Below are 45,353 nucleotides of genomic sequence, written 5' to 3' on the forward strand. Positions count from 1 at the left end.
TCTGGGCTCCCAGTCCGCGGTGGGCGGCGGCGGCCGCTACGACGGCCTCTCCGAGATGATCGGCGGCCCCGCGCTGCCCTCCGTGGGCTGGGCGCTGGGCGTGGACCGTACGGTGCTGGCGCTCGAAGCGGAGGGCGTCGAACTGGACATCCCCTCCGCGACCTCCGTCTTCGCGGTGGCGCTCGGCGCGGCCAAGCCGGTGCTGTTCGGTCTGGTGACCGAGCTGCGGCGGGCCGGGGTCGCGGCCGACATCTCCTACGGGGGCAAGGGCCTCAAGGGTGCGATGAAGGACGCGAACCGCTCGGGGGCGCGGTTCGCGGTGGTCGCGGGGGACCGTGACCTCGAAGAGGGCGTCGTCCAGCTGAAGGACATGGAGTCCGGCGAGCAGACCCCGGTGGCCGTCGCCGACGTGGTCGCGACGGTCCGGGCCCGCCTGGCCTGACGCTTGCGCCGCGGGGCGGGGTGGGGGTCTTCTCCCCACCCCGCCCCTTCGCGGTTTCCCGGGGCGGAACAGTCCGGCCGGGTACGGCACAATGGCCGGTGCTTGTTGACCTTGCGGATGTGGAGCGGGCGGGATGACGACACGAGGGACCGATACGGATACCGCCGAGCCGCGGACGGCCGTCGGCGGCAGCCGGGCGCTCGCCCTGCTGCTGGTGATCACGGGAGCCGCGGGACTGCTCGCGGCCTGGGTCATCACGATCGACAAGTTCAAGCTGCTGGAGGACCCGGACTTCGTCCCGGGCTGCAGCCTGAACCCGATCGTCTCCTGCGGCAACATCATGAAGAGCGACCAGGCGTCCGTCTTCGGCTTCCCGAACCCGATGCTGGGCCTGGTCACCTACGGCATGGTCGTCTGCGTCGGCATGAGCCTGCTCGCCCGGGCGCGCTTCCCGCGCTGGTACTGGCTCACCCTGAACGCCGGGATGCTCTTCGGCGTCGGCTTCTGCACCTGGCTGATGTACCAGTCGCTCTACGTGATCAGCTCCCTGTGCCTGTGGTGCTGCCTGGCCTGGGTCGCCACGATCATCATGTTCTGGTACGTGACCTCGCACAACGTCCGCAACCAGCTGCTGCCGGCCCCCGGCTGGCTGCGCGGCTTCTTCGACGAGTTCACCTGGGTGCTGCCCGTCCTGCACATCGGGATCATCGGCATGCTGATCCTGACCCGCTGGTGGGACTTCTGGACCTCCTGATACGTCAGGGCGGGAGTGTCGGTGGCCTCGCATAGGCTTCCGGGGTGGAACCAGACCTCTTCACCGCCGCCGCCGAAGACCGCCAGGCGAAGGACCCCTCCAGTTCTCCGCTCGCCGTCCGGATGCGCCCGCGCACCCTGGACGAGGTCGTCGGCCAGCAGCACCTGCTGAAGCCCGGCTCTCCGCTGCGGCGGCTCGTCGGGGACGGGGCGGGCGGTCCCGCCGGGGCCTCCTCGGTGATCCTCTGGGGCCCGCCGGGCATCGGCAAGACCACCCTCGCGTACGTGGTGAGCCAGGCCACGAAGAAGCGGTTCGTCGAGCTGTCCGCGATCACCGCCGGAGTGAAGGAAGTACGGGCCGTCATCGAGGGCGCCAAGCGGGCGGCCGGCGGATACGGCAAGGACACCGTCCTCTTCCTCGACGAGATCCACCGCTTCAGCAAGGCGCAGCAGGACTCGCTGCTGCCGGCCGTGGAGAACCGCTGGGTCACGCTGATCGCCGCCACCACGGAGAACCCGTACTTCTCGATCATCTCCCCGCTGCTGTCGCGCTCCCTGCTGCTGACGCTGGAACCGCTGACCGACGAGGACCTCAGCGCCCTGATGCACCGGGCGCTGACCGAGGAGCGGGGTCTCGGAGGCGCGGTCACCCTGCCGCCGGACGCGGAGGCGCACCTGCTGCGGATCGCCGGCGGGGACGCGCGGCGCGCGCTGACGGCCCTGGAGGCGGGAGCGGGCTCGGCGATCGCCAAGGGGGAGCCGGAGATCAGCCTCCAGACGGTGGAGGAGGCCGTCGACCGGGCCGCGGTGAAGTACGACCGGGACGGCGACCAGCACTACGACGTGGCGAGCGCGCTGATCAAGTCGATCCGGGGCTCGGACGTGGACGCGGCGCTGCACTATCTGGCGCGCATGATCGAAGCGGGGGAGGACCCCCGGTTCATCGCGCGCCGGCTGATGATCTCGGCGAGCGAGGACATCGGGCTGGCGGATCCGACGGCCCTGCCGCTCGCGGTGGCCGCCGCCCAGGCGGTGGCGATGATCGGCTTCCCGGAAGCCTCGCTCACGCTGTCGCACGTGACGATCGCGCTGGCGCTGGCCCCGAAGTCGAACACCGCGACGACGGCGATCGGCGCGGCGCTGGCGGATGTCCGGGCCGGGCTGGCGGGGTCCGTGCCGGCGCACTTGCGTGACGGGCACTACAAGGGGGCGGCGAAGCTGGGGCACGCGGTGGGGTACGTGTACCCGCACGACGTGCCCGGAGCGATTGCTGCGCAGCAGTACGCGCCGGATGCGGTGCACGGCAAGCGCTACTACGAGCCGACCCGGTACGGAGCCGAAGCCCGCTACGCGGACGTGGTGGAAAAGGTCCGCGAGCGGCTCCGAGGCGCGGGCTCGTAACCTGCGGCGCCGTTCCCGGGGGCCAGCCCCCGGACCCCCGCTCCTCAAACGCCGGAGGGGCTGGATTCGGCTGAGGCCGGGGAAATCCAGCCCCTCCGGCGTTTGAGGAGCGGGGTCTGGGGCGGAGCCCCAGGGAACGGTGGAAGGGCGGGTAGGGGATCTCGCCCCGCGCAGCGGCGTCGTGTCGCGGGTTCCTGGCAAGGGGGGCGGGCCTAGGCTCCGGCCATGGGACGCCGGGCTTTGCTCATCGCCGTGACGGCAGTACTGCTGCTCAGTGGGTGTCACCACGGAGACGGCGACAGGGCGCAGGCCAGCGCCGCCGCCCTCGTTGCGCAGGTCCCCCTCGCGAGTGCCGGGTTCCCGCCCTCCGCGGCGGCCGCCAGGAGTCAGCTGGGCGGGCTCAAGGTCGAGTGGGGCAAGAACTGGGAGACGTACAAGCGCGAGAACTTCGGCAAGTACTGGTCGGACGAGACCGACGCCGTCGGTGGGCGCAACGGGTGCGATACACGGGACGACGTCCTGCGCCGCGACCTGAGGGAGCTGCGCGAGGGCGACAGGAACCCCTGCGTCGTGCTGTCCGGGGTGCTCAAGGACCCGTACACGGGGAAGGAGCTCCCTTACACCTACCGCCGCGCCTCGCAGATCCAGACCGACCACGTCGTCGCCCTCGGCGCCGCCTGGCGCGGGGGCGCCTACGCCTGGACCCCGCAGCGGCGCCTGGAGTACGCCAACGACCTGGACGTGCTGCTCGCCGTGGACAAGCAGACGAACTACGAGAAGAGCAGCAAGACCGCCGACAAGTGGAAGCCGCCCCAGAAGGGCTACTGGTGCGAGTACGCGCGGCGGTACACCGGCATCAAGGCGAAGTACGGGCTCTCGGTGACCCCGCCGGAGAAGCAGGCGCTGCAGGAGATGCTCGGCACCTGCCCTAGCTGAACAGCGTGCTCATCGCCCGGCGCAGGCCGCAGACGTCGGTCACCGGCTCCGGGAAGTCGAAGCGGGCGTCGAAGGCGGTGGCGCCGCGGAGGAAGCGCACCCGCAGGCCCAGCCGGTCCAGCGCGAGCGGGACCGCCTTCAGGTCCGCCGCCTCCCGGGGACCGAGCAGGCCGCACAGGTCACCCATCCGGTCGCCGTGCGCGGAGGCCAGGTGCTGGAGGAGCTCCGTCTCGTGGGCCACCATCGGGTCGGGCTCGGCCGCGGCCAGCAGCTCCGGGTCCACGTGCTCGGCGCCCCACAGGTCGTCCACCGAGATCTCGCCGACCTCCAGGCGCAGCAGCATCCACGCGGGCCGGCCGGTGGGCGAGGCGTCGAGGGACTCGGAGAGGCCGAGGAGCTCGCCGACCGGGTGCCGCTCCGCCAGCAGCGCCGCGCACGCCGCCCGCTCGTCGGCCCCGCGCACGGGCGTCAGCCACCCGGCGAGCCAGGCGCGGCCTCGGATACGATGGGGCACGGACACCGGCGCCACGTCCGTGATCTCGATCACGGCGGTGAGGTCGTCGTCCTGGGCGTGAGCGGCTGCCCTGGCAGCCGCGGATTCCCCTGATACAAGGAGAATCACGTCCCCGTCCGGGGTGACGGTCCGTGCGGCCGGCATCCCTGTCCCGAACTCCCCCTGGTCACGAGACCCCTTCTGGTCGAAACCACCTGGGAGCGTGAGGGATACTGAGGCGTTGGACTCTACGAGGGTTCGTACGCGTTCGGCTCCGGTGAGCTGCCGAACGCCTTCCCTGGGACGCGGCTGACCTTGCCTATCGTCGCCGAAAGCAGATCCTGTTTCGTTTGGATCTGAACTTCGGTGCGCACTGGGCAGGGGGATCCCATGTGGTCGAGACATTACGTCCTCCTCGCTAAGGTAAGCCTCACCTAACTTACATGGAGGTAGGTTCCACGTGAACCAGAAGCGACCCAAGGTCAAGAAGTCGCGTGCCCTCGGCATTGCGCTGACCCCGAAGGCCGTCAAGTACTTCGAGGCCCGCCCCTACCCGCCGGGCGAGCACGGCCGTGGCCGCAAGCAGAACTCGGACTACAAGGTTCGTCTGCTGGAGAAGCAGCGTCTGCGCGCTCAGTACGACATCTCTGAGCGTCAGATGGCCCGCGCGTACGACCGCGCCAAGAAGGCCGAAGGCAAGACGGGCGAGGCGCTGGTCGTCGAGCTCGAGCGTCGCCTCGACGCCCTGGTCCTGCGTTCGGGCATCGCCCGCACCATCTACCAGGCTCGCCAGATGGTCGTTCACGGCCACATCGAGGTCAACGGCGACAAGGTCGACAAGCCGTCGTTCCGCGTCCGTCCGGACGACGTCATCACGGTGCGCGAGCGCAGCCGCGAGAAGGTTCCGTTCCAGGTTGCCCGTGAGGGTGGCTACGCAGGCGAGGGCGAGACCCCCCGTTACCTGCAGGTCAACCTGAAGGCCCTGGCCTTCCGCCTGGACCGCGACCCGAACCGCAAGGAAATCCCGGTCATCTGCGACGAGCAGCTCGTCGTCGAGTACTACGCCCGCTGATCGAGCAACACCAGCGGACGTAGCCTCACAGGCTGGTCAGCCCGCCGGTTCCCCCTCGGGGGAGCCGGCGGGCTTCCTGCTTTTCGCCCCCGGGTGCGCCATCGGCCGCTCCGCCCGCTCGGTCGCGCCGCGCGGCCTCGGCAGCGGACCCGCCGGTACGGGTACCGGATCGGGTCCCCGCAGGGCGCGCTCCACGAGGGCGTCCAGGGGCAGGGTCCGGCCGTGCCGGGCGCAGGACGCGTACCGCTCGGCGCCCAGCAGTTCGCCCGCCCGCTCCTGGCACATCAGCCGCGGGGCGTTGAAGTACCCCGAGCCGAACAGCCGCATCCCCACCCCGTCCCACAGCGGCTCCGCCGCGCCCTGCAGCACCGCCGCCTCCGCCGGATGCCCCTCGGCCACCGTGACCAGGGCCAGCAGCTCCACCGCCAGCACCAGCCCGACGAGATCGCGGAAGGTGTGGTTGATGGCCACGCACTCGGCCAGCAGCAGCCGCGCCTCGGCCGTGCCCCCGGCATCCAGCGCCGCGTACGCCAGGACGTACAGGGCGTACGCCTTGGTCCAGCGCTCCCCGCGCTCCTCGCAGATGTCCCGGACCTCCCGGCACAGGGAGAGCGCCCCCGCCAGCTCCCCCTGGAAGGCCAGCGCCATCGCCAGCTCCACCTGGCACATCAGCACGTTGCTGTTGAGCTCCCCGGCCTCCCGGTAGCGCTCCAGCGCCGAGCCCAGCAGCTCCCCGGCCCGGGTCATGTCGTCCGAGATCAGCGCCAGGCAGCCCATCCGGTGCACGGCGTACGCCCCCGCCACCGGGTTCTCGCTCCGCGCGGCCCCGTCCCGGCACTCGTACAGCGCGCTCATCGAGGCCACCGAGTCGCCCTGCAGGGCCGCGACGTACCCGAGCACCCACAGCGCCTTCAGCCGGGAGCTCTCGTACTCCGCCCCGGCCAGCCCCAAGTCGTCCTCCAGGGTCCGGTCCAGCCAGTGCCGGCCCTCGGTGAGCCGGCCGCAGCCCGCCCAGAAGAACCACAGGGTGCCCGCCAGGTACTGGCCCAGGTGGACCTCCTCCGGCTCGTCCAGGCAGCACTCCAGCGCGAGCCGCAGATTCGGCAGCTCCGCCTCCACCAGTGCGGCCACCTCTTCCTGGCGCGGGCTGAACCAGTCCAGCTCGCACCAGGTCGCCAGGCCCATGTACCAGTCCCGGTGCCGTCGCCGCAGCCGCCGGGCATCGCCCAGCGACTCCAGCCAGCCCGCCCCGTAGATCCGTACGCTCTCCAGCATCCGGTAGCGGACCCCGGCCGGCGTCTCCTCCCGGACCAGCAGGGACTGCCCCAGCAGCTCCCCGACCAGGTCCAGCACCGAATCCACCGGCAGGTCCGGCCCCGCGCACACGTACTCGGCGGCGTCCAGGTCGAAGGGCCCGGCGAACACCGAAAGCCGCGCCCACAGCAGCCGCTCCCCGGCCGTGCACAGCTCGTGGCTCCATCCGATCGCCGTGCGCAGCGCCCGGTGCCGGGGCAGCGCGCCGCGCGAGCCGCCCGTCAGCAGGGCGAAGCGGTCCTCCAGCCGGGACAGCACCTGGGCCGGAGACAGCGTCCGCAGCCGGCCCGCGGCGAGCTCCAGGGCCAGCGGCAGGCCGTCGAGCCGCGCGCACAGCTCGGCCAGTGCCGCCCGGTTGGCCTCCGTCAGGGTGAAGGACGGATCGGCGGCCGAGGTCCGCTCGATCAGCAGGGCCAGGGCCTCCTCCGGATCCAGCGGGGCCAGCGGCCAGGACAGCTCCCCGTCCAGGGTCAGGGGGCGCCGGCCGGCCGCGAGCACGCGCAGGCCGGGGGAGCGGCGCAGGAGGTCCCGTACCAGGTCGGCGGTCTCGTCGACCAGCTGCTCGAAGCCGTCCAGGACCAGCAGCAGCCGCCGCTCGGCCAGGTGCTCGGCGAGGACCGTACGGGGCGGCCGGGTGGTCTGGTCGGTGAGCCCGAGCGCCTCGGCGAGCGCCAGCTCCAGCAGCGCCGGATCGCGTACGGAGGCCAGCTCGACCAGCCACACCCCGTCGCAGTAGCGTTCCTGCGCCGGATCCGCGGGACCGCCCGCCCCGGCCGGCGGAAGGGCGCCGGCCGCCGCGTCGGCGGCCGCCCTGGCCGCCGCCAGCACCAGGCGGGTCTTGCCCACGCCGCCCGCGCCGGTCACCGTGACCAGCCGCGAGGCGTCCAGCAGCCGCCCCAGCTCGGAGAGTTCCCCGCCCCGCCCGACAAAGCCGCTCAGGTCCGAGGGAAGATTGCCCGGCGTCCTTCGTGGAATGGGTCTTTGTCGCATGGGACACGGAGCGTACTGGTCCGCATGCGCTGCGTACAAGGCGGGCCGGTTCCGGGCAACCGGCCGGGGTGGCGCCCCGGATTTCCGGTACTGCGGCGGATCTCCGGCGCGATAGGGTCGGAGGACGACTTTTTTCGCTTGGTGATCAATCTGTAGAGAGCGGTGTGAACGTGTCCGGTGGAGAGGTGGCCGGGATCCTCGTGGCCGTTTTCTGGGCCATCCTGGTCTCCTTCCTCGCCGTGGTGCTGGTGAGGCTGGCCCAGGTGCTCAGGGCGACCACCAAACTGGTGGCCGACGTGACCGAGCAGGCCGTCCCGCTGCTCGCGGACGCCTCCACCACCGTCCGCTCCGCCCGCACCCAGCTCGACCGGGTCGACGCCATCGCGAGCGACGTACAGGAAGTCACCTCCAACGCCTCGGCGCTGTCCTCCACCGTGGCCTCCACCTTCGGCGGCCCGCTCGTCAAGGTCGCGGCCTTCGGCTACGGCGTCCGCAAGGCGCTGGGCAAGGGCGGGGCGGACCAGCAGGACGCGCCGGGCAGGACCTCCCGACGGACCGTGATCGTCGGCCGTACGGTGCCGGCCGCCCGGCGCCGGAAGCAGAAGGGCTGAGATCTCCGATGTTCCGCCGAGCCTTCTGGTTCACCGCCGGCGCGGCCGCCGGCGTGTGGGCCACCACCAAGGTCAACCGGCAGCTCAAGAAGCTGACGCCGGAGAGCCTCGCCGCGCAGGCCGCCGACAAGGCGATCGAGGCGGGCCACCGCCTCAAGGACTTCGCCCTCGACGTCAAGTCGGGGATGTCGCAGCGCGAGGACGAACTGAACGACGCACTGGGACTCCACCAGGATCCCGACCTGCCCGCCAACGTCACCGCCCTTCCCGGGCCGCGGCCGCTGCGGGCCATCGAGCAGGACCAGAACGACCAGAACTCGTACCGTTCGAACCACTCGGGCGGGACGTACAACCGGAATGAGGACCACTGATGGAGTCGGCTGAAATCCGCCGCCGCTGGCTGAGCTTCTTCGAGGAGCGCGGTCACACCGTTGTCCCTTCGGCGTCGCTCATCGCGGACGACCCGACTCTGCTGCTCGTGCCCGCGGGCATGGTGCCGTTCAAGCCGTACTTCCTCGGCGAGGTCAAGCCGCCCGCGGCCACGCTCACCAGCGTGCAGAAGTGCGTCCGCACCCCGGACATCGAAGAGGTCGGCAAGACCACCCGCCACGGCACGTTCTTCCAGATGTGCGGCAACTTCTCCTTCGGGGACTACTTCAAGGAAGGCGCCATCAAGTACGCCTGGGAGCTGCTCACCAGCTCCGTGGCGGACGGTGGCTACGGCCTGGAGCCCGAGAAGCTCTGGATCACGGTCTACCTCGACGACGACGAGGCCGAGGCCATCTGGCGCGACGTCGTCGGCGTCCCGCAGGAGCGCATCCAGCGCCTGGGCAAGAAGGACAACTTCTGGTCCATGGGCGTCCCGGGCCCCTGCGGTCCCTGCTCGGAGATCAACTACGACCGCGGCCCCGAGTTCGGCGTCGAGGGCGGCCCCGCCGTCAACGACGAGCGCTACGTGGAGATCTGGAACCTGGTCTTCATGCAGTACGAGCGCGGCGCCGGCGACGGGAAGGAAGACTTCCCGATCCTCGGCGACCTGCCGTCGAAGAACATCGACACCGGTCTCGGCCTCGAACGCCTCGCGATGATCCTGCAGGGCGTACAGAACATGTACGAGACCGACACCCTGCGCGTGGTCATGGACAAGGCCACCGAGCTGACCGGCGTGCGCTACGGCGCCGAACAGGGCACGGACGTCTCGCTGCGCGTGGTCGCCGACCACATCCGCACCTCGACCATGCTCATCGGCGACGGCGTCACCCCCGGCAACGAGGGCCGCGGCTACGTGCTGCGCCGCATCATGCGCCGCGCCATCCGCAACATGCGCCTCATGGGCGCCACCGGCCCGGTCGTCCAGGACCTGGTCAACGTGGTCATCGAGACGATGGGCCAGCAGTACCCGGAGCTCGTCACCGACCGCAAGCGCATCGAGACCGTCGCGCTCGCCGAAGAGGCCGCCTTCCTCAAGGCCATCAAGGGCGGCACCAACATCCTCGACACCGCCGTGACCGAGACCAAGGCCGCCGGCGGCACGGTCCTGGCCGGCGACAAGGCGTTCCTGCTCCACGACACCTGGGGCTTCCCGATCGACCTCACCCTGGAGATGGCCGCCGAGCAGGGCCTCTCCGTGGACGAGCCCGGCTTCCGCCGCCTGATGCAGGAGCAGCGGGACCGCGCCAAGGCCGACGCCAAGGCCAAGAAGACCGGCCACGCGGACATGTCCGCCTACCGGGAGATCGCCGACGGCTCCGGCGCCACCGAGTTCACCGGCTACGCCACCAACCAGGGCGAGTCCACCATCGTCGGCCTCCTGGTCAACGGCGTCTCCGCGCCCGCCGCCTCCGAGGGCGACGAGGTCGAGGTCGTCCTCGACCGCACCCCCTTCTACGCCGAGGGCGGCGGCCAGCTCGCCGACCAGGGCCGCATCAAGCTCGACTCGGGCGCCGTCATCGTCGTCCGCGACGTGCAGCAGCCGGTCCCGGGCGTCTCCGTGCACAAGGGCTCCGTCCAGGTCGGCGAGGTGACGGTGGGCGCCTCCGCGTACGCCGCCATCGACGTGAACCGCCGCCGGGCCATCGCCCGCGCCCACTCGGCCACGCACCTGACGCACCAGGCCCTGCGCGACGCGCTCGGCCCGACGGCCGCCCAGGCCGGTTCCGAGAACTCGCCCGGCCGCTTCCGCTTCGACTTCGGCTCGCCGAACGCGGTGCCCGGCTCGGTCCTCACCGACGTCGAGCAGAAGATCAACGACGTGCTCTCCCGCGAGCTCGACGTCACCGCCGAGATCATGAGCATCGACGAGGCCAAGAAGCAGGGCGCCATCGCCGAGTTCGGCGAGAAGTACGGCGAGCGCGTGCGCGTCGTGACCATCGGCGACTTCTCCAAGGAGCTGTGCGGCGGCACGCACGTCGGCAACACCGCCCAGCTGGGCCTGGTGAAGCTGCTCGGCGAGTCCTCCATCGGCTCCGGCGTGCGCCGCGTCGAGGCCCTCGTCGGCGTGGACGCGTACAACTTCCTCGCCAAGGAGCACACGGTCGTCGCCCAGCTCCAGGAGCTGGTCAAGGGCCGTCCGGAGGAGCTGCCGGAGAAGATCGCCTCCATGCTCGGCAAGCTGAAGGACGCCGAGAAGGAGATCGAGAAGTTCCGCGCGGAGAAGGTCCTCCAGGCCGCCGCCGGTCTCGCCGCGGGCGCCCAGGACATCCGCGGCGTCGCCCTCGTCGTGGGCACCGTGCCGGACGGCACCGGCGCCGACGACCTGCGCAAGCTGGTCCTCGACGTCCGCGGCCGCATCCAGGGTGACCGCCCGGCCGTCGTGGCCCTGTTCACCACGGCGAACGACCGCCCGCTGACCGTCATCGCCACCAACGAGGCCGCCCGCGAGCGCGGTCTCAAGGCCGGCGACCTGGTCCGTACGGCCGCCAAGACCCTCGGCGGCGGCGGTGGCGGCAAGCCGGACGTGGCCCAGGGCGGCGGCCAGAACCCGGCCGCCATCCCCGAGGCCATCGCCGCGGTCGAGCGCCTCGTCGTAGAGACGGCCTGAAGATGACACTGCGCCGCGGCCGCCGGCTGGCCATCGACGTGGGCGACGCCCGGATCGGGGTCGCCTCGTGCGACCCCGATGGGGTGTTGGCCACACCGGTGGAAACCGTTCCGGGACGGGACATCCCCTTCGCCCACCGGCGGCTGCGGCAGCTCGTCGCGGAGTACGAGCCCATCGAGGTGGTGGTCGGCCTGCCCCGCTCGCTCAGCGGGCGGGAAGGGCCGGCCGCGGCCAAGTGCCGCGCCTTCGCCACGGAACTCGCCAAGGGCATCAAGCCCGTGACGGTGCGTCTGGTGGACGAGCGGATGACGACGGTCACCGCAGCCCAGGGCCTGCGGGCCTCGGGGAAGAACGCGAAGAAGAGCAGGTCGGTCATCGATCAGGCGGCCGCCGTGGTCATCCTTCAGAACGCTCTGGAGACCGAACGGGTATCAGGTAATCCGCCCGGTGAGTGCGTCGAAGTGGTTGTCTGATCGCGATACGGTAACGTTCCGCGCGACGTGACGGCATTCGAACAGCCGTCGCCCACCACACGAGGCGGAACCGTGTGTCGCGGCAGACGGAGTCGCGGCCAACGCCCTGCGGCGCGCTAGGGGATCGATGACTGAGTATGGCCGGGGCCCTGGCCCCGAACCGTGGCACCCCGAGGACCCGCAGTACGGGGACCAGGGGTGGACCGGGCACGAGGCCCAGCAGGGTCAGATGCCCTACGTCGGCGGCCCGCAGCAGTACCAGCAGCAGTTCCAGCAGGAGCAGCAGCCGTACTACCCGCAGCAGCAGCAGCCGGGCCAGTACCCGCAGGGCCAGCAGGCTCCGTACGCGCAGCAGCAGCAGGTTCCGTACCCGCAGCAGCACCAGCAGCACCAGCAGCACGAGCAGACGTACGGCGGCCAGAGCCAGGGGCAGGGTCAGGTCTGGGACACCGGCCAGGCGAACTACGCCGGTGTCCAGCAGACCACCGACCCGTACGCCACCGCCGACCCGTACGCGGGCGCGGATCCGTACGCGCAGCAGCAGGCGGCCGGCTACCCGGGCGAGACCCCCGACCTCTACGCCACCTCCGAGGCCTTTCCGCCGCCGCGGCCCCCGGGCCAGCGGCACCTGGACACCGAGGAAGCCTGGCAGGAGGAGCGCGCCGCCGACGAGGCCGCGGACTCCTTCCTGGCGGGCGGCGGCAGCGACGACGACCGCGACGGCGCCGGCGGTGACGACGGCGGCCGCGGCGGCCGCCGGTCGGGCCGCTCCGGCGGCGGCAAGCCGAAGAAGCGCAGCGGCATGGCCTGCCTCATCGCGTCCGTGGTCATCATCGGCGTGCTCGGCGGTGGCGGCTACTACGGCTACAGCTACCTGAAGGACAAGTTCAGCTCGGCCGAGGACTTCACGGGCGCCGGCATCGACGAGACCGTCGACGTGGAGATCCCCAAGGGCGCCGGACTCGGCCAGATGGGCCGCATCCTCAAGGACGCGGGCGTGGTCGCGAGCGCCCAGGCCTTCGTGGACGCGGCGACCGCCAACCCCAAGGGCAAGTCGATCCAGCCCGGCGTCTACCCGCTCAAGAAGAAGATGTCGGCGGCGGCCGCGGTCGAGGTCATGACCGACCCGTCCAAGCTGCACGTGCTCACGATCTCCGAGGGCATGCGCAACGCCACGGTCTACGAGGCGATCGACCGCAAGCTCGAAAAGCCCGCCGGCACCACCAAGGACATCGCCTTCAAGCAGGCGAAGACCCTCGGCCTGCCGGCCTGGGCGAACAACGACCCGAAGATCATGGACCCCCTCGAGGGCTTCCTGTACCCGATGCGGTACGACCTCTCCAAGGACAGCACCCCCGAGTCCCTGCTCAAGCAGATGGTCAAGAACGCCACCGACAAGTACGCGGAGCTCGGGGTCGAGGGCAAGGCCAAGGAGCTGGGCCTGGACAACCCGCTCCAGGTCATCACGGTCGCCAGCCTCGTCAACGCGGAGGGCAAGAACCACGACGACTTCCGGAAGATGTCGGAGGTGGTCTACAACCGCCTCAAGAAGACCAACGACATCACCAACCGGAAGATCGAGTTCGACTCGACGTACAACTACATCACGGGCAAGAGCGAGATCAACTTCAACATCGCGGAGGCACGGGCCTTCGTCCACCCCTACAACACGCACAACATGGCCGGGCTGCCCCCGGGTCCGATCGGGAACCCCGGCATGGACGCGCTGACCGCTACGCTCAACCCGGACCACGGCGGCTGGATGTTCTTCGTGTCGGTCGACGGCGACAAGACGACCTTCACCAAGACCTACGACGAGCACCTCAAGCTCGTCGCGGAGTTCCAGGCACGGCAGAAGCAGAAGAACGGCGGGTAGCAGGACATGTCACGGATACGGGCCGCGGTGCTGGGTTCGCCGATCGAGCACTCGCTCTCACCGGTGCTGCACCGCGCCGCGTACCAGGAGCTCGGCCTCGACGCGTGGTCGTACGACCGCTTCGAGATCGACGAGGCCGCGCTCCCCGGCTTCATGGCACAGCTCGGCCCCGAGTGGGCCGGGCTGTCGCTGACCATGCCGCTCAAGCGGGCGATCATGCCGCTGCTGGACGGGATCAGCGACACCGCCGCCTCGGTGGAGGCGGTCAACACGGTCGTCTTCACCGAGGACGGCCGCCGGGTCGGCGACAACACCGACATCCCGGGGATCGTCGCCGCTCTGCACGAGCGCGGGGTCGAGAAGGTCCCGGCCGCCGCGATCCTCGGCGCCGGGGCCACCGCCTCCTCGGCGCTGGCCGCGCTCGCGCGGATCTGCACCGGCGAGGTGACCGCGTACGTACGCTCGGAGGCCCGTGCCGCCGAGATGCGCGAGTGGGGCGAGCGGCTCGGCGTGGACGTCCGTACGGTCGACTGGTCGCGGGCGGCCGAGGCGCTGGCCGCGCCGCTGGTCATCGCCACCACCCCGGCCGGTGCCACGGACGGGCTGGCCGCCTCCGTGCCCGCCTCCCCGGGCACCCTCTTCGACGTGCTGTACGACCCCTGGCCCACCGCACTCGCGGCCGCCTGGTCCGGCCACGGCGGCCGGCTGGTGGGCGGGCTCGACCTGCTGGTGCACCAGGCCGTCCTCCAGGTCGAGCAGATGACCGGCCGGACCCCGGGACCGCTCGCCGCCATGCGGGCCGCCGGAGAGCGGGCACTCGCCGCCCGTTAGGCTCCTCACCTGCGACGACGGGGCTGAGGGGGGCGCGTGGACGGGATCGGCACGGACGAGGTGCTGGCATCGCGGTGGGACGGCGCGTACGCGGTCGGCCTCTTCCTGCGCGCTCTGCTCGGCTCGCTGCCCGACTGGGTGAAGGTGACCGTCGGCGGGCTCGTGGGCGCCGTGCTCCTCTGGGAGGTCCACCGGTGGTGGTCCCGGCGCCGGGCCGCCGTCCGATAGCTGGACCGGAGGCCGGTATACCGGCTCGGACATGGGAGGATCGGGGTAAGGCGGGTCCGGGCCGCGCACCCGATCGCGCCATCGATGAATCAGGCGCGAGCACGAGGAGCATCGTTGAGCAGGTTGCGTTGGCTGACGGCCGGGGAGTCCCACGGCCCGGCTCTGGTAGCGACGCTGGAGGGCCTTCCCGCCGGCGTCCCGATCACCACCGCGCTGGTGGCCGACCACCTGGCCCGGCGCCGGCTCGGCTACGGCCGCGGTGCCCGGATGAAGTTCGAGCAGGACGAGATCACCTTCCTCGGCGGTGTCCGCCACGGCCTGTCCCAGGGCGGCCCCGTCGCCGTGATGATCGGCAACACCGAGTGGCCCAAGTGGGAGACCGTGATGTCGGCCGACCCGGTCGACCCCTCCCTCCTCAAGGAGACGGGCCGCAATGCCGCCCTGACCCGCCCCCGCCCCGGTCACGCCGACCTCGCGGGGATGCAGAAGTACGGCTTCTCGGAGGCCCGGCCGATCCTGGAGCGCGCGAGCGCCCGTGAGACGGCTGCGCGTGTGGCGCTCGGTGCTGTTGCCCGGTCCTTCATCAAGGAGGTCGCCGGGATCGAGATCGTTTCCCACGTGGTGGAGCTGGCGGCGGCCAAGGCCCCGTACGGGGTGTACCCGACCCCGGCCGATGTGGAGAAGCTGGACGCCGATCCGGTGCGCTGCCTGGATGCGGACGCGTCGAAGCAGATGGTCGCGGAGATCGACCAGGCCCACAAGGACGGTGACACCCTCGGTGGTGTCGTGGAGGTCCTGGCGTACGGGGTGCCGGTCGGTCTCGGCTCGCACGTGCACTGGGACCGGCGTCTGGACGCGCGCCTCGCGGCGGCGCTGATGGGCATCCAGGCGATCAAGGGCGTCGAGGTCGGCGACGGCTTCGACCTGGCCCGTGTGCCGGGCTCGCAGGCGCACGACGAGATCGTCTCGACCCCCGAGGGCCTCAAGCGGACCTCTGGCCGTTCCGGCGGCACCGAGGGCGGTCTGACCACCGGCGAACTCCTGCGCGTACGCGCGGCGATGAAGCCGATCGCGACCGTTCCGAAGGCGCTGGCGACGGTGGACGTGGCGACCGGTGAGGCGACGGTGGCCCACCACCAGCGCTCCGACGTGTGCGCGGTGCCCGCCGCGGGCATCGTGGCCGAGGCCATGGTGGCCCTCGTGCTGGCCGACGCCGTGGTCGAGAAGTTCGGCGGCGACTCCGTCCCCGAGACCCGCCGCAACGTGCAGTCCTACCTCGAGAACCTGCAGATCCGGTGACCGGCGCCACCGGCACCGGCCCCGTGGTGGTCCTCGTCGGCCCCATGGGCTCCGGCAAGTCCACCGTGGGTGAAATCATCGCGCGGCAGCTCGGCGTCTCCTACCGGGACACCGACGCCGACATCGTCGCGGCCCAGGGCCGGGAGATCTCCGACATCTTCGTCGACGAGGGCGAACCGTACTTCCGCGAGCTGGAGCGGGAGGCGGTCGCCGCCGCCGTCGCCGGACACGACGGGGTCCTCGCCCTCGGCGGCGGCGCCGTCCTCGACGAGAAGACGCGCGGACTCCTGACCGGGCTTCCCGTCGCCTACCTCTCGATGGACGTCGAGGAAGCCGTCAAGCGCGTGGGCCTCGGCGCCGCGCGCCCGCTGCTCGCCGTCAACCCGCGCCGCCAGTGGCGCGAGCTGATGGAGGCCAGGCGCCCCCTGTACACCGAAGTCGCGCGCGTCGTGGTAGCCACCGACGCCCGTACCCCCGAAGAGGTCGCCCAGGCGGTCCTCGACGCTCTGGAGTTGAAGAACGCATGACAGACCAGGTGACGCGGATCCAGGTCGGCGCGAGCGCCGGGCACGACGCGTACGAGGTGCTGGTCGGCCGGCAGCTGCTCGGCGAGCTCGGCTCCCTGATCGGTACGAAGGCCCAGCGGGTCGCCGTCATCCACCCCGAGGCCCTCGCCTCGACCGGTGAGGCCCTGCGGGACGACCTCGCCGCGCAGGGGTACGAGGCCATCGCCATCCAGGTGCCGAACGCCGAAGAGGCCAAGACCGCCGAGGTGGCCGCGTACTGCTGGAAGGCGCTGGGCCAGTCCGGCTTCACCCGCACCGACGCCGTCGTCGGCGTCGGCGGGGGATCCACCACCGACCTCGCGGGCTTCGTCGCGGCCTCCTGGCTGCGCGGGGTGCGCTGGATCGCCGTTCCGACCACCATCCTGGCGATGGTGGACGCGGCCGTCGGCGGCAAGACCGGCATCAACACCGCCGAGGGCAAGAACCTCGTCGGCGCCTTCCACCCGCCGGCCGGCGTGCTCTGCGACCTGGCGGCGCTGGAGTCGCTGCCGGTCAACGACTACGTCAGCGGTCTCGCCGAGATCATCAAGGCCGGATTCATCTCCGACCCGGTGATCCTCGACCTGATCGAGGCGGACCCGGAAGCGGCGCGCACGCCCGCCGGCCCGCACACGGCCGAGCTGATCTGCCGCTCCATCCAGGTCAAGGCCGACGTGGTCTCCAGCGACCTCAAGGAATCGGGCCTGCGGGAGATCCTCAACTACGGGCACACCCTCGCGCACGCCATCGAGAAGAACGAGCGCTACAAGTGGCGCCACGGCGCGGCCGTCTCGATCGGCATGGTCTTCGCCGCCGAACTGGGCCGTCTCGCGGGCCGGCTCGACGACGAGACGGCCGACCGGCACAAGGCGGTCCTCGCCTCGGTGGGGCTGCCGCTGACCTACGCCGGCGACCAGTGGCCCAAGCTGCTGGAGACCATGAAGCTCGACAAGAAGTCCCGGGGCGACCTGCTGCGCTTCATCGTCCTGGACGGGCTGGCGAAGCCGACCGTCCTGGAGGGTCCCGATCCGGCCGTCCTCGTGGCGGCCTTCGGCGAGGTCACGGCCTGAACCGGCCGGGCCGGTGCGAACCGGCCCGGACCGGCCTCAATCGGACCACCTTGTGACCGCGTGACCCGACGGGCCTCCGGGGTCATATAACGTTCTCGCATCAGTCGTGCTGGAACGAGACGGAGTGGCAGCCGATGCAGCAAGGAGTGGGAGGCGGGGGCTGGGAGCAGCCGGGGGGCCGGCACCCGGCGGCACCCGCGCGGCCGCCGGTACCGCCGGCGGCGGGCTGGGCCGCGCCGCCCCCGCCACCCGTGCCTTCCGCAGCCCTGGCCGCGCCGGGTCCGCCGGACGGGTTCACCGGGCACGTCCCGCTGCCGCCCGCCGTCCCCGGCACCGGCGGAGCCACCCTCGCGGTCCTGCTGATCGGCCCCGCGGGTGCCGGCAAGACCACGGTGGCCCGTCACTGGGCCGGCACCCGGCCCGTCCCGACCGCGCACATCAGCCTGGACGACGTACGGGAATGGGTGTGCTCCGGCTTCGCGGACCCGCAGGCCGGCTGGAACGACCACTCCGAGGCCCAGTACCGCCTGGCCCGCCGCACCTGCGGCTTCGCCGCCCGGAACTTCCTGGCCAACGGGATCTCCTGCATCCTCGACGACGCGGTCTTCCCCGACCGGCCGGTGGTCGGCCTCGGCGGCTGGAAGCGCCATGTGGGGCCCGCGCTGCTGCCGGTCGTCCTGCTGCCCGGCCTGGAGATCGTCCTGGAGCGCAACGCCGCCCGTTCCGGCAACCGCCGCCTCTCCGACGAGGAGGTCGCGCGGATCCACGGCCGCATGGCCGGCTGGTACGGATCCGGGCTGCCGATCATCGACAACTCCCACCTGGACGTGGAGGGCACCGCCCGCGCCCTGGACGAGACCCTGGCCCGGGTCATCTCGCAGCCGGCCTACTGACACCCGGCCTACTGATACTCGGCCCGGCCCCCGTACGGCCGCGCTCACCAGGCCGGATGCGCGCAGCGCTCGTAGGCTCGGAAACATGTCAGACGTGTACGCGGCCCGCCGGGGCCTGCTTCGCGACCGCTGTGCGGCCGCCGGAAACGCCGCCGCACTCATCACGCGTCCGGCGAACGTCCGCTACCTCTCCGGGGCGTCGCCGCTGGGCGCGGTCCTGCTGGTCGGTCCGGGCGGCGAGGACATGCTGTACTGCGCCGGGCAGCCCACCGGGGAGGCCGACGAGGGACGGCTCGACGAGCACCTGCGGCTCTCCGTACTGGCCGGCCCCGGGGCGGATCCCGCCGTCGCGGCCGCCGACGCGGCCTCCGCGGCCCGCGCCGACTCCCTCGCCGTCGAGGAACACCACCTCACCGTCGGCCGGCACCGCGCCATCGGCTCGGTGGCGCCCCGACTGCGCCTCGCCGACCTGGGGACCGCGGTCGAGCAGCAGCGCCTCGTCAAGGACGAGGAGGAGATCGCCTGCCTGCGGATCGCCGCCGAGATCGCCGACCAGGCCCTGGGCGAGCTGCTGGAATCGATCCTGGTGGGCCGCACCGAACGGCACCTCGCGCTGGAACTGGAACGCCGCCTCGTGGACCACGGGGCCGACGGCCCGGCCTTCCCGACCTCCGTCGGCACCGGCCCGCACTCCGGCCGCTCCCGCCACCGGCCCTCGGACCGGAGGGTCGAGGAGGGTGATTTCCTCTCCGTCTGCCTCGGCGCGAACTACCGGGGCTACCGCTGCGAGATCGGCCGCACCTTCGTGATCGGCACCACCCCGGCCGACTGGCAGATCGAGCTGTACGACCTCGTCTTCGCCGCCCAGCGGGCGGGCCGGGAGGCCCTGCTGCCCGGGGCCGCGTACCGAGATGTGGATCACGCGGCCCGCTCCGTACTCGACTCCGCAGGTCACGGCGAGGCCCTCGCGGCGTGGACCGGACACGGTGTCGGTCTCGAAATCGACGAGGACCCGCAGCTTGCACCTACGGCCATGGGTAAACTGGACGCTTGCGTGCCGGTCACCGTCGAGCCGGGGGTTCACCTCCCTGGCCGGGGCGGCGTCCGGATCGATGACACGCTCGTCGTGCGCCCCGAGGCGGACGGCGGTCCCGAGCTACTCACCATTACGACCAAGGAGCTGCTCGCGCTCTAGCCCGCACCGCCGGGCTGTGCGCGCACCCGCGGTCTTCCAGTGCAGGAGATTCCCAAACCGTGGCTTCCACGAACGACCTCAAGAACGGCATGGTGCTCAAGCTCGACGGTGGCCAGCTCTGGTCCGTCGTCGAGTTCCAGCACGTCAAGCCCGGCAAGGGCCCGGCCTTCGTGCGCACCAAGCTGAAGAGCGTCATGTCCGGCAAGGTCGTCGACAAGACGTTCAACGCCGGCACCAAGGTCGAGACGGCCACCATCGACCGCCGCGACATGCAGTTCTCCTACATGGACGGCGAGTACTTCGTCTTCATGGACATGGAGGACTTCGACCAGCTGATGGTCGACAAGAAGGCCGTCGGCGACGCCGCCAACTTCCTCATCGAGGGCTTCACCGCCTCCGTGGCCCGCCACGAGGGCGAGGTGCTCTACGTCGAGCTCCCGGCCGCCGTCGAGCTGACCATCGAGCACACCGACCCGGGCGTCCAGGGCGACCGCTCCACCGGTGGCACCAAGCCGGCGACGCTGGAGACGGGCCACGAGATCCAGGTCCCGCTCTTCATCAACACCGGTGAGAAGATCAAGGTCGACACCCGCACCAGCGACTACCTCGGCCGGGTGAACAGCTAACCGTGGCTGCCCGGAGCAACGCGCGCAAGCGCGCTTTCCAGATCCTGTTCGAGGCCGACCAGCGCGGGGTCTCCGTGCGGGAGGTCCTCGCGGACTGGGTCCGCCACTCGCGGTCGGACACCGACCGTCAGCCCCCGGTGAACGAGTTCACCATGGAGCTCGTCGAGGGGTACGCCGACAAGGTGGACCGCATCGACGATCTGATCGCCACCTACGCCGTGGACTGGGACCTCGACCGCATGCCGGTCGTGGACCGGAACATCGTGCGCCTCGGTGCCTACGAGCTGATCTGGGTCGACGGAACCCCGGACGCCGTGGCCATCGACGAGGCCGTCCAGCTGGCCAAGGAGTTCTCCACGGACGAGTCTCCCTCGTTCGTGAACGGACTGCTCGCCCGCTTCAAGGACCTCAAGCCGAAGCTGCGCCGCAGCGAGAGCTGAGACGAGAGCAGGCAGGCGCCGTACGGCGCGAACGGAGGGCCCGCAGCGCACGCGCGCTGCGGGCCCTCCGTCGTGTACGGAAACCGGGACGGCATGAAAAAACCGGTGGGTCCGGGAGCCTGTCGGCTCCCGGACCCACCGGTAAACGTTTCTGCTGAGGACTGGGGGACTAGATGTCCTCGTGCGCCACCGCGCGGCGCGCGTCCGCGTCCAGCACGCCCCAGCTGATGAGCTGCTCGGTCAGGACCGAGGGCGACTGGTCGTAGATGACGGCGAGGGTGCGCAGGTCGTCCTGGCGGATCGAGAGCACCTTGCCGTTGTAGTCGCCGCGCTGGGACTGGATGGTCGCCGCGTAACGCTGCAGCGGGCCGGCCTTCTCGGCGGGGACGTGGGCGAGGCGCTCCAGGTCCAGACGCAGCTTCGGCGGCGGCTCGGCCGCTCCGCCGGGGGTCGTGCCCGGCAGCAGTTCCTGCACCGGCACCCCGTAGAAGTCCGCCAGCTCGGCGAGACGCTGGACGGTCACGGCGCGGTCCCCGCGCTCGTAAGAACCGACCACCACGGCCTTCCACCGGCCCTGGGACTTCTCCTCGACACCGTGGAGGGAAAGGCCCTGCTGGGTGCGGATGGCGCGGAGCTTGGCCCCGAGCTGTTTGGCGTATTCGCTGGACATAACGCTCCCGGACGCTGTGACGACATGACCACGTGCGGCTCCGCCGCGCGGCTGGTAACTCACTGTGAGGTTACGCAGCGTTACTTGGATGCGTCAAGCCGAATGGTCTCCAACGCCCACTTAAGAGGGGTCCTGGTCTGCCCCGATGTCGGGTCCCGGGAATCCCCCTGCTACCGTGGAACGCGTACATCCGACGTCCTTTAAGGTCCGTCCCGTGAGGCGGAGAAGGAGGTCCTTTTCATGGACACCCAGCATTCCCCGCAGTCTGCGAACACCGGTACCGATGCCGAAGTCATGCGCCCCGTTCTCGAAGCGCAGGACATCGCCCGTGTTCTGACCCGCATCGCCCACGAAATCGTCGAACGCGCCAAGGGCGCCGACGACGTGGTGCTCCTCGGGATCCCCACCCGCGGTGTGTTCCTCGCCCGCCGGCTGGCCGCCAAGCTCGAAGAGATCACCGGCACGAAGATCCCGGTCGGCTCCCTCGACATCACCATGTACCGCGACGACCTGCGGATGAAGCCGGCCCGCGCGATCGGCCGCACCGAGATTCCCGGCGACGACATCGACGGCCGCCTGGTCGTCCTCGTCGACGACGTTCTCTTCTCCGGCCGCACCATCCGCGCCGCCCTCGACGCCCTCGGGGACCTCGGCCGCCCCCGCGCGGTGCAGCTCGCCGTCCTCGTCGACCGCGGCCACCGCGAACTGCCGATCCGCGCCGACTACGTCGGCAAGAACCTCCCCACGTCGCTGCGCGAGAACGTCCAGGTCCAGGTCCAGGAGGAGGACGGCCGTGACGCCGTGCTGCTCGGCCAGCGGACCGCCCGGGCAGCCGGGCAGTAGTCCCCGCGCACGGCCGGGCCCCCGGGGTCCGCGCCGGAGACTGCCGTGCCCGCGGCCCGGCGGGCCCGCCTGCCCTCACCACGGCTTTGACATCACCACAGCCTTGACCTCACCACGGCTTTGAACTCACCACGGCCTTGACCTCACCACGGCTTTGAACTCACCGACCTACGGAGCACCCGGATGAAGCGCCACCTCATCTCGGCCGCCGATCTCACGCGCGACGACGCCGTCCTGATCCTCGACACCGCCGAGGAGATGGCACGCGTCGCGGACCGGCCGATCAAGAAGCTGCCCACCCTGCGCGGCCGCACGATCTGCAACCTCTTCTTCGAGGACTCGACCCGCACCCGGATCTCCTTCGAGGCCGCCGAGAAGCGCCTTTCCGCCGATGTCATCAACTTCGCGGCCAAGGGGTCCAGCGTCTCCAAGGGCGAGTCCCTCAAGGACACCGCCCAGACCCTGGAGGCCATGGGCGTCGACGCGGTCGTCATCCGCCACCACGCCTCCGGCGCCCCCTACCGCCTCGCCACCTCCGGCTGGATCGACGCCCCGGTCATCAACGCCGGCGACGGCACCCACGAGCACCCCACCCAGGCCCTGCTCGACGCCTTCACGATGCGCCGCCGCCTGGTCGGCAAGGACGCCGGGCTCGGCAAGGACCTGAACGGCCGCCGGATCACCATCGTCGGCGACGTCCTGCACAGCCGGGTCGCCCGCTCCAACGTCCACCTGCTGCACACCCTCGGCGCCGAGGTCACCCTGGTGGCCCCGCCCACCCTGGTCCCGGTCGGCGTCGAGGCCTGGCCGTGCGAGATCTCGTACAGCCTCGACGAGGTGCTGCCGAAGTCCGACGCGGTCATGATGCTGCGTGTGCAGCGCGAGCGGATGAACGCCGCCTTCTTCCCGACCGAGCGGGAGTACTCCCGCCGCTACGGCCTGGACGGAGCCCGCATGGCGCGCATGCCCGAGCACGCCATCGTGATGCACCCCGGCCCGATGGTCCGCGGCATGGAGATCACCGCCGAGGTCGCCGACTCCGACCGCTGCACGGTCATCGAGCAGGTCACCAACGGCGTCTCGATCCGGATGGCGGTCCTGTACCTGCTGCTCGGAGGCTCCGAGCCCGCCGTCACCACCACCAGCACGCCCCGCACCGAGGAGAGCAACTAAAGATGAGCAAGATCCTTATCCGTGGCGCGAAGGTACTCGGTGGCGACGTCCAGGACGTCCTGATCGACGGCGAGACCATCGCCGCCGTGGGCACGGACCTCGACGCCGGCGACGCGACCGTCATCGAGGCCGCGGGCCAGACCCTCCTCCCCGGCCTCGTCGACCTCCACACCCACCTGCGCGAGCCCGGCCGCGAGGACTCCGAGACCGTCCTCACCGGCACCCGCGCCGCCGCCTCCGGCGGCTACACCGCCGTCTTCGCCATGGCCAACACCTTCCCCGTCGCCGACACCGCCGGCGTCGTCGAGCAGGTGTGGCGCCTGGGCAAGGAGTCCGGCTACTGCGACGTGCAGCCCATCGGCGCCGTCACCGTCGGCCTGGAGGGCAAGCAGCTCTCCGAGCTCGGCGCCATGCACGAGTCCGCCGCCCGCGTCACCGTCTTCTCCGACGACGGCAAGTGCGTGGATGACGCCGTGATCATGCGCCGCGCCCTGGAGTACGTGAAGGCCTTCGGCGGCGTCGTCGCCCAGCACGCCCAGGAGCCCCGCCTCACCGAGGGCGCCCAGATGAACGAGGGCATCGTCTCGGCCGAGCTCGGCCTCGGCGGCTGGCCGGCCGTCGCGGAGGAGTCGATCATCGCCCGCGACGTGCTGCTCGCCGAGCACGTCGGCTCCCGCGTCCACATCTGCCACCTCTCCACCGCCGGCTCCGTCGAGATCATCCGCTGGGCCAAGTCCCGCGGCATCGACGTCACCGCCGAGGTCACCCCGCACCACCTGCTCCTCACCGACGAGCTCGTGCGCTCGTACAACCCGGTCTACAAGGTCAACCCGCCGCTGCGCACCGAGGCCGACGTGCTGGCCCTGCGCGAGGCGCTCGCCGACGGCACGATCGACATCGTCGCCACCGACCACGCCCCGCACCCGCACGAGGACAAGGACTGCGAGTGGGCCGCCGCCGCCATGGGCATGGTGGGCCTGGAGACCGCGCTCTCCGTCGTCCAGCAGACGATGGTGGAGACCGGACTGCTCGACTGGGCGGGCGTCGCCGAGCGCATGTCCTTCGCCCCGGCCCGCATCGGCGGCCTCCCGAACCACGGACGTCCCGTCTCGGCAGGTGAACCCGCGAACCTGACCTTGGTCGATACCTCGTACCGTGGTGTCGTGGACCCCGCACACTTCGCTTCCCGCAGCCGCAACACGCCCTACGAGGGCCGTGAGCTGCCGGGGCGCGTCACTCACACCTTCCTGCGGGGCCGGGCAACGGTCGTGGACGGGACGCTGGCGTGACACCTGCAGTAATCCAACTGGCCGCCGAGGCCGAACGACGGTCGGCGGAGGTGACGGACTGGGGCGCCCGCATCGCGTGGGTGATCGGTCTGCTCGTCTTCATCGCGTTCGTGTACTGGCTGATGCGGCAGGGCTGGAAATGGCGCGGCACCCTGCAGAACGATCTGCCGGAGCTGCCCGCCGCCCCCGGCGGCCTCCCCGAGCACCGGCTGGCCCTGACCGGCCGGTACCACGGGTCCACCACCGCCGGGCAGTGGCTCGACCGGATCGTCGCCCACGGACTGGGCGTCCGCAGCCGGGTCGAGCTCACGCTCACCGACGCGGGCCTCGACGTGGTCCGTCCGGGTGCCACCGACTTCTTCGTACCGGCCGCGCAGCTGCGCGGCGCCCGCCTCGACAAGGGAATCGCGGGCAAGGTACTCACCGAGGGCGGTCTCCTCGTCGTCACATGGGCGCACGGCGACAGGCTGATCGACTCCGGATTCCGCTCGGACCGTGCGGCGGAACACGCCGCCTGGGTCGAAGCGATCAACAACATGAACCACTCACTCACCACGACGGAAGGCGCCGAACGATGACGACCTCCACCAGGGGAGCAGCCAAAGCTCCCGCCGTACTCGTCCTGGAGGACGGTCGCATCTTCCGCGGCCGCGCCTACGGCGCTGTGGGGGAGACCTTCGGCGAGGCCGTGTTCTCCACCGGAATGACCGGCTACCAGGAGACCCTCACCGACCCGTCGTACCACCGGCAGGTCGTCGTGATGACCGCCCCGCACGTGGGCAACACCGGCGTCAACGACGAGGACCCCGAATCCTCCCGCATCTGGGTGGCCGGGTACGTCGTACGCGACCCCGCCCGCGTCCCCTCCAACTGGCGCTCCGTGCGCTCGCTCGACGAGGAGCTCGTCAAGCAGGGCGTCGTCGGGATCTCCGGCATCGACACCCGCGCCCTCACCCGCCACCTGCGCGAGCGCGGCGCCATGCGCGTCGGCATCTTCTCGGGCGAGGTCTGGGAGGGCGTCCGCGACGAGGCGCTGCTCGCCAAGGTCCAGGCCGCCCCGCAGATGAAGGGCGCCAACCTCTCCGCCGAGGTCGCCACCAAGGAGACGTACGTCGTCCCCGCGATCGGTGAGAAGAAGTTCACCGTCGCCGCCGTGGACCTCGGCATCAAGGGCATGACCCCGCACCGGATGGCCGAGCGCGGCATCGAGGTGCACGTGCTCCCCGCCACCGCCACCGTCGAGGACGTGTACGCGGTCAACCCCGACGGCGTGTTCTTCTCCAACGGCCCGGGCGACCCGGCCACCGCCGACCACGCGGTCTCCGTCATGCAGGGCGTCCTCGCCCGCAAGACCCCGCTCTTCGGCATCTGCTTCGGCAACCAGATCCTGGGCCGCGCGCTCGGCTTCGGCACCTACAAGCTGAAGTACGGCCACCGCGGCATCAACCAGCCGGTGCAGGACCGCACCACCGGCAAGGTCGAGATCACCGCGCACAACCACGGCTTCGCCGTGGACGCGCCCCTCGACAAGGTGTCCGAGACCCCCTACGGCCGCGCCGAGGTCTCGCACGTCTGCCTGAACGACAACGTCGTGGAAGGCCTCCAGCTGCTCGACCAGCCGGCCTTCTCCGTCCAGTACCACCCCGAGGCTGCCGCCGGCCCGCACGACGCCGCGTACCTCTTCGACCGTTTCACGTCCTTGATGGACGCAGCCCTGATGGAGGCCGAGCGTGCCTAAGCGCACCGATATCCAGTCCGTCCTGGTCATCGGCTCCGGCCCGATCGTCATCGGCCAGGCCGCGGAGTTCGACTACTCCGGAACCCAGGCCTGCCGCATCCTCAAGGCCGAGGGCCTGCGGGTGATCCTGGTGAACTCCAACCCCGCCACGATCATGACCGACCCGGAGATCGCCGACGCCACGTACGTCGAGCCGATCACCCCCGAGTTCGTCGAGAAGATCATCGCGAAGGAGCGCCCCGACGCGCTGCTCCCGACCCTCGGCGGCCAGACCGCGCTGAACACCGCCATCTCCATGCACGAGCAGGGTGTGCTGGAGAAGTACGGCGTCGAGCTCATCGGCGCCAACGTCGAGGCGATCAACAAGGGCGAGGACCGCGACCTCTTCAAGGGCGTCGTCGAAGCCGTCAACGCCAAGATCGGCTACGGCGAGTCCGCCCGCTCGGTCATCTGCCACACGATGGACGACGTCATCCAGGGTGTGGACACCCTCGGCGGCTACCCCGTCGTCGTGCGCCCCTCCTTCACCATGGGCGGCGCCGGCTCCGGCTTCGCCCACGACGAGGACGAGCTGCGCCGCATCGCCGGCCAGGGCCTCATGCTCTCCCCGACCACCGAGGTGCTCCTGGAGGAGTCCATCCTCGGCTGGAAGGAGTACGAGCTCGAGCTGATGCGCGACACCAAGGACAACGTCGTCGTCGTCTGCTCCATCGAGAACTTCGACCCGATGGGCGTCCACACCGGCGACTCCATCACCGTCGCCCCGGCGATGACGCTCACCGACCGCGAGTACCAGCGGCTGCGCGACATCGGCATCGCGATCATCCGCGAGGTCGGCGTCGACACCGGCGGCTGCAACATCCAGTTCGCGATCGACCCGGTCGACGGCCGCGTCATCGTCATCGAGATGAACCCGCGCGTCTCCCGGTCGTCCGCGCTCGCGTCGAAGGCCACGGGCTTCCCGATCGCCAAGATCGCCGCGAAGCTGGCCATCGGCTACACGCTCGACGAGGTCCCCAACGACATCACCGAGAAGACGCCGGCCTCCTTCGAGCCGTCCCTCGACTACGTCGTCGTCAAGGCCCCGCGCTTCGCCTTCGAGAAGTTCCCGCTCGCCGACGCCACCCTCACCACCACCATGAAGTCGGTGGGCGAGGCCATGGCCATCGGCCGCAACTTCACCGAGGCCCTGCAGAAGGCCCTGCGCTCGCTGGAGAAGAAGGGCTCGCAGTTCACCTTCGTCGGCCCGGTCGGCGACAAGGCCGAGCTGCTCGCCACCGCGGTCCGCCCCACCGACGGCCGCATCAACACCGTCATGCAGGCCATCCGCGCCGGCGCCACCCAGGAAGAAGTCTTCGAGTACACGAAGATCGACCCCTGGTTCGTCGACCAGCTCTTCCTCATCAAGGAGATCGCGGACGAGCTGGCCGCCGCCGACAAGCTCTACCCCGAGCTGCTCGCCGAGGCCAAGCGCCACGGCTTCTCCGACGCCCAGATCGCCGAGATCCGCGGCCTGCGCGAGGACGTGGTCCGCGAGGTCCGCCACGCGCTCGGCGTCCGCCCGGTCTACAAGACGGTCGACACCTGCGCCGCCGAGTTCGCCGCCAAGACCCCGTACTTCTACTCCTCGTACGACGAGGAGTCCGAGGTCGCCCCGCGCGAGAAGCCCGCGGTCATCATCCTGGGCTCCGGCCCGAACCGCATCGGCCAGGGCATCGAGTTCGACTACTCCTGCGTCCACGCCTCCTTCGCCCTCAGCGACGCCGGCTACGAGACCGTGATGGTCAACTGCAACCCGGAGACCGTCTCCACCGACTACGACACCTCCGACCGCCTGTACTTCGAGCCGCTGACGCTCGAAGACGTGCTGGAGATCGTCCACGCCGAGTCGCTGGCCGGCCCCATCGCCGGTGTCATCGTCCAGCTCGGCGGCCAGACCCCGCTGGGTCTCGCCCAGGCGCTCAAGGACAACGGCGTCCCGGTCGTCGGCACCCCGCCGGAGGCCATCCACGCCGCCGAGGACCGCGGCGCCTTCGGCCAGGTCCTCGCCGAGGCCGGCCTGCCCGCCCCCAAGCACGGCACCGCCACGACCTTCGCCGGCGCCAAGGCCATCGCCGACGAGATCGGCTACCCCGTCCTCGTACGCCCCTCGTACGTGCTCGGCGGCCGCGGCATGGAGATCGTCTACGACGAGGACCGGCTGTCCTCGTACATCGCCGAGTCCACCGAGATCTCGCCGACCCGCCCCGTGCTGGTCGACCGCTTCCTCGACGACGCGATCGAGATCGACGTCGACGCCCTCTACGACGGCACCGAGCTCTACCTCGGCGGCGTCATGGAGCACATCGAGGAAGCCGGCATCCACTCCGGCGACTCGGCATGCGCCCTGCCCCCGATCACCCTCGGCGGCTACGACATCAAGCGGCTGCGCGCCTCCACCGAGGCCATCGCCAAGGGTGTCGGCGTCCGCGGCCTGATCAACATCCAGTTCGCGATGGCGGGTGACATCCTCTACGTCCTGGAGGCCAACCCGCGCGCCTCCCGGACCGTCCCCTTCACCTCGAAGGCGACCGCCGTACCGCTCGCGAAGGCCGCCGCCCGCATCTCGCTCGGCGCCACCATCGCCGAGCTCCGCGAAGAGGGCATGCTCCCGAAGACCGGCGACGGCGGCACCCTGCCGCTCGACGCGCCGATCTCCGTCAAGGAGGCCGTCATGCCGTGGTCGCGCTTCCGCGACATCCACGGCCGCGGCGTCGACACCGTCCTCGGCCCGGAGATGCGCTCCACCGGCGAGGTCATGGGCATCGACTCCGTCTTCGGCACGGCGTACGCCAAGTCGCAGGCCGGCGCCTACGGCCCGCTGCCCACCAAGGGCCGCGCCTTCATCTCCGTCGCCAACCGCGACAAGCGCACGATGATCTTCCCGGCGCGCGAGCTCGTCGCCCACGGCTTCGAGCTGATGGCCACCTCCGGCACTGCCGAGGTCCTGCGCCGCAACGGCATCAACGCCACCGTCGTGCGCAAGCTCAGCGAGGGCGAGGGCCCGGACGGCGAGAAGACCATCGTCCAGCTCATCCACGACGGCCAGGTCGACCTGATCGTCAACACCCCGTACGGCACCGGTGGCCGCCTCGACGGCTACGAGATCCGTACGGCCGCAGTGGCGCGCGGAGTCCCGTGCCTCACCACGGTCCAGGCGCTCGCCGCGGCCGTCCAGGGCATCGACGCGCTCAACCGCGGCGACGTGGGCGTCCGTTCGCTCCAGGAGCACGCGGAGCGGCTGACGGCAGCCCGCGACTAGCAGCCCGTACGAGAGGGGGGCACCGGCGACAGCGACCGGTGTCCCCCCTTTCATGAGTGCACAAGGGATATTTCGGACGATGTACAAACTGTTCTTCAACCTCGTCTTCAAGCGCATGGACCCGGAGCAGGCCCACTACATGGCCTTCCGCTGGATCCGCCTCGCCGCCCGCACCCCGGTGCTGCGCACCTTCGTCGCCGCCTACCTGGCCCCCCGGTACGCATCCCTGCGCACCGAGGCCCTCGGACTGCGGATGCACGGCCCCTTCGGGCTCGCGGCCGGCTTCGACAAGAACGCCGTCGCCATCGACGGGATGTCCATGCTCGGCTTCGACCACATCGAGATCGGCACCGTCACCGCCGAGCCCCAGCCCGGCAACCCCAAGAAGCGACTCTTCCGGCTGGTCCCGGACCGCGCGCTGATCAACCGCATGGGCTTCAACAACGAGGGCTCGGCGGCGGTCGCCGACCGCCTGGCCGCCCGCAACCCGGTCTTCAAGACCGTCGTGGGCGTCAACATCGGCAAGACGAAGATCGTCCCCGAGGAGGAGGCCGTCGCGGACTACGTCGCCTCCACCGAGCGCCTCGCCCGCCACGCCGACTACCTCGTCGTCAACGTCTCCTCCCCGAACACCCCGGGCCTGCGCAACCTCCAGGCCACGGAATCCCTGCGGCCCCTGCTGAGCGCCGTGCGCGAGGCGGCCGACCGCGTCGTGACCGACCGGCGGGTCCCGTTGCTCGTCAAGATCGCCCCGGACCTCGCCGACGAGGACGTGGACGCGGTCGCCGACCTGGCCCTGGAGCTCGGCCTCGACGGGATCATCGCGACGAACACCACGATCGCCCGCGAGGGCCTCGGCCTGAAGTCCGACCCCTCGCTGATCAAGGAGACCGGCGGCCTGTCCGGCGCCCCCGTCAAGGAACGCTCCCTGGAGGTCCTGCGCCGGCTGTACGCCCGCGTCGGCGACCGGCTGGTCCTGGTCGGCGTCGGCGGCATCGAGAACGCCGAGGACGCCTGGCAGCGGATCCTGGCCGGCGCGAGCCTCGTCCAGGGCTACAGCGCCTTCATCTACGAGGGCCCCTGCTACGCCCGTGCCATCCACAAGGGCCTGGCCGCGCGCCTGGCCGCCAGCCCGTACGCGACGCTCGCCGAAGCGGTGGGCGCGGAAACCCGAAAGGCCGCCCTGTGAGCTCCGTGACCTCTGTGATCCCCTTCGGTACGCGCCTGCGCGAGGCGATGGACACCCGCGGGCCGCTCTGCGTCGGCATCGACCCGCACGCCGCCCTGCTGGCCTCCTGGGGCCTGAACGACGACATCGCGGGCCTGGAGAAGTTCTCCCGCACGGTGGTCGAGGCGCTCGCCGACTCGGTCGCGGTGTTCAAGCCGCAGGCGGCCTTCTTCGAGCGGTTCGGCTCGCGGGGGATCGCGGTACTGGAGCAGACGGTCGCCGACGCCCGCGCGGCGGGCACGCTGGTCGTCATGGACGCGAAGCGGGGTGACATCGGCTCGACGATGGCCGCGTACGCGGAGACCTTCCTCTCGCCCTCCTCGCCGCTGTTCTCGGACGCGCTGACGGTCTCGCCGTACCTCGGCTACGGGTCGCTCGCCCCCGCGGTGGAGCTGGCGCGGGAGTCCGGGGCCGGACTGTTCGTGCTGGCCCTGACCTCCAACCCGGAGGGTGCGGAGGTCCAGCGGGCGGTGCGGTCGGACGGCCGCTCGATCGGCGCGACGATGCTGGCGCACCTGGCGGCGGAGAACGCCGGGGCCTCCCCGATGGGCTCCTTCGGAGCCGTGGTCGGGGCGACCCTCGGGGACCTGTCCTCCTTCGACCTGGACATCAACGGGCCGCTGCTGGCCCCCGGCATCGGGGCGCAGGGCGCTTCCGCGGCGGACCTCCCGGCGGTGTTCGGCTCGGCCGTCCGCAATGTCGTCCCGAACGTGTCGCGGGGCGTCCTGAAGCACGGTCCCGACGCGGCCGCGCTGCGTGCGTCGGCGCACGCCTTCGCGGAGGAGATCCGCGCGGCCGTCGCGTCGGCGTAGCCCCCCGTAGCGGAGCCCGCGGAGCCCTGCGGGGCGGAGTCCCCTACCCGCCCTTCGCCCGTTCCCCGGGGCTCCGCCCCGGACCCCGCGCCTCAAACGCCGGCGGGGCTGGATTTTTCCAGCCCGCCCGGGTCCGGGCGGAGCCCGGGGAACGGTGGAAGGGCGGGTAGGGGACTTCTTCCGCGTAGCGGGACTTCCGGGGGCGTACGGCCCGCAGGGTGGGGGCTTCGGACCGGTGCTGCTGGGGCGGGCTGCGGGCGATCATGGGGTGGGGGGTTACGCCCCCTACCCCGGACGGAGCGCCCCGCGTGCCCCCAGTACAGACCGCCGCCACCATCCGGCGGATCACGCCCGTCGGGGCGTACCACCACCTGGTCCTCGACGCCCCCGGCGTCACGGGCGTGCGCCCCGGCCACTTCGGCGCCCTCGCCATCGGCGGCCGGGAGTCGAGCACACTGCTCCGCCGCGCCTTCTCCATCCACCGCGCCGACGCGGACGCCGGCACCGTCGAGTTCGTCTTCGCGGAGGCCGGCCGCGGGACCAGGGCGCTGGCCGCCCACCGCCCCGGCGACACCGTGGACCTGATCGCCCCCCTCGGCACCCCCTTCCCGCTCCCCGAAGGCCCCGTCGGCGCGGTCCTCGTCGCCGGCGGCTACGGCAGCGCCCCGATGTTCGCCCTCGCCGAGGAGATCCTCGGGCGGGGCGGCCGGGTCTCCTTCGTCCTCGGCGCGGCCACCGCGGACCGGCTGTTCGGGGTCGAGCGGGCCCGGGACCTCGCCGAGCACGTGTACGTGGTCACCGACGACGGTTCGGCCGGACGGCGGGGCCGGGTGACCGACGCGCTCCCCGAGGCCATCGCGGTGACCGGCGCCACCGAGGTCCACTCCTGCGGTCCGATGGGCATGCTCAAGGCCGTCACGGAGATCGCCACCGCCGCCGGAGCCGCCAGCCACACCGCCGTCGAGGAGGCCATGGCCTGCGGGATCGGGATCTGCATGAGCTGCGTCCTGCCCGTCACCGGCCCCGACGGCGTCACCCGCTTCCTTCGCTCCTGCACATCAGGCCCCGTCTTCGACGGCACCACCGTCCGCTGGGACGACGCCGGAACCCTCCCCGAGGACCTCGAAGGCGCTGCCGCCATGACCCCGAAGGCGAGCTCGCTGTGAACCCCGTAGCCCCCGAAGATGTCGACATGTCCGCACCCCTCGGTGCCCACCTCACCCTCCCCAACCCCGTCTCCACCGCCTCGGGCTGCGCCGGCTACGGCCGAGAGCTGCACCGGTTCACCCCCCTGCACGAGCTCGGCACGATCACCACCAAGACCGTGATGCCGTACGTCCGCTCCGGCCGCGCCACGCCCCGGATGGCAGAGACCCCCAGCGGGATGCTGAACTCCATCGGGCTCCAGGGCTCCGGCATCGACCACTTCGTCGAGCACGAGCTGCCCTGGCTGGCCGAGCGCGGGGCGCGGGTGCTCGTATCGGTCGCGGGGGAGCGTACGGAGGAGTTCGCCGAGGCGGCCGCCCGGCTGACCGGGCAGCCCGGCGTGGTCGGCATCGAGGCCAACATCTCCTGCCCCAACGTCGCGAACCGCGGTCTCGTCTTCGCCTGCGACGCCGACGCCTCCTTCGAAGTGGTCCGGGCCGTCAAGGCGGCGGCCGACCCCGCACTGCCCGTCTACGCCAAGCTGACCCCCGACGTGACGCGGATCACCGACATCGCGGCGGCCTGTACGGACGCGGGCGCCGACGGGCTCTCGATGATCAACACCGTCCTCGGGATGGCCATCGACACCGACACCATGCGCCCGGCCCTCGCCGGGATCACCGGAGGCCTCTCCGGCCCGGCGATCCGGCCCGTCGCCGTCCGCTGCGTCTTCCAGGTCCACGGGGCGATGCTGGCGGGCTCCGTCCGGCGGGTCCCCATCCTCGGGATGGGCGGGATCGCCTCCGGCCGGGACGCGCTCGAATTCGTCCTCGCCGGCGCTTCGGGGGTGGCGGTGGGGACGGCCCTGTTCAACGATCCGTCCGCGCCCCTGCGGATCCGCGACGACCTGCGCGCGGCACTCGCCGCACGCGGGATCGGGGCGTTCGAGGATGCTGTCGGACGCTCCCATCGCACTCCCTGACGAAATTCGAACGTCTTTCACCGGACAAATCCGGGGTGGTTTGTCTGTGATGTACGGTTCAGTGGAGGCTGACCAGGACTTTTCGTCCGTTCTCGCTGACTGGAGCGGCCCTGGCCGCTAGTCTCCGAGCAGAGTGAACGAGCAGCGATCGAGCACCACCGCTGTTCGGGACCTCGCCTGGTGTGATGCCTTCCGGCATTCCACTGGTCCGTATCCGACAGTTCGACATCCGAGGTGACGTAGGCGTGGCTCTTCCGCCCCTTACCCCTGAACAGCGCGCAGCAGCGCTCGAAAAGGCCGCCGCGGCTCGCCGGGAGCGGGCCGAGGTGAAGAATCGACTCAAGCACTCCGGCGCCTCCTTGCACGACGTCATCAAGATGGGGCAGGAGAACGACGTCATCGGCAAGATGAAGGTTTCCGCTCTCCTGGAGTCCCTGCCCGGCGTCGGCAAGGTGCGCGCCAAGCAGCTCATGGAGCGCCTCGGCATCTCCGAGTCCCGGCGTGTCCGAGGTCTCGGTTCCAACCAGATCGCCTCTCTGGAGCGCGAGTTCGGCGGCAACGCCGCCTAAGGCGTCGTCCGAAGTTCTCCCGGCGTTCTCAGGCAGTCCCGAGAACCTGGATAATCGCTCTATGGCAGCAGAGGTTCGTCCGCGGCTGACCGTGCTCTCCGGCCCTTCGGGGGTCGGCAAGAGCACGGTCGTCGCGCATATGCGCAAGGTCCACCCCGAGGTCTGGCTCTCGGTGTCGGCCACCACCCGCAAGCCGCGGCCCGGTGAGCGACACGGAGTCCACTACTTCTTCGTCAACGACGACGAGTTCGACAAGCTGATCGCCAATGGCGAGCTGCTGGAGTGGGCCGAGTTCGCGGGCAACCGCTACGGCACACCGCGCGGCGCAGTACTGGAACGCCTGGAGAACGGCGAGCCGGTCCTGCTGGAGATCGACCTCCAGGGCGCACGACTCGTACGCGAGTCCATGTCCGAGGCACAGCTGGTCTTCCTGGCTCCTCCGAGCTGGGACGAGCTGGTCCGCCGGCTCACCGGCCGGGGCACCGAAACCGCGGAGGTCGTCGAGCGCAGGCTCGGTGCCGCCAAGATCGAACTGGCTGCCGAATCCGAGTTCGACACCACCCTGGTCAACACCTCGGTCGAGGACGTCGCGCGCGAGCTGCTAGCCTTGATGAATGTCGTCTGATCGTTGACCGGTGTTCAACCGGTCCGGACGGTCCGGATTCGACACTTCTAGGTCTTACCCCATCTTCGGAAGGTAGAGCGTGTCCTCTTCCATTACTGCGCCCGAGGGCATCATCAACCCGCCGATCGACGAGCTGCTCGAGGCCACGGACTCGAAGTACAGCCTCGTGATCTACGCGGCCAAGCGCGCGCGTCAGATCAACGCGTACTACTCGCAGCTCGGTGAGGGCCTGCTCGAGTACGTCGGCCCGCTGGTGGACACCCACGTCCACGAGAAGCCGCTTTCGATCGCGCTGCGCGAGATCAACGCGGGTCTGCTGACCTCCGAGGCCATCGAGGCCCCGGCTCAGTAAGGCACGAGTGTCCTTTCACCACAGGCCCGGCAGAACATCTGCCGGGCCTGTGGTGTGTCATAGGTGTCATAGCGGTCATCAGCCGAAGGGGCGTGTGTGGTGGGTAAGCCGAAGGTCGTGCTCGGAGTCAGTGGCGGAATCGCCGCTTACAAGGCGTGCGAGCTGCTGCGCCGGCTGACCGAGTCCGGGCACGACGTGCGCGTGGTGCCGACGGCGGCGTCGCTAAACTTCGTCGGGGAGGCCACCTGGGCCGCCCTCTCGGGGAACCCGGCCTCCACCGAGGTCTGGGAGAGCGTCCACGAGGTCCCGCACGTCCGCATCGGCCAGACCGCCGACCTCGTGGTCGTCGCCCCCGCCACCGCCGACATGCTCGCCAAGGCCGCCCACGGGCTGGCCGACGACCTGCTCACCAACACCCTGCTCACCGCGCGCTGCCCGGTGGTGTTCGCACCCGCGATGCACACCGAGATGTGGGAGCACCCGGCCACCCAGGAGAACGTGGCCACGCTGCGCCGTCGCGGCGCCGTGGTCATCGAGCCCGCCGTCGGCCGGCTCACCGGCAAGGACACCGGCAAGGGGCGGCTGCCCGACCCCGAGGAGATCTTCGAGGTGTGCGTACGGGTCTTGGCCCGTGGGGTGAGCGAGCCCGACCTCGCCGGCCGGCACGTGGTGATCAGCGCGGGCGGCACCCGCGAACCGCTGGACCCGGTCCGCTTCCTGGGCAACCGCTCCTCCGGCAAGCAGGGCTACGCCCTCGCCCGTACCGCGGTCGCCCGTGGGGCCCGGGTCACCCTCGTCTCCGCCAACACCGCGCTCGCCGACCCCGCCGGGGTGGACCTCGTACGGGTCGGGACGGCCCTGCAGCTGCGCGAGGCCGTGCTCAAGGCCGCGGCGGACGCCGACGCGGTGGTCATGGCGGCGGCCGTGGCCGACTTCCGGCCGGCCGAGTACGCGGGCGGGAAGATCAAGAAGAAGGACGGACAGGAGCCCGCACCGGTCATCCTCGTACGGAATCCAGACATTCTCGCGGAGATTTCCGCCGACCGGGCCCGGGAGGGCCAGGTGGTGGTCGGTTTCGCCGCCGAGACCGACGACGTGCTCGCCAACGGGCGGAGCAAGCTCCTCCGCAAGGGGTGTGACCTTCTCGTCGTCAACGAGGTGGGCGAGGCCAAGACCTTTGGTTCCGAGGAGAACGAGGCGGTCATCCTGTCTTCCGACGGAAGTGAGCTCGCGGTCCCCTATGGTCCGAAGGAAGCGCTCGCAGAAGTGATTTGGGACCAGGTGGCACCGCGACTCGCGGTGCGACGCGCCTGAGCGAAGGCCCTTTCCGCGGGCTGCTCCTTGAGTAAGAATGGAGTGCCGCAGGTCACACGGCTCCCATAGGGCGAGACGGGTGGTCCGGCGCACGGTGGCGACCGATAAACTGCAGCCGGAACGTGATCGGGCGCAGCCTCCGATGCGGTTCCACCAATATTTCAGCCAGCAGCCGCTGCAACCCCAGGGAGCGTTGTGTCCCGTCGTCTCTTCACCTCGGAGTCTGTGACCGAGGGTCACCCCGACAAGATCGCTGACCAGATCAGCGACACCATTCTCGACGCGCTCCTCACCGAGGACCCGACCTCGCGCGTCGCCGTGGAGACCCTCATCACCACCGGTCTCGTCCACATCGCGGGAGAGGTGACGACGAAGGCGTACGCGCCGATCGCGCAGCTCGTCCGCGAAAAGATCCTCGAGATCGGCTACGACTCCTCGAAGAAGGGCTTCGACGGCGCCTCCTGCGGCGTGTCGGTGTCCATCGGCGCGCAGTCCCCGGACATCGCGCAGGGCGTCGACACCGCGTACGAGAAGCGCGTCGAGGGCGACGAGGACGAGCTCGACAAGCAGGGTGCCGGTGACCAGGGCCTGATGTTCGGGTACGCCTGCGACGAGACCCCCGAGCTCATGCCGCTCCCGATCCACATCGCGCACCGCCTCTCCAAGCGGCTGTCCGAGGTCCGCAAGAACGGGACCATCCCGTACCTGCGTCCCGACGGCAAGACCCAGGTCACCATCGAGTACGACGGCGACAAGGCCGTCCGCCTCGACACGGTCGTCGTGTCCTCGCAGCACGCCGCGGACATCGACCTGGACTCGCTGCTCGCCCCGGACATCCGCGAGTTCGTGGTCGAGTACGTGCTGAACCAGCTCGTCGAGGACGGCATCAAGCTCGACACCGAGGGCTACCGCCTGCTGGTCAACCCGACCGGCCGCTTCGAGATCGGCGGCCCGATGGGCGACGCCGGCCTGACCGGCCGCAAGATCATCATCGACACCTACGGCGGCATGGCCCGTCACGGTGGCGGCGCCTTCTCGGGCAAGGACCCGTCCAAGGTCGACCGCTCCGCCGCGTACGCCATGCGCTGGGTCGCCAAGAACGTGGTCGCCGCCGGTCTGGCCTCGCGCTGCGAGGTCCAGGTCGCGTACGCGATCGGCAAGGCCGAGCCCGTCGGTCTGTTCGTGGAGACCTTCGGCACGCACAAGGTGGACGTGCAGAAGATCGAGGACGCCATCGGCCAGGTCTTCGACCTGCGCCCGGCCGCGATCATCCGTGACCTCGACCTGCTGCGCCCGATCTACGCCCAGACCGCCGCCTACGGCCACTTCGGCCGCGAGCTGCCGGACTTCACCTGGGAGCGCACCGACCGCGTGGACGCCCTGCGGACCGCTGCCGGCCTGTAGGCCCCGTAGCACCTCGTAGGACCCGCTCGACGGACGGCCCCGGACCCCTTGTGGTCCGGGGCCGTCCGCGTGTGCGGGGCCGTCCGCCGTTGTCGGTGGGGTTTGGTAAGAATGCGGGTGTGAGCAGCACCAATGACGCCGGGGAGCGGAGCGGGCCGGGCGGGCCGGCAGGTCCGGGAGAGCCGGGAGGGCCGCCGGAGCAGCTCGCGCTGATGCGGGAGATGGTCGCCGAGGCGAAGGCCAAGGCGCCCAAGGCCAAGCCGCGGACCTGGCGCGGAGCCTCCGTCGCCGAGGAGCTGCCCGTGGCCCGGGTCCTCGTGAACAAGGGCGTGCTCCACCTCGACCGGCTCTTCGACTACGCCGTCCCCGCCGAGCTCTCCGCATCCGCCCAGCCCGGGGTCCGCGTCCGGGTCCGCTTCGGCGCGGGCTCCCACCGGGTCCACGGCGGCCGCCGCGAGGGCGGCGGGCTCATCGACGGCTTCGTCATCGAGCGCCGCGCCGAGTCCGACTACAACGGGGCCCTCGCGGCCCTCGCCCAGGTCGTCTCGCCCGAGGTCGTGCTCGGCCCCCGCATGCTCGCCCTCGCCCGCGCCGTCGCCGACCGGTACGCCGGCAGCCTCGCCGACGTGCTCCAGCTCGCACTGCCCGCGCGCAGCGCCCGCGCCGAGGCCAAGCCGTCCCCCGAACCGCTGCCCCCGCCCCCCGCGCCCGAGCCCGCCGGCTGGGAGCGGTACGGGGCGGGCCCCGCCTTCCTGCGCGCCCTGGCCGGCGGCGGAACCCCGCGGGCCGTGTGGACGGCCCTGCCCGGCCCCGGCTGGGCCGACGAGCTGGCCCGCGCCATGGCAGCCACCCTCGCCTCCGGACGCGGCGCCCTCGCCGTGGTCCCCGACGGGCGCACCGCCGCCCGCGTCGACGCGGCGCTCACCGCGCTGCTCGGCGAGGGGAGGCACGCGCTGCTGACCGCCGAGTCCGGACCGGAGAAGCGCTACCGCCAGTGGCTGGCCGTCAGCCGGGGCTCGGTGCGGGCCGTGGTCGGCACCCGGGCCGCGATGTTCGCCCCCGTACGGGACCTCGGGCTCGTCGCCGTCTGGGACGACGGGGACTCCAGCCACAGCGATGTCCACGCCCCCTTCCCGCACGTGCGGGAAGTACTGGAACTGCGCGCAGTCACCGACGGCTGCGGCTTCCTGGTGGGCAGCACCAGCTGCACCGTGGAGGCCGCGCAGCTCGTCGAGTCCGGCTGGGCCCGGCCGCTGGTCGCCGACCGCGAGACGGTGCGTACGTACGCGCCGCGGATCCGGACCGTCGGCGACGAGCTGCTGGCCCGGGACGGGGCCGCGCGGGCCGCGCGGCTGCCGAGCCTCGCGTGGGAGACCGTACGGGAGGGACTGAAGACCGGGCCCGTGCTCGTCCAGGTGCCCCGGCGCGGCTACGTGCCCCGGCTGGCCTGCGAGCGGTGCCGGACTCCGGCGCGGTGCACGGTCTGTGCGGGGCCGCTGGAGGCTCCCGACCAGCGGGACCTGCACTGCGGGTGGTGCGGGCGGGCCGAGCCGGCCTGGCACTGCGAGGAGTGCGGATCGTTCCGGCTGCGGGCCCAGGTGGTGGGCGCGCGGCGGACCGCCGAGGAGCTGGGCCGGGCCTTCCCGGCCGTGCCCGTACGGACCTCCGGGCGCGACCACATCCTCGACGAGGTACCGGACCGGCCCGCGCTCGTGGTGTCCACGCCCGGCGCCGAGCCGGTCGCGGCCGGGGCCGGCTACGCGGCGGCGCTGCTGCTGGACGGCTGGGCCATGCTGAGCAGGCCCGACCTGCGGGCGAGCGAGGACGCGCTGCGGCGGTGGATCGCGGCGGCCTCCCTGGTCCGGGGGGACGGACAGGTGGTGGTCGTCGCCGAGCCGACGCTGCGGCCGGTCCAGGCGCTGGTGCGGTGGGATCCCGTCGGGCACGCGGTACGGGAGCTCGCGGAGCGGGCGCAGCTGGGGTTTCCGCCGGTGTCCCGGATGGCGGCGGTCGCCGGGGGCAGCGCGGAGACCGTCGAGGCCTTCCTGGCGGGGGCCGGGCTGCCGCCCGATGCGGAGGTGCTGGGGCCGGTGCCGGTGCCGGGGCGGCGGGGGGAGGCTTCGCCCGGGGAACGGGCGCTGGTGCGGGTCCCGCCCGGGAGCGGGGCCGCGTTGGCCGCCGCCCTCAAGTCGGCTCAGGTGGCCCGCCTGGCCCGGGGCGTCCCGGCGTCGGAGGCGGTCCGGATCCGGATCGACCCGCTGGACATCGGCTAGCCCCGGCCTGGGCTGGGGAGGCGGGCCCTGCGGGGCGACAGGCCCGGGCCGGGGAATGACGGAGCCCCCGCCGGAGGGTGGAGCGCTCCGGCGGGGGCTGGGCCGTCGGGGGTCGGCGTCCCGGCGGTGGGGGGTCAGCCGTTGCGGGGGCCGGGGAAGGCGGCCGGGCGGGACGCGGCGCCCGCCTCCTCGCGGACCGGCTGCGGCGGCACCGAGCGCGCCGCCGGGACGGTGGGCAGCGGCCCCAGGGTCCGGGTCGTCGTGCCCTCGGCCAGCGGCTCCCGCTCGGCGGATTCGGAGCTCTGCGCCCGCCGGGCACCGTAGCGCCGGTGGACGGCCTGCTTGGTGACGCCGAGCGCCGAGCCGACCGCGTCCCACGAGAAGCCGAGCGAGCGGTCGAAGTCCACCGCGGCGGTGACCAGCGTCTCGACGCTGTCCCGCAGTTCCTGCGCGAGGCGGACGGTGGGAGCGGGCGCCCGGCCGTAGACGACGAAGCCCGTGGAGGGGCCTGAGCGGCGCGGGCGGTAGACGTTGCCGAGCTGGGCGGTGAGCGTACGCAGAGCATCCACCTGCCGGCGAACCCGCTCGATGTCCCGCACCAGGAGGTGCAGGCTGGCCCGTGCTTGGGCGTCGTGGGTGGCGTGGTCGGCCATGAAGAAGCCTCTCGAACCGGTGCTGAAGAGCGGATAGGGCCGCAGACACCGTTCTGTTTCGCGGCCCGTTTCGGTCAATCTCTTTTGACCAACGCGCTACCCGGTGGGCAGGTCACGCTATGGGGGCGTGTCGGCATATGCGAGGAGCGCGCGTGTGTGCGTACGCCCCCTCGGGCGGGCGGGACGACGCAGGTGGGACCGGTGGGCGGGCAGACCATAGACTGGTGCGCTGCTGACAGCCGAGATAGCGAGGTAGACCCCAGTGAAGCTCGTCTTCGCAGGCACCCCCGAGGTTGCCGTGCCCGCCCTGGACGCTCTGATCGCCTCCGGGCGCCACGAGGTCGCCGCCGTCGTCACCCGGCCCGACGCCCCGGCCGGCCGGGGCCGCCGCCTCGTCGCCAGCCCCGTCGCCGAGCGCGCCGAGGAAGCCGGCATCGAGGTGCTCAAGCCCGCCCGGCCCCGCGACCCGGAGTTCCAGGCCCGGTTGAGGGAGATCGCGCCCGACTGCTGTCCGGTGGTCGCGTACGGCGCGCTCATTCCCAAGGACGCCCTGGACATCCCGCAGTACGGCTGGGTCAACCTGCACTTCTCGCTGCTGCCCGCCTGGCGCGGTGCCGCGCCCGTGCAGCAGTCGATCATGGCGGGGGACCAGGTCACCGGTGCCTCCACCTTCCGGATCGAGGAGGGGCTGGACACCGGCCCGGTCTTCGGGATCCTCACCGAGGAGATCCGGCCCACCGACACCAGCGGCGACCTGCTGACCCGCCTCGCCTTCGCAGGCTCCGGGCTGCTGGTCGCCACCATGGACGGCATCGAGGACGGCACCCTGCGCGCGGTGGAGCAGCCCGCCGACGGGATCTCGCTCGCGCCGAAGATCACCGTCGAGGACGCCCGGGCGGACTGGCACGCGCCCGCGATGCGCGTCGACCGGCTCGTGCGCGGCTGCACCCCGGCGCCCGGCGCCTGGACGGTCTTCCGGGGGGAGCGGCTCAAGCTCGTCTCGGTCGGGCTGGTCCCGGACCGGACCGACCTGAAGCCGGGCGACCTGAGCGTGGGCAAGAACAACGTCTACGTCGGCACCGGCTCGCACGCCGTGGAGCTGCTCTGGGTGCAGCCGCAGGGCAAGAAGCCGATGAAGGCCGCCGACTGGGCGCGCGGGGTGCGGATCGCTCCGGGTGAGCGGCTGGGCGGGTCCGACGTACGCTGATCTGCGGAGTCGCCTTCGTCTTCCTGTTCCATCGTCATAGCGTTACGTAATCCCGGAGCACCTTTCACGTGAGCGAACAGCCCCCTCGCCGACCGGCCGCCACCAAGGCCAACGGCAAGCCCGCCAAGCCGTACCGCAGGCCCAAGAAGGACCCCGTCCGGATGCTGGCCTTCGAGGTGCTGCGGGCGGTGGACGAGCGCGACGCGTACGCGAACCTCGTGCTGCCGCCGCTGCTGAAGAAGGCCCGCAAGGACGAGACCTTCCAGGCGCGGGACGCGGCGCTGGCCACCGAGCTCGTGTACGGGACCCTGCGCCGCCAGGGCACGTACGACGCGGTCATCAAGGCCTGCATCGACCGGCCGCTGCGCGAGGTCGACCCGCCGGTGCTCGACGTGCTCTCGCTCGGCGCGCACCAGCTGCTCGGGACCCGGATCCCCACCCACGCGGCGGTGTCCGCGAGCGTGGAGCTGGCCCGGGTGGTGCTCGGGGACGGGCGGGCGAAGTTCGTCAACGCGGTGCTGCGGAAGATCTCCGCGCACGACCTGGACGGGTGGCTGGAGAAGGTCGCCCCGCCGTACGAAGACGATGCCGAAGAGCATCTGGCCGTCTACCACTCGCATCCCAGGTGGGTGGTCAGCGCCCTGTGGGACTCGCTGGGCGGCGGCCGCGCCGGGATCGAGGACCTGCTGGAGGCCGACAACGAGCGGCCCGAGGTGACTCTGGTGGCACGGCCCGGGCGGTCCACGGCGGCGGAGCTGCTGGAGGCGGTCGGCGAGGACTCGGCGCTGCCGGGGCGCTGGTCCCCGTACGCGGTCAGGATGGCCGAGGGCGGCGAACCGGGCGCGCTGGAAGCGGTGCGCGAGGGCCGCGCCGGTGTGCAGGACGAAGGCAGCCAGCTGGTGGCGATGGCCCTGGCGGCCGTGCCGGTCGAGGGCCGCGACGAGCGCTGGCTGGACGGCTGTGCGGGACCGGGCGGCAAGGCGGCGCTGCTCGCGGCGCTCGCCGCGCAGCGCGGGGCGTTTCTGCTGGCCTCCGAGAAGCAGCCCCACCGGGCCCGGCTGGTCGAGCGGGCGCTCGCCGGCAACCCCGGCCCCTATCAGGTCATCACGGCCGACGGGACCCGTCCGCCGTGGCGGCCGGGGTCCTTCGACCGGGTCCTGGTGGACGTGCCGTGCTCGGGCCTGGGCGCGCTGCGCCGCCGCCCGGAGGCGCGCTGGCGGCGGCGTCCGGAGGACCTGGAGGGCTTCGCACCGCTCCAGCGCGGGCTGCTGCGCGAGGCGCTCGCGGCGGTCCGGGTGGGCGGAGTCGTGGGCTACGCGACCTGCTCGCCGCACCTGGCGGAGACCCGGGTGGTGGTGGAGGACGTGCTGAAGGGGCGGGGCGCGGGTGCTGCCCCGGTTGCGGCGGAACTGATCGACGCGCGGGCGTACATGCAGGACGTCCCGGCGCTGGGCGACGGGCCGGACGTACAGCTGTGGCCGCATCTGCACGGGACGGACGCGATGTATCTGGCGCTGATCCGGAGGACTGGGTAGCTGGGTAGCTGGGTTGGGGGCTGGGCTGGGGACTGGGTAGCTGGTTGGGGGCTGGGCTGGGCTCGGCTGGGGACTGGGTAGGGCTGGGGGAGGCCGGCCGGGGTTTCCGGCCGGCCTCGGTCGTTTTAGGCGACCGCGGTTCCCTCCAGTTCGACCAGCTGGCCCGGGATCGCCAGGCGCGATACACCGAGCATCGTGGTGGTCGGCGCCACCCCGGCGGCGCCCAGGCGGCCTGCCAGCTCGCCGTAGTGCTGGAAGAGAAGGTCGACGTCGGTCGTGTAGACGTTGAGGCGGACCAGGTTCGCGAGGGACATGCCCGCCTCGGCGAGTACGGCCTCCACGTTGTTGATGCTCAGGGCCAGCTGGGCCGCCATGTCACCCTCGTGCTCGGGCTTGCCCTCGGCGCTCATCGCCGTCTGGCCGGAGATGTAGAGGGTCCGGGTCTCACCGGAGACGACCTCGCCCTGGTTGAAGCCCATCTCTACCGACCAGGTCACGGGGTTGATAGCGGTGCGCTGCAGCGTCATGTCGGCTCCTTGGTTCGGTGGTTCGGTGTTTGTCGTTCTGGTTCTTCGTTCTGGTTCTTCGTTCAGGAAGAGCCTCGCAAGGAATCACGACACCCTCTGTCGTGTATTCCGATAAAGTTTTTTCATGCGTGCGGATCGGCTGGTCTCGCTGGTGTTGCTGCTGCGTCAGCGCGGTCGGCTGACCGCGGACGCGCTGGCCCGCGAGCTGGAGGTGTCCACCCGTACTGTGCTGCGCGACATCGAAGCGCTGTCGGCCGCGGGGGTACCGGTCTACGCCGAACGCGGCCGGCACGGCGGCTTCGCGTTGTCGCCCGGGTTCCGCACCGAGCTCACCGGGCTGAACCACGAGGAGAGCCTCGCCCTGCTGGCCGCCGGATGGGGGCGTGGCGAGCAGGCCTTCGGCCTGGGGCCGGCGCTCGCTTCGGCGATGCGGAAGGTGGTCGACGCGCTCCCCGAAAGCCACCGGACCGCCGCGAACGACGCGGCGCAGCGGATCCTCGTCGACCCGGAGGGCGACCTGCTCTCGCGCCGGCGGGTCGCCGAGGAGGTGTCCGGCACCACGATGGTCGAGGTCCGGCGCGCGGTACTCGCCGGACACAAGCTGCGCATCCACTACGCGGCCAAGGACGAGGAGCCGCAGTGGCGGACGGTGGACCCGATCGGGCTGGTCACCGTACGGGAGCGGGGCTATTTGCTCGCCACGAGGGAGGGCGAGGACCGCACCTACCGGCTGTCGCGCGTGCTGGCCGCCGAGGAACTCCCCGAGGCGGCACAGCGGCCCAGCGGGGTGGACCTGGACCGGATCTGGCGGGAACGCTCCGCGCGGTTCCTCTCGGGCGGCGACCACCTCGCCGTGCTGCTCCGGGTGAACCCGGCGCGCCGGGAAGACCTGCTGGAGACCGCACTGGCGGTCCGTGCGGAGGAGCCCGACGCCGATGCGGACGGCTGGCTGCGCCTGGAGGTGACCTTCCAGGACGCACGCCATGCCCGATGGGCCCTGTGGCAGCTCGGCCTGGACGGGGAAGCCCTGGCGCCGGAGTCGCTGCGGGTTTGGCTGCGGGAGAGGGGGGCGGCGGTGGCGGCGCGGTATGGGGGGTGACGTGCGCCTGCTGCGGGGTGGGCTTTGGCTGCGTGGGGTTCCGGGGGGCGTCCCGGCAGTCCAGTGTCCTTTCGGGGTGGGCCGG

General features: G+C 71.5%; 43 protein-coding genes (1 of these 43 cut by a window edge). 38 read left to right on the forward strand and 5 right to left on the reverse strand.

What is annotated here, in order from left to right:
- The 4 genes from hisS to NLX94_RS23060 all read left to right on the forward strand — a co-directional run.
- Nucleotides 1-442 carry the final stretch of a histidine--tRNA ligase gene (gene hisS / locus NLX94_RS23045; RefSeq protein WP_254384896.1) on the forward strand. It extends 818 nt beyond the left edge of the window, so the window shows 442 of its 1,260 coding nt (coding positions 819-1,260); its start codon lies off the left edge, out of view; its stop codon occupies nt 440-442.
- A 133-nt stretch (nt 443-575) separates the two neighbouring features.
- The gene (locus tag NLX94_RS23050) at nt 576-1,196 is read left to right on the forward strand and encodes a vitamin K epoxide reductase family protein (RefSeq protein WP_254384897.1); all 621 of its coding nucleotides are present in this window, start codon (nt 576-578) and stop codon (nt 1,194-1,196) included.
- A 44-nt stretch (nt 1,197-1,240) separates the two neighbouring features.
- A complete protein-coding gene (locus tag NLX94_RS23055; RefSeq protein WP_254384898.1) occupies nt 1,241-2,596 on the forward strand; it encodes a replication-associated recombination protein A in 1,356 nt (451 codons plus the stop codon).
- Nucleotides 2,597-2,821: 225 nt separating this feature from the next.
- The gene (locus tag NLX94_RS23060; RefSeq protein WP_254384899.1) at nt 2,822-3,532 is read left to right on the forward strand and encodes an HNH endonuclease family protein; all 711 of its coding nucleotides are present in this window, start codon (nt 2,822-2,824) and stop codon (nt 3,530-3,532) included.
- On the opposite strand, the gene NLX94_RS23065 is transcribed toward NLX94_RS23060, so the two are convergent.
- On the reverse strand, nt 3,525-4,190 hold the full coding sequence (locus NLX94_RS23065) for a DUF2470 domain-containing protein (RefSeq protein ID WP_254384900.1): 666 nt from the start codon (nt 4,188-4,190) through the stop codon (nt 3,525-3,527). The two genes, NLX94_RS23060 and NLX94_RS23065, sit on opposite strands and share 8 nt — an antisense overlap.
- 295 nt (nt 4,191-4,485) lie before the next feature.
- Here NLX94_RS23065 and rpsD point away from each other — a divergent pair, with 295 nt between their 5' ends.
- Nucleotides 4,486-5,097 carry a 30S ribosomal protein S4 gene (gene rpsD, locus NLX94_RS23070; protein WP_008740451.1) on the forward strand — a complete coding sequence of 204 codons (612 nt, stop codon included), beginning with the start codon at nt 4,486-4,488 and terminating at the stop codon, nt 5,095-5,097.
- 36 nt (nt 5,098-5,133) lie between these two features.
- Here the strand turns inward: rpsD and NLX94_RS23075 are convergent, their stop codons facing one another.
- Nucleotides 5,134-7,401, reverse strand: coding sequence for an AAA family ATPase (locus tag NLX94_RS23075; protein ID WP_254384901.1), 2,268 nt, complete (start codon nt 7,399-7,401; stop codon nt 5,134-5,136).
- Between the two features lie 170 nt (nt 7,402-7,571).
- On the opposite strand from NLX94_RS23075, the gene NLX94_RS23080 reads away from it, so the two are divergent.
- The 14 genes from NLX94_RS23080 (at nt 7,572) to nusB (ending at nt 20,528) form a co-directional block, all read left to right on the forward strand.
- The gene (locus tag NLX94_RS23080) at nt 7,572-8,012 is read left to right on the forward strand and encodes a DUF948 domain-containing protein (RefSeq protein WP_254384902.1); all 441 of its coding nucleotides are present in this window, start codon (nt 7,572-7,574) and stop codon (nt 8,010-8,012) included.
- Nucleotides 8,013-8,020: 8 nt separating this feature from the next.
- The gene (locus NLX94_RS23085; RefSeq protein WP_254384903.1) at nt 8,021-8,383 is read left to right on the forward strand and encodes a DUF6167 family protein; all 363 of its coding nucleotides are present in this window, start codon (nt 8,021-8,023) and stop codon (nt 8,381-8,383) included.
- A complete protein-coding gene (gene alaS / locus NLX94_RS23090) occupies nt 8,383-11,052 on the forward strand; it encodes an alanine--tRNA ligase (RefSeq protein ID WP_254384904.1) in 2,670 nt (889 codons plus the stop codon). The genes NLX94_RS23085 and alaS overlap by 1 nt, the downstream gene beginning before the upstream one ends.
- Nucleotides 11,053-11,054: 2 nt before the next feature.
- The gene (gene ruvX / locus NLX94_RS23095) at nt 11,055-11,525 is read left to right on the forward strand and encodes a Holliday junction resolvase RuvX (RefSeq protein WP_243334308.1); all 471 of its coding nucleotides are present in this window, start codon (nt 11,055-11,057) and stop codon (nt 11,523-11,525) included.
- Between the two features lie 127 nt (nt 11,526-11,652).
- Nucleotides 11,653-13,401, forward strand: a complete 1,749-nt coding sequence (mltG, locus tag NLX94_RS23100; protein WP_254384905.1) for an endolytic transglycosylase MltG — start codon at nt 11,653-11,655, stop codon at nt 13,399-13,401.
- 6 nt (nt 13,402-13,407) lie between these two features.
- Entirely contained in the window at nt 13,408-14,232 is an 825-nt protein-coding gene (locus tag NLX94_RS23105; protein WP_254384906.1) for a shikimate dehydrogenase, read from the forward strand.
- A 36-nt stretch (nt 14,233-14,268) separates the two neighbouring features.
- Nucleotides 14,269-14,460, forward strand: a complete 192-nt coding sequence (locus NLX94_RS23110; RefSeq protein ID WP_254384907.1) for a hypothetical protein — start codon at nt 14,269-14,271, stop codon at nt 14,458-14,460.
- 114 nt (nt 14,461-14,574) lie between these two features.
- Nucleotides 14,575-15,759 (forward strand): chorismate synthase, encoded by a 1,185-nt coding sequence (gene aroC / locus NLX94_RS23115; protein WP_254384908.1) that lies wholly within the window; start codon nt 14,575-14,577, stop codon nt 15,757-15,759.
- A gap of 44 nt (nt 15,760-15,803) precedes the next feature.
- Nucleotides 15,804-16,286: a shikimate kinase gene (locus tag NLX94_RS23120; RefSeq protein ID WP_254384949.1), complete on the forward strand. Its 483-nt coding sequence runs from the start codon at nt 15,804-15,806 to the stop codon at nt 16,284-16,286.
- Nucleotides 16,283-17,374 carry a 3-dehydroquinate synthase gene (gene aroB / locus NLX94_RS23125; protein ID WP_254384909.1) on the forward strand — a complete coding sequence of 364 codons (1,092 nt, stop codon included), beginning with the start codon at nt 16,283-16,285 and terminating at the stop codon, nt 17,372-17,374. The genes NLX94_RS23120 and aroB overlap by 4 nt, the downstream gene beginning before the upstream one ends.
- 134 nt (nt 17,375-17,508) lie before the next feature.
- On the forward strand, nt 17,509-18,267 hold the full coding sequence (locus NLX94_RS23130) for an AAA family ATPase (RefSeq protein ID WP_254384910.1): 759 nt from the start codon (nt 17,509-17,511) through the stop codon (nt 18,265-18,267).
- A gap of 85 nt (nt 18,268-18,352) precedes the next feature.
- Nucleotides 18,353-19,462 (forward strand): aminopeptidase P family protein, encoded by a 1,110-nt coding sequence (locus NLX94_RS23135; protein WP_254384911.1) that lies wholly within the window; start codon nt 18,353-18,355, stop codon nt 19,460-19,462.
- A gap of 59 nt (nt 19,463-19,521) precedes the next feature.
- Entirely contained in the window at nt 19,522-20,088 is a 567-nt protein-coding gene (gene efp / locus NLX94_RS23140) for an elongation factor P (RefSeq protein ID WP_243334327.1), read from the forward strand.
- A gap of 2 nt (nt 20,089-20,090) precedes the next feature.
- Nucleotides 20,091-20,528: a transcription antitermination factor NusB gene (nusB, locus tag NLX94_RS23145; RefSeq protein ID WP_254384912.1), complete on the forward strand. Its 438-nt coding sequence runs from the start codon at nt 20,091-20,093 to the stop codon at nt 20,526-20,528.
- A 169-nt stretch (nt 20,529-20,697) separates the two neighbouring features.
- Here nusB and bldD read toward each other — a convergent pair whose 3' ends face one another.
- Entirely contained in the window at nt 20,698-21,198 is a 501-nt protein-coding gene (gene bldD, locus NLX94_RS23150) for a transcriptional regulator BldD (protein ID WP_069929708.1), read from the reverse strand.
- A gap of 240 nt (nt 21,199-21,438) precedes the next feature.
- Between bldD and pyrR the strand changes: the two genes are divergently transcribed.
- The 16 genes from pyrR (at nt 21,439) to NLX94_RS23230 (ending at nt 40,247) form a co-directional block, all read left to right on the forward strand.
- The gene (gene pyrR, locus NLX94_RS23155; protein WP_302170343.1) at nt 21,439-22,041 is read left to right on the forward strand and encodes a bifunctional pyr operon transcriptional regulator/uracil phosphoribosyltransferase PyrR; all 603 of its coding nucleotides are present in this window, start codon (nt 21,439-21,441) and stop codon (nt 22,039-22,041) included.
- A 183-nt stretch (nt 22,042-22,224) separates the two neighbouring features.
- Entirely contained in the window at nt 22,225-23,214 is a 990-nt protein-coding gene (locus tag NLX94_RS23160) for an aspartate carbamoyltransferase catalytic subunit (RefSeq protein WP_254384913.1), read from the forward strand.
- Nucleotides 23,215-23,216: 2 nt separating this feature from the next.
- A complete protein-coding gene (locus NLX94_RS23165; RefSeq protein WP_254384914.1) occupies nt 23,217-24,503 on the forward strand; it encodes a dihydroorotase in 1,287 nt (428 codons plus the stop codon).
- The gene (locus tag NLX94_RS23170; RefSeq protein ID WP_254384915.1) at nt 24,500-25,081 is read left to right on the forward strand and encodes a hypothetical protein; all 582 of its coding nucleotides are present in this window, start codon (nt 24,500-24,502) and stop codon (nt 25,079-25,081) included. The genes NLX94_RS23165 and NLX94_RS23170 overlap by 4 nt, the downstream gene beginning before the upstream one ends.
- Nucleotides 25,078-26,241, forward strand: a complete 1,164-nt coding sequence (carA, locus tag NLX94_RS23175; protein ID WP_254384916.1) for a glutamine-hydrolyzing carbamoyl-phosphate synthase small subunit — start codon at nt 25,078-25,080, stop codon at nt 26,239-26,241. Before NLX94_RS23170 ends, carA begins: the two co-directional genes overlap by 4 nt.
- Nucleotides 26,234-29,542 carry a carbamoyl-phosphate synthase large subunit gene (carB, locus tag NLX94_RS23180; RefSeq protein WP_254384917.1) on the forward strand — a complete coding sequence of 1,103 codons (3,309 nt, stop codon included), beginning with the start codon at nt 26,234-26,236 and terminating at the stop codon, nt 29,540-29,542. Before carA ends, carB begins: the two co-directional genes overlap by 8 nt.
- 79 nt (nt 29,543-29,621) lie before the next feature.
- Entirely contained in the window at nt 29,622-30,731 is a 1,110-nt protein-coding gene (locus tag NLX94_RS23185; RefSeq protein ID WP_254384918.1) for a quinone-dependent dihydroorotate dehydrogenase, read from the forward strand.
- Nucleotides 30,732-30,736: 5 nt separating this feature from the next.
- Complete coding sequence (gene pyrF / locus NLX94_RS23190) at nt 30,737-31,582, forward strand: orotidine-5'-phosphate decarboxylase (protein ID WP_254384919.1); 846 nt, start codon at nt 30,737-30,739, stop codon at nt 31,580-31,582.
- A 308-nt stretch (nt 31,583-31,890) separates the two neighbouring features.
- Nucleotides 31,891-32,748 (forward strand): dihydroorotate dehydrogenase electron transfer subunit, encoded by an 858-nt coding sequence (locus tag NLX94_RS39405; RefSeq protein ID WP_254384920.1) that lies wholly within the window; start codon nt 31,891-31,893, stop codon nt 32,746-32,748.
- Nucleotides 32,749-32,774: 26 nt separating this feature from the next.
- The gene (locus NLX94_RS23200) at nt 32,775-33,710 is read left to right on the forward strand and encodes a dihydroorotate dehydrogenase (RefSeq protein WP_254384921.1); all 936 of its coding nucleotides are present in this window, start codon (nt 32,775-32,777) and stop codon (nt 33,708-33,710) included.
- A 245-nt stretch (nt 33,711-33,955) separates the two neighbouring features.
- Complete coding sequence (gene mihF, locus NLX94_RS23205; RefSeq protein WP_250741333.1) at nt 33,956-34,279, forward strand: integration host factor, actinobacterial type; 324 nt, start codon at nt 33,956-33,958, stop codon at nt 34,277-34,279.
- A 61-nt stretch (nt 34,280-34,340) separates the two neighbouring features.
- Entirely contained in the window at nt 34,341-34,904 is a 564-nt protein-coding gene (gmk, locus tag NLX94_RS23210) for a guanylate kinase (protein WP_243334346.1), read from the forward strand.
- A gap of 79 nt (nt 34,905-34,983) precedes the next feature.
- Complete coding sequence (gene rpoZ, locus NLX94_RS23215) at nt 34,984-35,256, forward strand: DNA-directed RNA polymerase subunit omega (RefSeq protein ID WP_004948662.1); 273 nt, start codon at nt 34,984-34,986, stop codon at nt 35,254-35,256.
- Between the two features lie 99 nt (nt 35,257-35,355).
- Nucleotides 35,356-36,570, forward strand: a complete 1,215-nt coding sequence (gene coaBC, locus NLX94_RS23220) for a bifunctional phosphopantothenoylcysteine decarboxylase/phosphopantothenate--cysteine ligase CoaBC (protein ID WP_254384922.1) — start codon at nt 35,356-35,358, stop codon at nt 36,568-36,570.
- Nucleotides 36,571-36,765: 195 nt separating this feature from the next.
- Complete coding sequence (gene metK / locus NLX94_RS23225) at nt 36,766-37,974, forward strand: methionine adenosyltransferase (protein ID WP_254384923.1); 1,209 nt, start codon at nt 36,766-36,768, stop codon at nt 37,972-37,974.
- A 212-nt stretch (nt 37,975-38,186) separates the two neighbouring features.
- Entirely contained in the window at nt 38,187-40,247 is a 2,061-nt protein-coding gene (locus tag NLX94_RS23230; RefSeq protein ID WP_254384951.1) for a primosomal protein N', read from the forward strand.
- A 134-nt stretch (nt 40,248-40,381) separates the two neighbouring features.
- Here the strand turns inward: NLX94_RS23230 and NLX94_RS23235 are convergent, their stop codons facing one another.
- Nucleotides 40,382-40,900, reverse strand: a complete 519-nt coding sequence (locus NLX94_RS23235; protein ID WP_254384924.1) for a hypothetical protein — start codon at nt 40,898-40,900, stop codon at nt 40,382-40,384.
- A gap of 262 nt (nt 40,901-41,162) precedes the next feature.
- On the opposite strand from NLX94_RS23235, the gene fmt reads away from it, so the two are divergent.
- Together fmt and NLX94_RS23245 are read left to right on the forward strand one after the other, a co-directional pair.
- The gene (gene fmt, locus NLX94_RS23240) at nt 41,163-42,107 is read left to right on the forward strand and encodes a methionyl-tRNA formyltransferase (RefSeq protein ID WP_254384925.1); all 945 of its coding nucleotides are present in this window, start codon (nt 41,163-41,165) and stop codon (nt 42,105-42,107) included.
- 68 nt (nt 42,108-42,175) lie between these two features.
- Nucleotides 42,176-43,642 carry a transcription antitermination factor NusB gene (locus NLX94_RS23245; protein ID WP_254384926.1) on the forward strand — a complete coding sequence of 489 codons (1,467 nt, stop codon included), beginning with the start codon at nt 42,176-42,178 and terminating at the stop codon, nt 43,640-43,642.
- 125 nt (nt 43,643-43,767) lie between these two features.
- On the opposite strand, the gene NLX94_RS23250 is transcribed toward NLX94_RS23245, so the two are convergent.
- Nucleotides 43,768-44,163 (reverse strand): RidA family protein, encoded by a 396-nt coding sequence (locus NLX94_RS23250; protein WP_254384952.1) that lies wholly within the window; start codon nt 44,161-44,163, stop codon nt 43,768-43,770.
- A gap of 130 nt (nt 44,164-44,293) precedes the next feature.
- Here NLX94_RS23250 and NLX94_RS23255 point away from each other — a divergent pair, with 130 nt between their 5' ends.
- On the forward strand, nt 44,294-45,268 hold the full coding sequence (locus NLX94_RS23255) for a YafY family protein (RefSeq protein WP_254384927.1): 975 nt from the start codon (nt 44,294-44,296) through the stop codon (nt 45,266-45,268).
- The last annotated feature ends 85 nt before the right edge of the window (nt 45,269-45,353 follow it).

This window comes from Streptomyces sp. TBY4 (assembly GCF_024213195.1).
GTDB lineage: Bacteria > Actinomycetota > Actinomycetes > Streptomycetales > Streptomycetaceae > Streptomyces.

What these genes read in the sequence shown, in the direction of transcription:
- NLX94_RS23060 (WP_254384899.1), top strand. Translation starts at nt 2,822, where the DNA reads ATGGGACGCCGGGCTTTGCTCATCGCCGTGACGGCAGTACTGCTGCTC.
- pyrR (WP_302170343.1), top strand. Translation starts at nt 21,439, where the DNA reads ATGGACACCCAGCATTCCCCGCAGTCTGCGAACACCGGTACCGATGCC.
- NLX94_RS23105 (WP_254384906.1), top strand. Translation starts at nt 13,408, where the DNA reads ATGTCACGGATACGGGCCGCGGTGCTGGGTTCGCCGATCGAGCACTCG.
- NLX94_RS23160 (WP_254384913.1), top strand. Translation starts at nt 22,225, where the DNA reads ATGAAGCGCCACCTCATCTCGGCCGCCGATCTCACGCGCGACGACGCC.
- NLX94_RS23120 (WP_254384949.1), top strand. Translation starts at nt 15,804, where the DNA reads ATGGGCTCCGGCAAGTCCACCGTGGGTGAAATCATCGCGCGGCAGCTC.
- NLX94_RS23185 (WP_254384918.1), top strand. Translation starts at nt 29,622, where the DNA reads ATGTACAAACTGTTCTTCAACCTCGTCTTCAAGCGCATGGACCCGGAG.
- NLX94_RS23075 (WP_254384901.1), bottom strand. Translation starts at nt 7,401, where the DNA reads ATGCGACAAAGACCCATTCCACGAAGGACGCCGGGCAATCTTCCCTCG.
- NLX94_RS23230 (WP_254384951.1), top strand. Translation starts at nt 38,187, where the DNA reads ATGCGGGAGATGGTCGCCGAGGCGAAGGCCAAGGCGCCCAAGGCCAAG.
- NLX94_RS23165 (WP_254384914.1), top strand. Translation starts at nt 23,217, where the DNA reads ATGAGCAAGATCCTTATCCGTGGCGCGAAGGTACTCGGTGGCGACGTC.
- bldD (WP_069929708.1), bottom strand. Translation starts at nt 21,198, where the DNA reads ATGTCCAGCGAATACGCCAAACAGCTCGGGGCCAAGCTCCGCGCCATC.
- gmk (WP_243334346.1), top strand. Translation starts at nt 34,341, where the DNA reads ATGGCAGCAGAGGTTCGTCCGCGGCTGACCGTGCTCTCCGGCCCTTCG.
- NLX94_RS23130 (WP_254384910.1), top strand. Translation starts at nt 17,509, where the DNA reads ATGCAGCAAGGAGTGGGAGGCGGGGGCTGGGAGCAGCCGGGGGGCCGG.
- NLX94_RS23255 (WP_254384927.1), top strand. Translation starts at nt 44,294, where the DNA reads ATGCGTGCGGATCGGCTGGTCTCGCTGGTGTTGCTGCTGCGTCAGCGC.
- carA (WP_254384916.1), top strand. Translation starts at nt 25,078, where the DNA reads ATGACGACCTCCACCAGGGGAGCAGCCAAAGCTCCCGCCGTACTCGTC.
- NLX94_RS23135 (WP_254384911.1), top strand. Translation starts at nt 18,353, where the DNA reads ATGTCAGACGTGTACGCGGCCCGCCGGGGCCTGCTTCGCGACCGCTGT.
- alaS (WP_254384904.1), top strand. Translation starts at nt 8,383, where the DNA reads ATGGAGTCGGCTGAAATCCGCCGCCGCTGGCTGAGCTTCTTCGAGGAG.
- NLX94_RS23050 (WP_254384897.1), top strand. Translation starts at nt 576, where the DNA reads ATGACGACACGAGGGACCGATACGGATACCGCCGAGCCGCGGACGGCC.
- NLX94_RS23065 (WP_254384900.1), bottom strand. Translation starts at nt 4,190, where the DNA reads ATGCCGGCCGCACGGACCGTCACCCCGGACGGGGACGTGATTCTCCTT.
- NLX94_RS23085 (WP_254384903.1), top strand. Translation starts at nt 8,021, where the DNA reads ATGTTCCGCCGAGCCTTCTGGTTCACCGCCGGCGCGGCCGCCGGCGTG.
- aroB (WP_254384909.1), top strand. Translation starts at nt 16,283, where the DNA reads ATGACAGACCAGGTGACGCGGATCCAGGTCGGCGCGAGCGCCGGGCAC.
- mltG (WP_254384905.1), top strand. Translation starts at nt 11,653, where the DNA reads ATGACTGAGTATGGCCGGGGCCCTGGCCCCGAACCGTGGCACCCCGAG.
- ruvX (WP_243334308.1), top strand. Translation starts at nt 11,055, where the DNA reads ATGACACTGCGCCGCGGCCGCCGGCTGGCCATCGACGTGGGCGACGCC.
- NLX94_RS23200 (WP_254384921.1), top strand. Translation starts at nt 32,775, where the DNA reads ATGTCCGCACCCCTCGGTGCCCACCTCACCCTCCCCAACCCCGTCTCC.
- NLX94_RS23235 (WP_254384924.1), bottom strand. Translation starts at nt 40,900, where the DNA reads ATGGCCGACCACGCCACCCACGACGCCCAAGCACGGGCCAGCCTGCAC.